Below are 56,185 nucleotides of genomic sequence, written 5' to 3'. Positions count from 1 at the left end.
CTTCCGTCGCATGGGCTGTGGCGGAAACGGCAAGCAACAGCAGCGCCAGCACAAATCGAAGCATCGGACATCCTTTTCGGGTGACCGGCAGGCGGGCCCCGGTGACCGGCATATAGGGATGGCAAAGCCGGCTGAAAGACAAGCCGAGTGCAACCTGCGGCCGAGACGCCTATTTCTTCGCTATCTGCTTCTTCACCAGATCGATCTTGCGGTCGGTCAGCGGGATGGGGAGTGTGTAGCCGGCTTCGGTAAAGCCTTGCTTGGCGTTCTCGAAGAATTCGATCGCCTTTTGGTATTCGGCATTGCCGCCGCCATAGCTGCCGCGGTTCCAGTGGACGTCGCCGAGATTGTTCTGTTCGAAGGCCCATTGCATCGGCTGGCTTTCGCGGGTGAAGACATTGAGCGTTGCCTCGAAGGCAGCTTCGGCTTCATCCAGATATTTGCCGGTGCGTTCGAGATTGCCGAGATTGATCAGGCTCATGCCGATGCCGTTCTGCGCGTTTGCCCAGTCGACGGGCGAGGTCTCGAAGGTCAGTACCTCCAGCGCTGCCCGGCGCGCGGCGATCGATGCGGCCAGTTTGCCGGGATCGGCCTCGCTCATGCTCAGCCATTGCAGCGCCGAGCCTAGACCGGCCTGCGCCAGTGCCCATTGCCGCGGCGTCGTCTCGCGCTTGTATTCGCGCAGCGCATCGCGATAGGCCTCGATCGCCTCCTCGTAATGCACCGGCTTGTCGGTCACGCCGCCGAGCAGTTGCAGCGTGTTGCCGAGATTGTAGTGGGTCATCGCCCAGTCGAGCGGAAACTCCTTTTTGGCATAGACGCGCCGTGCCGCCCGGTATGCAGCGGCCGATTGCTCAAGCCTGGCAGGATCGCGCGTGCGCTGGCCGAGCGTCTGGTAGATCGAGCCGAGATTGTTCTCCGCTGAAGCCCAATCCGTCGGAAAACGCTGGCGTGTGAATATGGTCAGCGCGTCGCCATAGGCGGCAGCCGCCTCTTCGAGCAGGCCGGTGCCGAGGTCGAAACGGGCAGCACTGCTCAGCGCGTTACCAAGATTGAGACGGCTGCTCGCCCAGGAGAGCGGGAAGGTGTCGCGGGTGCGGATTTCGAGCGCGGCGCGGAATGCCGCGGCTGCCTCGTCGATTTTTGCCTTGTCGTTGCGTTGCGTGCCGAGAGACACCAGGGTATTGCCGAGATTGTTCTGGACCATCGCCCACTGAACGGGGGCTTTTTCGCGCGTGTATTCTTCAAGCGCCAGCCGGTAGGCGGCCTCGGCCTCGGTCAGGCGCTCGCCGCCCGGTTCGCGCTCCGAAAGCGCGTAAAGCGCAAGGCCAAGGTTGCTTTGCGAGGCGGCCCAGTCCAGCGGGACTTTGTCGCGCGGCCGCTTCTCCAGCGTGGCGCGCATCGCCACCACCGCCTCGTTCAAGCGTTTCGGGTCGCTCTCGCGTTCGCCGATCTTCAACAGCACATTGGCCAGGTTGTTCTGGGCCGCGGCCCAGTTGATGTCGTCCTTCTCGCGCTCGAACACGGCAAGCGAAATGCGAAAGATTTTCGCTGCCTCTTCCAGCCGGTCGGTTTCGCGCTCGCGCTCGCCGATCGTCTGCAGCACCACCGCCATGTTGTTGCGGGTGATCGCCCAATCGCGGTTCTGCTCGCCATTGGGGATGAACTTCAGGATGACGCGGTAGGCGTCGATGGCATGCTGCAGCGCTTGCCTGTCGCCGGTGGCGTTGCCATGCGCGTTAAGCGCTTCCGCCTCCTGGTTCTTGTAGTTCCAGCGCAGCCTGTCGTCCCATTTCTCGACCAGCGAGAAGGCCTTGCCGTAATCGTTGGCGGCCGACAGATAGTCGAAGACCAGCGCCGAAGCGTCGGCGCGCCTGGCATAGATCGCCGCGTCGGCAAGACGCTTCTGCCTGACCAGATCCTCTGCCCGATCGACCACGCCGCTGGCCTGCTCGACCCGGCCCACCGCCTAGTCGAGGAAGTTGCGCGCGGTGACGATGGCGCCCTGGCCGATCGCCTTGTCGGCCGAGGCGACGAGGCGGCTGATCTCGGGGTCGTCGGTGCGCAGCGCGTCGCGCTCGGAGATCATCTTCTTCAGGCGCTCGGCCTGGGCGTCGAGCAGCTTTTGCAGGTCGGTGGGGTCCTCCGGCATCTTTTCGGTGCCGAGCGCCTTCAACACGCCATAAAGCGCGTCGAGCGGCACGCCGTCCTGCAGCGAGGCCAGTTCGACCTGTGCCCGCTTGGGGTCAGGCAACTCGGCGATCGTCAGCAGCAATTGCCGCCGCTCGCCGGTGATCAGGCCGTCGTCGCCGGTCGGTTCCTGCGGTGCTGCGCCGAAGTAGAGCAGCCGGCGCAGGCTTTCATTGACCCATGGCCGCTGCTTGGCCTTGGTGTCGAGATAGACCTCCTCTGTCACCATGCGCATGACCGAGCCGAATTCGGTGCCCTTCATCGCCGCGAGATGGCGCAGAAGTGCCGCTGCGTAGGGGCTGTTTTCGCCGACGATGCCATCGAGTGCCGGCCGCCCCGGCTCGGCGGCAAAGCCGATCACCGTTCCGAGATTTTCCGTCGCGGTCGCGTTTGCCAGTGCCCTGGCGCCGCGCACCGGCTCCAGGCCGCCGGCGCCAATCGGCGAGGCCGAGGCCGTCGGCGCCCGGCGCAGCACCGCATCCGCCGGAAACGGGTTGGTGCGGCAGGCATCGAGCAGCATGATCGTTACCGGCACGGTCGTGTTCAATTCGTCCATGACGGCGGAGATCGGCACCAGGGCCTGATCGGCGTCCTTCAATGAAGAAACGTCGGCGTCGACCGGCACCAGATAGTTGTCGCCGCCGGCCTCGATGCCGTGGCCGGAATAGTAGATCAAGGCGACGTCGGCGTCCTCTGCATCCTCGGCGAAACGCTCGAGGTCGCGCTTCAGCTTTGCCGTGTCGCGGTCGGTGACGCTGCGCGCGTCGAAGCCGAGATCGGTCAGCATCTTGGTGATGTCGCGGGCGTCGTTGGCGGGGTTGGGAAGAGCCGCTATGTGCTGGTATTTCGACTGGCCGACAATCAGCGCCACGCCCTTGAGGCTCGCCGGCTCCGCGCGAAGCAAGGTCGTGACCAGGCAGAGCAGGGCGGCGACGAAAACCGTCAGCCACGCCTGCTTGAAGAAGTGCTGATTTCCGACAAGGCCCATTCGCCGCGTGTCCCCCGACAACTCTGTATAGCGCCGGCATCCAACCATGAGCAAATTCGGGCAAGATCCGAGCGGCCGGATTGTTGGCCGGTACATTCGCGAGGGAAGGGCGATTGCGCCGCCGCCGGGGCTCGCCTATCACGGGAAAAATGTCTCCGCTTACCGAAACCGTCCTCTTCGTCTTCAGTCTCGTCGGGCTCGGCTATCTTGCCGGGTTGACCGGCTATTTGAAGCCGGCGAGCGGCGAGGGCGTATCCGAATTCGCCATCAACGTGGCAATGCCGCTTTTGCTGTTCCAGACCATGGTAAAGGCCGATTTCCACGGCGTGGCGCCGTGGTCGCTATGGGGCGCTTATTTCGCGGCGGTCGCGCTCACCTGGGCCACCGGCCATCTGGTTATTACGCGCATTTTCGGACGAGACGCCCGCGCCGGCGTCGTCGGCGGCGTATCGTCGTCCTACTCCAACGTCGTCCTGCTCGGCGCGCCCTTCATCATCGGCGTGTTCGGGCCGGCCGGGTTCGAAGTGCTGTCACTGCTCGTCTCCATTCACCTGCCAGTGATGATGATGGCCTCGATCATCCTTTTCGAGATGTTCGGCCGCGGCGGCAGCGAGCCTGTGCATCCGCTCCGCGTCGTCAGGAGCTTTCTCAGGCGGGTATTCATCAATCCGCTGATCATAGGCATACTGGCCGGGCTGGCGTGGCGCTTCACCGGTGCGCCGCTGCCGGTGCTTGCGACGCGGCTGAGCGACGCGCTGGCCGGCACGGCCGCCCCGGTGGCGCTGTTCGCCATGGGGCTCAGCCTGCGCCGTTTCGGCATTTCCGGCAATGTAAGGCCGGCGCTGGCGCTGTCGGCGCTGAAACTGTTCCTAATGCCGGCGCTGGTTCTCGGCCTGGTCTGGCTGATCGGCCTGCCGCCATTGACGGCCAAGGTGGCGGTCATGGTTGCGGCGTTGCCGTCCGGCATCAATTCCTATCTCATCGCGGTGCAGTTCAACACCGGCCAGGCGCTGGCGTCGAACCAGATGACCATCGCCACCGCCTGTGCGGTCGTGACCACTGCGTTTTGGCTAACAGTGGTCGTCCATGTTTTTGGATAAGAACTCGGGTTTTTGGATAAGAGCCCGGGTTTTTGGATGAGAACCCGGCTGCATCGCCTCTCGCTTTGGCTGGCCCAAACCCTATATGCCATCTTGTGATTGCTTGCGGGGCTTGCCCTGGGCTAAGAGCAGTGGCTCTAGCGATGCTATCGCGCACGTCCATTCACGAAATCAGCGACCGGCCCGCCAGGTGCCGAACGGAGGCGAGATCATGCTTCAGAAAACCAGCCATTTCATGCGGCAGGCCAATCTCATCAATGGCGAATGGGTGCAGGCCGATTCAGGCCAGACGGTCGACGTCAACAATCCTGCCACCGGCCTCAAGATCGGCACCGTGCCGAAGTCGGGCAAGGCCGAGACCCGCCGCGCCATCGAAGCCGCCGACGCGGCCTTCCAGACATGGCGCAAGACCACCGCGCTCGAACGCTCGAAGCTGTTGCGCAAGCTGCACGACGCGATGATGGACAATCAGGACGTGCTGGCCGAACTGCTGACCATCGAACAGGGCAAGTCGCTGTTCGAATCGAAGGGCGAGATCGGCTCGGCCGCGTCCTACATATTGTGGTTCGCCGAAGAAGGCCGCCGCACCTATGGCGACGTCGTGCCGTCGCCCTGGGCGGACCGCCGTATCCTGGTGACCAAGGAACCGGTCGGCGTCATCGCCGCCATCACGCCATGGAATTTCCCGTCCTCGATGCTGGCCCGCAAGCTCGGCCCAGCACTTGCCGCCGGCTGTACCGCCGTGGTCAAGCCGGCGTCGCAGACGCCTTATTCCGGCCTTGCCTGGGGCGCGCTTGCCGAGGAAGTCGGCTTCCCCAAAGGCGTAATCAATATCCTGACCGGCGCTGCCGGTGAGATCGGCGACGAGATCTGTGCCAACCCGCTGGTCAAGAAGATCACCTTCACCGGCTCGACGGAGGTCGGCAAGATCCTGATCCAGAAGTCGTCGGTGACCGTCAAGAAAGTGTCGATGGAGCTCGGTGGCAATGCGCCGTTCATCGTCTTCGACGACGCCGACATCGAGCGGGCCGTCGCCGGCGCCATCACCGCCAAGTACCGCAATTCCGGCCAGACCTGCGTCTGCACCAACCGCTTCCTGGTGCAGGCCGGCATCTACGACCAGTTTGTCGAAAAGTTGGCTGCTGCGAGCAACGGGCTGAAGGTCGGTTCCGGCCTCGAAGACGGCGTCCAGCAGGGGCCGCTGATCGACGAAAAGGCGGTGGAGAAGGTCGAGGAGTTGATTGCCGACGCTACCGCCAAGGGCGGCAAGGTCGTCGCCGGCGGCAAGCGCCACGCGCTCGGCGGCTCGTTCTTCCAGCCGACGGTGATCGCCAATGCGACGCCGAGGATGCGCTTCATGAAGGAAGAGATCTTTGGCCCGGTAGCGCCGGTATTCAAGTTCGAGACCGAGGAAGAGGCCGTAGCACTCGCCAACGACACCGAGTTCGGCCTGGCCTGCTACTTCTACACCGGCGATCTCGGCCGCGCCTTCCGGGTCATGGAAGGGCTCAAATACGGCATGGTCGGCGTCAATGAAGGGCTCATCACTACCCCTGAAGCGCCGTTCGGCGGCGTCAAGGAATCGGGCCTCGGCAAGGAAGGCGGCCATCAGGGCATCGAGGACTATCTCGACACCAAATATGTCTGCATCGGCGGACTTGGTCTCTAGAAGCCTCATGCGGTAATACCGAAAAAGAACCCTGAGCCGCTTCGAAAGGCCGGGCTGGCGTCGAGCAACGAACTTGCGAGCATGGCGATGAAGGACGGCGAGGTTTTCGGCACGACGCAGGCGGGCGAGGAAGTCCGCCGTTTCACCATTCGTGGCGGCGGCCTCACCGCCAACATCATCGGCCTGGGTGCGATCATCCAGGATCTGCACCTGGCCGGGCACGACGCACCGCTGGTGCTCGGCTATGATCGTTTCGAGCACTATGAGACGGATACCGCCTTCTTCGGCACTGTCGTCGGGCGCTATGCCAACCGTATCCGCGACGGCCGCTTCACGCTTGCCGGCAAACGCTACCAGACCGAGCGCAATTTCCTCGAAAAGCACACGCTGCATGGCGGTTCGCAAGGTTTTTCGCGCCGTGCCTGGGCGGTTTCGCTGCATGGCAGGGATTTTGTCACGCTGACATTGCACGACCCGGACGGCACGATGGGCTTTCCCGGCGCGCTCGACGTGACCTGCACCTACCGGCTGAAGATCCCCGGCACGCTCAGCGTCGAACTGACCGCCACCTGCGAGGAGCCGACGCTCTGCAACCTCACCCAGCATTCCTATTTCAACCTGGACGACGGCGGCGCCGGCGACATTCTCGACCACCGGCTGATGCTGAATGCCGGCGCTTATCTTCCTGTCGACGCCGATCTGATCCCGACAGGCACGGTCAAGCCGGTTGACGGCACACCTTTCGATTTTCGCCAGGCGCGGCCGCTGCGCATGGAGACCGAGGGCGAGCAGCTCCCTTACGACCAGAATTTCTGCCTCGCCTCGACGCGTGGGCCGCTGAAGCAGGCGTCGTGGGCGCAAGGCGCGAATTCCGGCGTCGAGATGGAACTCTGGACCACCGAGCCGGGCGTCCAGCTCTATACCGGCCAGTATCTGGCACCGTCCTCGCCTGGACTGGGCGGGCGTCAATACAAGGCGTTTTCGGGCTTTTGCCTGGAGCCGCAAATCTGGCCGGATGCGCCCAACCGGCCCTATTTCCCGCAAGCAACGCTGTGGCCGGGCCAGATCTACCATCACGTGACGGAATACCGGTTCAGGCTGCCTTAGGGCATGACCCCCGGAAACCGGCATGGTTTTGCTGCGCTGACCTCCGGTTCGGAAAGGATCATGCAAAATTCAAAGTGTTATAGCGTCCTTTGCGCGTCCAATGACGCGCGGCGCTCTGGAGTCAAAACGCAATCACTCTGAACGACCGACTTCGAACCCTCTCGGACCTTTGACGCCGAGAGCCCTGACGACGCAAGTTGACCCGTTGAAGACGTTCATCCGCACCCGGTCGAAAGTCAGGAACGGCTGACGAGCGGTCATTCACCGCGCGGCCAACGGCGCGTTCTGGCTCCGACGCTTCCATGGGTGTAGGGTTGTGCCATAAAGAGGCGCATATGGCGGTTCCCCCTCTCAATCGGAAGCTGCTGGCGATCCTGGCGGCCGATATGGTTGGCTACTCGAAAGCGATGGAGGCCGATGAGGCCGGAACCATTGAGCGATTGAAAACCGTTCGTTCCGAGGTGTTCGACCCCGCCATCTCCCAGCACCATGGCCGCGTCGTCAAGTTGATGGGCGATGGCGCGCTTGTCGCCTTCGAAAGCGTGGTCGACGCAGTCGCCTGCGCAGCGGAAATCCAAAGCGCGGCGGCCGCGCGCAATGAAGGTCTGCCAGAGCCTGAGCGCATCGTGTTCCGCATCGGGGTCAATCTGGGCGACGTTGCGCTGGTTGACGGCGATGTCTATGGCGACGGCGTCAATGTCGCCGCGCGGTTGCAGCAACTCGCTGAGCCGGGCGGCGTGATCGTATCGGGCACGGCCTTTGACCATCTGCAGGGCAAGCTTGATTTGCCCCTCGATTTCGCCGGCGAGCAGCAGGTCAAGAACATCAGCCGCCCCGTGCGGATGTACCGACTGAGGCTCGATGGCAAGCGGGTGCGTTGGACCTTACGCAAGGCGATGCCGCGCTGGACCAGGACGACTGCAGCGGCCATCGTCGTGCTGGCTCTGGCGGGTGGAGGGACCTGGTGGTTCTTTCAGCCCGCGCCGCTGGGGGCCAAGCCATCGGTCGCGGTGCTGCCCTTCAATAATTATGGCGGCGACGAGGCCACCGGGCGTTTGGCCGATGGCTTGACTGAGGATATCATAACCGACCTCGCGCGGTTTCCCGAACTTGAGGTCGTGGCCCGGAATTCGACGGAAGTTTACAAAGGCAAGCCGGTGGATGCCCGCCAGGTAGCAAGTGCGCTCCATGTCGGCTTCGTACTAGAAGGCTCTATCCAGCGGCAAAATGGGCGGGTGCGGGTCACCGCGCAGTTGATCGATGCACAAACCGGCAACCATCTTTGGTCGGATCGTTGGGACCGGCCTGCTGAGGACGTTTTCGCCGTCCAGACCGAGATCGCAGAGCAAGTCACCAACCGTCTGGGCGGCGGCGTAGGGTTGATTCAGGCGGCCGGGCGGGCCGCGGCCAAACGTAAACGACCTGAAAACCTGAATGCTTATGATTATTATCTGCTCGGGACCGAGAAGATTGAAAAGATCACCATAGCGGATGAGGAGGAGGCCATCGCGCTTCTCAACCGCGCCGTTGAGCTGGACCCCGGGCTGGCCCGGGCCTGGGTAGAACTTTATCATGCTCATGGTATATTGGCTGGCTTCGGTATCAATCCCGAGAGCGAGATCAAGGCGGCTGCCGATGTGGCCGAACGCGCGGTGCGGCTCGATCCAAGTGACGCTGAGGCACACGCCGTGTTTGGTATGAGCCTCAGCCAGAAGGGCGACAACGCCCGCGCCAAGGCTGAGCTGGACACGGCCCTTCGTCTAGCTCCCGGTTCGTCCGAAATCCTGACATTCTATACCGGCTTTGCGGCACGCCTTCAATGAACCCGAACGCGGCGCTCAGATGGTCGACCAAGTAATGCGGCTCGACCCGAACTACCCGATGTGGACGTCCAACTTCTTCGCCCCTGCCTATTTTATGGCCGGCCGATATGAGGACGCGTTGAAGATGCTGGAGCGCATGACGCCTAACAACTACGACAAGTGGAAGTGGGTGGTGCTTAGCAGCTCCCTTGCGGCTCTGGGTCGAATGGATGAGGCGAATGCTTCGGTTAGGGAAACTCTCAAGCAGTACCCGGACCTGACCGTCGAGAGCATGATTAATGAAGTGGGCTTGAGCACTAAAGAGCGCAGCCGGTTTATTGAAACAATGCCGCTCGCCGGCTTTCCGGCTTGCGCCAAGCCCGAGGCGCTGGCGAAACTCGCCAAACCTGTGCGATTGTCGGAATGCGAGACGGGGGAGGCGAAGCCTCTCGGGCAGCCATAGAACACCCCTGTGCAAAGAAAGGCGAGGGCCGCTGCTCGCCAGCGCGCGAACGGCGCGCGTTGCCAGGAACGACCGCTGTGCATCGAAAGCGACAGTTCACTGGCCAAACGATGAATGGCGGCAAGTGGCGCTTAAATTTGGGTCCTTATCGGCTGCCGGAGAGCCAATCGCTCTCGAGTGCAGGCACTCCAGTGGAGTCCAGACGTTGGATTGGAACCCTCGACCTCTACAAAAGCTCACTGAGCTTCGGGTCGGGCTACGACGGCATTCCGAAGCGATCGCTTCGGCGAGAAGTCGTCGTTCTCAATCGGGCGAAGGGGGAGACATCGGCGAAGACGGCATAAGGGAGGATGGGCCAGACCGAGCCGACGGAAAGGTCGTAGCCATTGGAGCGCATAGCGCCTGGCCGGGAGGCCGCCGCCAGCCAGACTTACGCGGCGCGTCGTTGAGCGAGGTGGAGACCCGAACGGGCTCGACGAGGGTCCACGGCGGTCACAATGTGGTGGTGGTGATCGCAGTAGACGCGATCCGGCGAAGTTGGCCCAGCACAAAAACGATAGCCGCCGGGTACTGACGGGTCTTCGCTCACCGGGAAGCGGCACTGATAGAGGCCTAGCTGAATGAGAGGGACGTCTCTCGAAGTTAGTCTGATATTTTCAGGCATGATGGTTTCCTAGTTCACAGCAATTGCCGGCTGACGGCCGCAGTGCGACCCGTCGGGGCGAGCTTCTCTCGTTTGGGAGGGCTACGGACTATATGGTGTTGGTAGCACCGTCAATGAAGCCCGACGCCCTGCTTCTGAAGCCAATAGTTTGCGACTTAAGGCCACACCCGCGAACGCATTGGCAATCTACCATCGTGTCCCCGAGGCACCCGCCCGCCGGTGTTTGTCGGCGGCGGGGCACTGGCTTGTGGCCCCCTATGAGACGCGCTCTGCCGACCCCCTCGTTCACAGTCCGGACCACCTCATGCCGGGTCGCTCTAGCCGCCAAAACCCAAATCACTCTAAGACGACCGAGTTCCGACCCTTGCAGTCGATCAGTTGCGAGCGTCGCATGACGCGATCTGACCCTGAGCTGCCCTTCGTCGGCCCATTTCACTGCCCGATAGCCGACATTCGCGGCACTCGGCACTGACCCCTTGCTGACCTTCTCCAAGACGAGCCCCAAGCGCAAGTCGTGGCCCCAGTGGGGACAATCGACAGGCGCGATCACCCTATGTAGCTGCTTGGCGATCGAGCCTCGAAGTCAACCTGATAGACTTTTGAAATGGGCGGCATAAAATTCGCTTTTCTGCTTTCAATGAAAGCAACGCGAAATGGCCGAAGAACGCGCCCAACGCCGCCTTGCCGCCATATTGGCTGCCGACGTGGTGGGCTACAGTCGACTTCTGGACCAGGACGAGCAAGGAACGTTGGCCGCTTTAAGGAGGAGGAGGAAGGAAATCCTCGAACCACTCGTCCGCGACCGTCATGGCCGTATTGTGAAACTGATGGGTGATGGCGTTCTGGTCGAGTTCGGAAGCGCGGTGAACGCCGTGTCATGCGCCGTGGACCTTCAGAAGCGGATGGCGGCCGCAAACGAGGGTGTGACCGCCGACCGGAGAATCTACCTGCATATCGGCATCAATCTGGGCGATGTCGTTGTCGAGGACGGCGATCTGTTCGGCGACGGCGTCATTGTCGCAGTGCGGCTCCAGGCAATGGCCGGGGCAGGAGACGTCTGTGTGTCCGGCAGCGTCTACGACCAAGTCAAGCGGAAGCTCGATTGCGGCTTCGACGAACTTGGTCCGCAAGCGATCAAGAACGTCACCGAACCAGTGTCTGTCTACCGGATCCGGCTGTCGACCGCATCGGACGATGGCGGGTTCGCGGAGAAAGCGCCTCTGCAGCTCCCCGCCAAGCCCTCCATTGCCGTCCTCCCCTTTACGAACATGAGCAATGATCCGGAGCAGGAGGCATTTGTCGATGGCCTCACCGAAGACTTGATCACGGATCTGTCGAGGACAAGCGAGTTGTTCGTCATCGCCAGCAACTCGGCATTTGCATACAAAGGCAGGCACGTGGATGTGCGTCGCATCGCGCGAGAACTGGGAGTTCGCCATCTTCTTGAAGGTAGTGCACGGCGGGCCGCTGGACGGGTGCGTATCAACGCCCAACTGATCGACGCGATCGCGGGTGACCACCTTTGGGCCGAAAGATTCGACCGGAGCCTAGAAGATATCTTCGCCGTTCAGGACGAGGTGACCGGCAAGATTGTCGAGGCTCTGGTTGGACGCCTGACCACCGCGCCGGCGCGCAACAGACCGAGCAACCTGGAGGCCTATGATCTCTGTGTGCGTGCCCGGGCCCTTGGCTTGCAAACCGCGCTCACCGCGAAAGAGGCCATTTTGCTGCTAGACCGGGCAATCGCGCTCGACCCGGAATACGCGGAGGCGCACCGTTGGCTGGCACTCAACCTCTGGCTGGGCTGGGAGTTCTGGGACGAACCGATGGACCCCAACCGCGCAAGAGCGCTCGCCGAAGCACAGCTGGCGGTCGAACTCGACCCGAACGACGCCGGGAACAGATGGGTATTGGGCGTCATACTTGGACATGAGAGTCGCTGGGTGGAATCGGATGCCGAATTCGATGCTGCCCACGAGTTGGACCCCAACCACGCCGACGCCTGGGCAATGCAGGCCGAGTTGACGACGGAAAAGGGCCAACCTGCCGAAGCCATAGAGCAGGTCCGCAGGGCACTGCGACTCAACCCTCACCCGCCCGGTTGGTATTACTGGATGTTGGGCCAGGCCCAATATGCCCTGGGCGACTACGAATCGGCGATCCAAACGCTGCGCAGGCCCGAAACCTATCGCACGACTTCACGACGCCTGCTTGCAGCAAGCCTTGCGCAACTTGGCCGTTTGGAGGAAGCGCGCTGGGAGGCGAAAATGTTCATGATAAGCAATCCGCACTTCACTATCCGGCACTGGTCGGATTCGCAGCCATTCCCAGCCGAAGACGTGCGCCGGCATATCGTGGAAGGTTATCGCATGGCGGGGCTGCCAGAATGACTGTCATTGGTTATACCTTCGGCCTGCTGTCGACAGGCGTCCCAAGGCTGCCGCAGCAACGAATATTTTGGTCTTCTGACGGAACGAAATTCGCCATATCGTGCGTTTGTTTCGCCTCATGGTGTGCTTGAACATGGCCAGTGAAGACTTTCGGCACCGGATAGCGCGACGCGAGGACCTCGCCTCCATGATTGCGCTCATGGATGCAGCGATCTCCGAACTCCAGAAACCGTTTCTCGACGATGACCAGATCCGATCCAGCCGCGCAATCATGGGGCTGGACACGCAGCTTGTCGATGATGGCACCTATTTCGTCGTGGAGCACGAGGGCGTCCTGGCAGGCTGCGGTGGCTGGAGCCGGCGCACGACCATGTATGGTGGTGATCAGTCACCGGGACGCAACGCGGCACTGCTTGATCCAACCACGGACGCGGCGCGTATCAGAGCCATGTATACGCATCCGGACTTTGTCCGGCGAGGCGTCGGTCGCCTTATCCTTTCGCTGTGTGAACGTGCCGCTAAGGCTGAGGGCTTCCGCCGTGCCGATCTGGCAGCCACGATGGCAGGAGTGCCGCTCTATCGAGCCTGCGGCTACCAGCCCGCCGAGAAATTCGTCGATGACCGTGGCGGCGCTCCGGTTCCGATCCTGATGATGAGCAAGACGCTCTGAGCTACGCTCAAAGGCCACTCGCTCGCGGCCGGCATTCGCTCCGGCCAGTTTGGCAGGAGGAGGATGCTGGAGATTGAACCAGGCCATCTCGAACGAAACAGTACTTCGCCTGTACTTCCGCTCCATGGTCGAGTCGCGACCGACGTGGAGGTTTTCGCGAACGTCTCGAGATGGCGCACGTGGTCGGGTGGCGCGTTGAGTTTAACCGGATCAAACGACCATCCGCTTCGGGTCCGCATCAGGTCGTAGCGAGAACGACCGCAATGGTGAAGGGCCATGATTGTCAGCAAATGGCGCTCTGTGCTCATTCCCGCCGACTAATTCAAACGGCAAGTTCCGCCCATCTGGGCCATTGGCGGCAGCCAGTCTGATTGAGTTTTGACCCTAATCCTCAAACGCCGCCCTCAGCGTTTCGAACGTCGCAAACACGCCCAATGCAGCGCCCTCGGGATTCTTGGTCGGTGGCAGAGCTTCAGCTATCCGGCGCACCAAGGTCGTCTCAGAACCGGCTGGAGCGTTCTTTCGGCTGAGGCGACTTCAAGCCGTGACAGGAGCATTCCGGATCAGCGGGAAGTCGCGCGGCGGTCTCCAGCGCGACCCGCGACGCAGTCATGGAGAGGCTCGGCAACACGTCCTCCTGCAGCAGTTTCTGGCGATTGCGATCCATATAGTCGTTGAAGCCCGCCGTCACGAACGCGCAAGGCACGAAACACGCGCCGATCTCGCGCGACAAGGTCGCCTCAGGGGCTATGGAATGGTTGAGTACATCGGCCCCCATGCCCCGATATGCCAAGGCTTCGGCAGGCGTTGTCAGCCGGGGCCCATAACAATGGGCAGCCACCAACTGCTGTTCGATGCCATAAACGCGGCATTCGGCTGGCCAATGACGGCGCGCCGTTTCGACCAGAACCGCCGCACATCTTGGACACACGATTTGCTTGCCCGAACAGTCAAAGCTCTGACGGTCAGGAAGCAGTGAAAACGGGGTCTGCGTCAGTTCGATGATATCGGCGGGCACCACCATGTCGCCCGGCTGGATCGCCTTGTTGACGGCGCCTACAGTCGAGCAGGCGAGAACTTGCCGTACACCCGCCCGCATCAATACCCAGAACGCGCGGCGATGGCAGGAATGGTCGATACGGTCGCGGGGATTGCCGTGCGAATACATGCACAGCGCGCGTTTTGCTCTCCCTTCGGCTGTGATCGACGCATCGAACTCGAGCAGCTTCCAGTTGTCGGTGCGACCGAAAGGTGTTTCAAAACTCATGTCGCGCCGCAAGGTGCGCACACCATCGAATTCGACATCTTCCGGGAAGGCAAGCCCCCAGTTTGCCGACCCGGTGATGATGGCCAACCCTACCTGAGGGATGTCCGTCGAATGATCCGTCAGATCGTCGGCTGCATGGTAATTGGTGGGCATGTTTCCAGTCTCGGTCAGGATTTTTGGCGAAGGGTCACAATCAGGACCACAGCCACGACGATGACGGTCCACAATGTCGAGATCGCCGCAATGGTCGGATCGATCTGATCGCGCAGCGACAGGAACATAAGCTTCGGCATCGTGCTGTTGCGACCACTTGCGATGAAGATCGAAATCACGGACTCGTCGAGCGAAGTCAGGAACGCCATCAATGTCGCCGACAGCAAGCTGATCCGAAGTTGCGGAACGATGATTCCGCCAATGGACCTGGCCCAGTTTGCACCGAGGCTGCGCGCCGCCTGAACCTGGTTCCAGTCAAAGCGGGCGAGAGCGGGTAGCAACACAATGCAGGCGACCGGAACGGCCAGCACGACATGTCCGACCAGCACACCGAATAGCGTTCCGATCAGATGTTGTGCGGCCAACACAAAGAAGAGACCGATCGCAAGCAGGATACCTGGAGTGATCGAGGGGGTCAGCAGGACGCTCTGGATGGCCGCAGCGGTCTTTCCGCCCAGCCGATTCATTGAAATGCAGGCGAGCAGCGCGAAAGGCACCGCGATCAACGCCGTCAACGTCCCAAGGATCAAACTCGTTCTGAGCGCGGCCATCCACGTTGCCGAGCCGAAGAAGTTCTCGTACCAGCGCAATGAGTAGGCGTGCGGCGGAAACTCGAGGAGATTCGACGCCGAAAAGGAAAGCGGCACCACCACGAGCGTCGGCAGCATCAGAAATGCCATGACAAGAGCGGCAAAGCTCCAGAGCAAAGTGCGGGCGAGCCTGTTTTGCGGATAGGCTTCAAGCATGGGAGGCTTCCACGGTGTTCCGGGCAACCAGACGGCGTGCCGCCAGCAACATCACGCCGATCAGCGCCATAAGAACGAGGAGCAGAATGCCCAGGACGCTTGCCGACCCCCAGTCCTGAAAGGTCGAGAGTGTACGCTCGATCCGGGTAGAGAGCGGATTTACCTTGCCGCCGCCAAGCACCGCCGGCGTGATGAAAAAACCTATGGCGTAGATGAGGACGATGATCGAACCCGAGAAGATGCCGCCCGCCGAAAGCGGCATAATGACTGTGCGGATGACCTGCCTGAGAGTGGCTCCCATGCTCGCAGCCGCGCGAATGAGATTTGGGTCGATATCGCGCATCGCAGCATAAACAGGCAGCAGAAAAAGTGGCAGCATGTAGTGCACCATGCCGATGAGCGTTCCCGTGAAGTTGTAGACCAGCGGCAATGGCTCCGCCGTCAGGCCTGAACCGGTCAAAGCCGCGTTGATCAGGCCGTCGCGCCGCAAGAGCACGAGCCAACCATAGGTACGCACCAGAATAGAGGTCCACAGCGGCAGCATGACGAACGCCATGAGCACGTTGGCCAGCCTTGGTCTGACGCTGGCTAGCGCCAGCGCCAGAGGAGTGCCGAGGAGAATGCAGCCCGCCAGCGTACCCAAGGACAGTTCGAGGGTCGTGACGAGCGCCGACCACGTCAGTCCGCTCGAAAGGACCTTCTCGTAGTTGCCGACGGTGTACTCACCCCCGGTGGTCAGGAAGGATTGCCGGATGATCCAAAGGATGGGCAGTATCGCCGCCAGTCCAACGATGAACAGCGCCGGGAGCGAAAGTGAAAGAAAAAACCGCCGCTCGCGCCGCGCATCCGCCGCGAGCGCCGGGTCCCGGACGACGGTCACGCCATCGCTCCCGGTATCGCGTGAATCTTCGCTGCTGGTGCATATGCGGTCATCCGCTGACCGGCGGCAAGCTCGGCGCAGCCGCCGGCCAGCGCTGCCGGAATGCAGACAAGAACCTCTTGCCCGCCGTCAAGCGCCAGCGTCAAAAGCCAGTTCTCGCCGCGGAACGCTTTGGCGCGCAGTATTCCTTCGAGAGCCACTCCGTCTCCCCCGACGAGCTTCGCATCAAGATGGAAGCTTTCGGCGCGGATCATCAGGGTTTCGCGTGATGCTTCGGCGCCGTCGATTCTGCGCGCTGAGCCCGGGGCCACAATGTTGGCCTCGCCCATGAACTCCGCGACGAAGCGGGTCGATGGACGATCATAAATCCGCTGCGGCGTATCTATCTGCTGGATGCGGCCAGAATTCATCACCGCAATCCGGTCAGACATAATCAGCGCTTCGCGCTGGTCGTGGGTTACATAGATTGTGGTGATCCGTAGATGATCATGCAGACGCCGGATCTCATACTGCATGGTCTCGCGCAGGTTCTTGTCGAGCGCCGACAGCGGCTCGTCCATCAACATCACGCGCGGTTCGAAGACGATAGCCCGCGCCAATGCCACCCGTTGACGTTGGCCGCCGGATAGTGCGGCAATATTGCGCTCCGCCAGACCATCCAGCTTCACGCGGGCCAAGGTATCAAGCGCCCGCTGACGCGCCTCCGCTCTCGGTACCTTGCGCAGCACCAGCGGATACGCGACGTTCGCCAGGACATTCATGTGGGGAAACAAGGCGTAATTCTGGAATACTATGCCGATGTCTCGTTTGTTGGGCGGCAGGCGGGTGATGTCTCGATCGCCCAAGAAAAGTTTACCGGAATCCGGCCTGACAAAACCGGCCAGAGCCATGAGTAACGTGGTCTTGCCCGATCCCGATGGTCCAAGCAGCGTGAGGAATTCGCCAGCCTGAATGTCGAGCGAAACATCATCCAGTGCGACGTAGGACCCATAAGCCTTGTGCACGCTTTCGATGGTGATCGCGAGCGACTTCATCATGTGCTCCAGCCTTGAAGCGCATCGCGTTCGACCGGCTTCACGCGACGCGCTTTAGGTTCTTGTTTTCATGCATGTCGTTGTCGCGCTGCACATTTTTGCGCGACATGCGTCAGAGCTGAGAGTCAGCGAGCCATCATTTCATCGAAGGCTCTTTGGGCAGCCTCGCCATTCTTGACCCACCATTCTGAATTGGAAAACACCGAAGTGCCAGCATTTTCAGGCGCTGTCGCAAGGGTCTTCAGACGGTCCTCGGGAATAAGGCCACCCTTATATGCCGCAGGATTGACTGGGCCGTAGGCAATGAAATCGGTCAGCTTGGCAACCCGCGCGGGCTGCGTCATCGCTGCGATGAGCTTCATCGCGGCTTCCTTGTTCGGCGCTCCCTTCGGCACCCCAAGACAGTCCGTGCCGATGACCGAACCCTTGAACGTGTAGTCAGCCGCGCCGCCATCGGCTTTCACGGTTTGGGCGCGTCCGTTCCAGGTAATGACCAAATCCGCCTCACCGTCTTTCAGCAACTGCGCGGACTGGGCGCCCGAGGTCCACCACACGGCGACATCTGGTTTGATCGCTTCAAGCCGCTTGATGGCGCGCTCTAGCCCTTCCGGCGTGCTGAGCACGGAATAGACGTCCGTCGGTGCCACGCCATCGGAGAGAAGCGCGATCTCGATCGAGTCTTGCGCATTGGCGCGCAACGCGCGACGGCCAGAAAATTTGGCAACATCCCAGAATTCCGCCCACGTCTTCGGCGGGTTCTCGCCATAGGTCTTGGTGTTCCACGACATGACGGTGCCATAGGAGTCAAACGCATAGCAGTAGTCGGACTTCGCACCCTCCGGCACGGATTTCGGATCGATGATCTTGTAGTCGAGCGGCTCCAGCAGCGATTGTGCGGCCGCCTGGGCACCTTCCGGCGAACCCAGGTGAATGACGTCGGTCGTGACCGCACCCGAGGTGACCTGCATCTTCAAGGCGGCCAGGCCGTCGCTTAGGGTCTCCTCGCGGACATCATAGCCAAGCTCTTTTGCAGCAGGCCCCCACATGGCTTCCTTCATGGCGTTACCATAATCCCCACCTGCGGTCGTGATGGTGACTGTTTGCGCATGAACGGGCAGGGCAGCCGAGATTGCGAATGCTGTTAAGGAAATGCGTAGCCAAGACATAGGTTCTCCTCCCCAACTTTATCAAACATCGCTCAAAAGAGCCATTATTATGTAATCGTAACGTTACGATTGCATCTCAATGCGCTGGAGTCAAGCTGCTTCCTACGGGAGTTTCGATTGACCGGGATGTCGAATTCGGTAACGTTATGGCGGTCAGCAAATCAGCCGGCGCTTTCGCAAATGAAGTCGGGCGAACAATGGCCAATCTAAAGCAGATCGCCGCGGAACTTTCCCTCTCGGTGACCACGGTGTCCCGCGCTCTGAAAGATGGACCGGAAGTGCAGCCCTCGACCATAGCCCGCGTCAAGGAGGCGGCTAAGCGGGTCGGCTATTTACCAAATCATCATGGTCGCGCGCTCAAAACCGGTCGAACGCAGACGCTGACGGCAGTACTCCCGATGGAAACACGAGACCATCTGTCCGATCTGTTGAAGCTTCCTTTAATCGAAGGCATGACGCTGGCGGCGCGGCAAGCCGGTTATAGTCTGTCCATCTATTCCACCACTCCCGACGACGATCCCGTTGAGAGTGTGCAGCGGCAGCTTCAGGCGCACAGCGCAGACGGCTTGATCATCACGCGCCTGGTGTCGGCTGATCCGCGCGTCAAGCTGCTGCTGGATAAACGCATGCCGTTCGTTGCGTTTGGAAGAACCGACCTGGATATCGCGTATCCTTATGTCGATGTCGACAATGAACAGATTGCCTACGAGGCGACCCGGCGGCTCATGGATAAGGGCTGTCGACGCATTGCGCTGCAACTTCTCGTTCCGGAGGACCAGACGAGTGCCATGCGTCTTTCCGGGTATGGAAGGGCAATGGCCGAGGCCGGTATTCCGATCGACCAATCGTTGATCGGTCATGGCATGTTCACCATGGAATCGAGCGCAGGCTGGTTCGATCGCTTGCTGGCGTCATCAGATCCGCCAACGGGCTTGGCGTGCGCCAACGAACTGGGCCTTCTGGGAGCGTTGCACGCTCTCGGCAAGCGGGGTCTCACACCAGGCCGCGACGTCCACATCGTCACCCGTGACAGCACGCGGCTGGCACGCTTCCTGCCGGCAAAGATCGGAGTTCATTCCGTGGATATGGCGGGTGTTGGACGCAAACTTATCGAAGTCCTGGAGAGCCGGATCATCAATCCGCTTGGGCCGGTGGAGACAGTCTTGGTGCAAGGCAGATTCGAGCCGGCCGAATAGTCCGGGCTGCCCTCAGGAGGCCACCTCGTCTTGAACCGGCCGGATCAGCGCCTTTGCGGCAGCTGCTCCCGCCGCTAGGATACGATCCGATAATTCCGTTCCTTCCACGGCGCGCGCGAGTTGAAGCGCGCCGATGAGCGTTGCAAACATGCCCAACGCAGCGCCCTCGGGATCGTTCGTCTGCGGCAGAGCTTCAGCTATCTGGCGCACCAGGGATTGAGCGCGCTCGGCATAGAGGGCTCGCGTTTCAGGCGGCTGCCGCGCGATTTCCGGCAACAACGCGGCCGAAGCGCAACCCTTTCCAGGATTGTCCCGGTGCTCGGCCGATAGATACGTCTCTATGGCCATTTCCGGACCGCCGGCGGCCAATGCTTCCTGCACTTCATGCGACTGCGCGTCCAAGGCCGCCGCCACGCTTTCACGGACGAGCTCCGCCTTCGACTGGAAGTGCGGATAGAAGGCGCCGTTCGTCAGCCCGGCGTCGCTCATGATGGTTGCCAGCCCGGACGCCGCGATGCCGTCAGATCGAAAACGTTCGGCGGCGACCTCCATGATCCGGCTGCGTGACGCGTCTTTTCGGCCCTTTTCGTAGCGCATGGTCTTTCTTTCCTGTCCTGCTATTGCATTATGCTCATAATCTGATATTACGATCATAATTCAACTCGTGGAAATAAGCTAGACCTCTCGAACCTGGAACATCAAAAATGAATGGGAATTCTGAAAAGACCGCAATCGTGACCGGAGCCTCCTCCGGCATCGGCCGCGCCAGCGCCGAGGCCTTGGCGCGGGCGGGTTTCACTGTCTTCGGGACAAGTCGCCGCAAGACCAGTAATGGTCCGGGCGGAGTGACCATGCTGGCATGCGACGTGACCGATGATGCGGCCGTCAATGCGCTCGTTGCCACCGTGCTCGCGCAGACCGGCCGGATCGACCTCCTGGTCAACAATGCCGGTGTCGGTCTGCTAGGAGGCGCCGAGGAATCCTCGGTCGCCCAGGTACAAGCCCTGTTCGACGTCAATCTGTTCGGCGTCATGCGAATGACCAATGCGGTGTTGCCGTCGATGCGGCGGCGCGGCGAAGGGCGCATCATCAATATCGGCTCCATTCTGGGACTGGTACCCGCGCCATACTCAGCTCATTACTCGGCGGTCAAGCACGCGCTCGAAGGCTATTCGGAATCGCTCGACCACGAGGTGCGCGCCTTCAACGTCCGCGTTTCCGTCATCGAGCCGGCATTCGTTCGCACCGTCTTCGACCAGAACGGCATCGAGCCGGATTCGCTGTTGAAGGAATACGATCGGGCTCGAGCCGGGCTCAAGGCGCTGCTGGGCGATGTGATGCCCAAAGCCGATCGGCCGGAAGTGGTGGCGGATGTGGTTGTCAAGGCAGCGACCGATGCCCGCCCGCGACGGCGCTATACCGCTGGCAACGCAGCGCGCCAGGTCAGCCTGCTGCGCCGCTTTGCCCCCGCGGGGATTTTCGACAAGAGCCTGCGCAAGCAGTTCCGCTTGCCGGTCTGAACAACGGCGAGGCAGAGGATTTCACGCACATGCGACTAGCAACTACGACACATTTGGCCAGGCCCTACGAAACGGAGGCGCCAAGCATGACACATAGATCCAATCGGTCGCCGCGTTCACCGGCGTTGTTCCAGGACGCGCCAACGCGCTCCGTCGATGTCGGCGGCATAGCTTTTGCGTACAGGGAACTCGGGCCCAGGACGGGCGTGCCAGTGATCCTGCTCAACCATCTGGCTGCTCAGCTGGACAATTTTGATCCGCGCATCGTCGATGGCCTCGCTGCGACCCGGCGGGTAATTGCCTTCGACAATCGCGGCATCGGTGCTTCGGGTGGCAAAACTCCGTCGACCATTTCCGGCATGGCGCGGGATGCAATCGCCTTTGTCCGGGCGCTGGGGTTCGAAGAAGTCGATCTCTTCGGCTTTTCACTCGGCGGCTTCGTGGCGCAAGAGATTGTGCTGACCGAGCCCAAGCTTGTGCGCAAACTCATCCTGGCTGGCACGGGGCCGGCCGGTGGGCAAGGCATCGACAAGGTGACGCCGCTGACGATCGTGGACATGATCAAGGGCGCGCTGACTTTTCGGGATCCGAAGTACTATCTCTTCTTCACAAGAACGCCGAATGGGCGCCGCGCCGCAAACGCATTTCTGGAACGGCTGAAGGAGCGCCGGAACAACCGGGACAAGGCGATATCGCTGAGCGCGTTCGGCGCGCAACTCAAGGCGATCAAGGCCTACGGACTCCAGGCGCCACAAGACCTGAGCACCATCCGCATTCCCACTTTGGTTGCGAATGGCGACCAGGACAGGATGGTGCCGAGCAGCAATACCTATGATCTCGCCGGGCGTATCCCGGGGGCGCATCTGGTCATCTATCCGGATGCCGGGCATGGCGGGATATTTCAGAACCACGCCGATTTTGTCCCGAAGGCCCTGTCCTTCCTCGAGGCTGAGGCCTTGCCGCAAGGCGGCTATGCAGCTGAAAACGTTCGGCTTGTTTCGTCCCGAACAGCAACAGGCATTCTTAGAAAGTAACTGCCATGAAGGCATTCGTTGTCGATAAGTATAACAAGAAGGCTATTCTGCGGCTGGCCGAAATGCCGGAGCCGGAGCTCCAGGACAGCGATGTCTTGGTCGAGGTCCATGCCGCAGGGGTGAACCTGCTCGATTCCAAGGTCAAAACCGGAGAATTCAAGCTCATCTTGCCCTACCGCCGGCCCTTCATCCTGGGCCACGACGTGGCTGGGAAGGTTATCCGCGTGGGATCGAAAGTCAGCAAGTTCAAGGTCGGCGACGAGATCTATGCGCGGCCGCGCGATGGCCGGATTGGGACATTCGCCGAATTCATTGCCGTGAATGAGGCCGACGTAGCCTTGAAGCCCGAGAATCTCAGTATGGAAGAGGCGGCGTCGATTCCCCTGGTCGGTCTCACCGCCTGGCAGACGCTCATCGAACGGGCAAACCTGAAGAAGGGACAGAAGGTCTTCATTCAGGCTGGTTCCGGCGGCGTCGGGACATTTGCTATTCAGTTGGCCAAGCACCTCGGCGCGACCGTTGCGACAACCGCGAGCGCGGCGAGTGCCGATCTGGTCAAAAGTCTCGGCGCCGATGTCGTCGTCGACTACAGGAAAGACGACTTGGAGAAAGTTCTGTCGGGCTACGATGTCGTCTTGAACAGCCAGGACGCCAAGACACTGGAAAAATCCCTGAGGGTGCTGAAACCGGGTGGCAAGCTCATCTCCATCTCCGGTCCACTGGATGCCGAATTTGCCAGGGAAAAGGGACTGAACTTAATGCTGAGGCTGGTGCTCAGCTTCCTGAGTCGCGGAATTCGGGCCAAAGCCAAGCGCCGCGGCGTGCAGTTTTCGTTCCTTTTCATGTGGGCGCAGGGCGATCAGCTGAGCAAAATCACCGCTCTCATCGAAGCCGGCGCGATCCGCCCGGTTGTGGATCGGGTCTTTCCATTCGAGGCGACCAATGACGCCCTGGCCTATGTCGAAACAGGACGCGCCAAGGGCAAGGTCGTCATCAAGGTCAGATAGCAGTTGCCTCGAACGCAGCCTTGAGCGTCTCGAACGGCGCCAGGGCGCCGCGCACCTGCACGACGGCGGCGGCGACGCGATGGGCGCGCAGCACCGCCTCTGCCGGGGCATGGCTGGCAAGGCGAGCGGCGAGGTAGGCGCCGTTGAAGGAGTCGCCGGCGCCGGTGGTGTCGACCGGGGTGGCGACGTGTACCGCCGGCACCGATTGCGAGGTTCCGTTTTGCGCGATCAGCGCCGGTTCCTCGCCGTTCTTGACGACGACTTCGCCGACCAGCTTTCGCAGCCGTTCAGCTGTTTTCTGCGGTGTTGTATCACCAAACAGCATCTGCTCGTCGGGAAAGGTCGGTAGCGCGATGTCGGCGACGGCGAGCGCCTCGAGGATCGCGGCCTGCGCTTCCTCGCTTTGGCGCCACAGCCTCGGCCGGTAATTGGGGTCGAAGGCAATCAGCGAGCCGGCCGCGCGCGCCTTGGCCACGGCCGTCAGCAGTACCTTGCGTGGAGCCTCGTTGAGGATTGCCAAAGTTATACCGGAAAAATAGACAAGCGCTTGGTTTTCAAGGCTTTTCTGCAATGCGGCTGGGTCCGAAGCCAACTGCCTTGCGGCCGCATCGGCCCGCCAGTAGGTGAAAGAACGTTCGGCGCCGGTCAGCGTGATCGCATAGAGGCCGGGGCGGGCGCCCGCTATCACCGGGCTGGCGCCGATGCCGATGCCGTTCTCGGCCAGGAACTTGATCTGGTCGCGTGAGAACGGGTCGTCGCCGAAGGCCGACACATAGGTCGCCGGCCGCTCGCCGCTCAAAGCATGCAGCGCCCACAAAGTGTTGAACGTGTCGCCGGCAAAGCCCATGCGCCAGTTCGGCCCGGCCTGGCCCGAAAGCTCGAGCATGCACTCGCCGATCGAGGCGATGCCGATTCCTGCCATGAAGCACTCCTCCATCCTGCAATTGCGGTGCTGTAGCTTTTTGCTGCCGGCAGCGCCATGCTTGGCGACGGCGGATTCTTGCACTGGGCGCGATTTCCCACAGGGGCGTGGGACGCGATCTGCCCAGCGAAACGTTATCCGCAGAACAGGAATGGGTTTGGCATCGTTATGGCGTTATCTTCTTGGAGGCCTCGGCTTGGCTGCCTTGCTCGCCGGCGTGCTGGCAATCGTCTATCTGACGGCGCCGCATGCACCGCAACCAAGCTCGGACGTCGGCCGTTCCAAGACGACGGCGAACAAGCTGTTCGCGGCGACTTTCGAGCCCGAGAAAGGCGTCATCCGGCAGGGCGAACTGGAATCCTGGCTGCTGACGCTGAAAACCGTCGAAGGTGCGCCGGTGGAAGGTGCTGCGATAACGATTTCCGGCGGCATGCCGCAGCACAAGCACGGTCTGCCGACCAGCCCGCAGGCGACCGATTACCTCGGCGCGGGGCGCTATCGCATCGACGGCGTGAAATTCACGATGAGCGGGTGGTGGCAATTGCATTTTGCCATTTCCGCTGCGGCCGGTTCGGACACTGTCGTCTTCAATGTGGTGCTGTGAGCCACTGATGAGCCGGTTTCCCAGTCTTCTCGCGTTGGTGGTGGTGGCCGTACTTGCCGGCTGCGGCAGACCGGAGTTTTCCGATGCCGAAAAGCAGACCATCGCCTCGCTGGCGCTATCCAAGCTGCCGCCGCTGAAGCCCGATACCACCAATCGCTTCGCCGATGTGCCGGCCGCCGCGGCACTCGGCTCGACGCTGTTTTTCGACACCGGGATGAGCGGCGACGGCACGGTATCGTGCTCGACCTGCCACAAGATCGACCGGCAGTTCCAGGACGACCTGCCGCAAGCGGTCGGCGTCGGCCGCACCAACCGTCGTACCATGCCGTTGGCCGGCGTCGCGCATGATCCCTGGTTCTTCTGGGACGGGCGGCGCGACAGCCTATGGGCGCAAGCGCTGACACCGCTCGAAAATCCGCTGGAGCAGGCCGGCAACCGCGCCGCCTTCGCGCATTACGTCAAGGCCCGCTTCGGCGGGCGCTACGAGCGCATCTTCGGGCCGCTGCCTGACCTTTCGGGCGTGCCGGCCAATGCCGGCCCGTTCGGCACCGATGCCGAGAAGGCGGCCTGGAACGCCATGCCCGCCAGCCAAGCCGAGGAGGTCAACCGCGTCTTTGCCAATATCGGCAAGGCGATCGCCGCCTTCGAGCGCTCGATCGCGCCGCCGCAGACACGCTTCGACCGCTTTGCCCTCGACCTGGCTGCGGGCGCCGAGCCGAAAGGCGACGCCGCCTTTTCGTCGGAGGAAATCCTCGGCCTGAAATTGTTCATCGGCAAGGCCAATTGCGTGACCTGCCACAACGGCCCGCGTTTTACCGACGGCAGCTTCCACAACACCGGCGTGCCGCCGGTCGCGGGCCTGCCGCCGGATCGCGGCCGCGTCGAGGCGGTGGCGCAGGTCGAGGCCGATCCGTTCAACTGTTTCGGCGCCTTTCGCGACGGCGATGCCAGCGCCTGCCGCGAGTTGCGCTTCATGGTCAAGACCGGGCCGGAACTCGTCCGCGCCTACAAGACGCCGTCGCTGCGCGGTGCCGCCGCCCGGCCGCCCTACATGCATGCCGGGCAGTTTTCCTCGCTGGACGAAGTGGTGGCGCATTATTCGAAGGCGCCGGCAAGTGTCGAGGGTGTGTCGGAGGTCCACCCGCTGCAGCTTTCGGACCGCGAGCGCGCGGCGCTGGTGGCGTTCCTGAAGACGCTGGCGGAGTGAAGGCGGCGGGGTAGCGATCCTTCGCGCCCCCCTCTGTCCTGCCGGACATCTCCCCCTCTAGTGGGGAGATTGGCAGCTTCGGCGCGCCGTTCACTCCTGCGACGTTTAGAGATTGGCGAAAGCGGCAGTGACAACCGATCTCCCCCCTGGAGGGGGAGATGTCCGGCAGGACAGAGGGGGGCGCTGTCCCGCCGGCGTTTCCTACCGGTCCTTCACCGTCTCCATCGCGACAAACGTCGAGGTCTGGGCAACGTGCGGCAGGGCGGAGATGCGCTCGCCGAGCACGCGGCGGTAGGCGGCGATGTCGGTGGTGCGGACCTTCAGCAGATAGTCGAAGCTCGATGCCATCATGTGGCACTGCTCGATCTCCGGCACCGCCTGCACGGCGCGGTTGAAGGCGTCGAGCGCGGCCGAGCGGGTGTCGGACAGTTTCACCTGGACGAAGGCGACATGGCCTTCGCCCATGCGCTCACGGTCGATGATCGCCTGGTAGCCCCTGATGAAGCCGTCCTTCTCCAGCCGTTTGACTCGTGCCTGCACCGGCGTCTTCGACAGGCCGACTTTCGCCGCCAGTTCCGACATGGAAAGCCGGCCATTGCTGCCCAGAGCCGACAGGATGTTCCTGTCGATCCGGTCCAATTGGTCTTCTGTCATCAGATTTTTGGCCACATTGGTGATTGCCGACCCGCAATCATAGATCAATCGACCTGTCTTGTCGATTTCTTTGGACCGACCGAAATCCGTACTTATGTTAGGTTGCGCCATTCGGCCCGGTGACCGCCGGCCCGCTCCCTTATGCTCGTTCTACAGGACCGCCATGCCAGCGCTCGACACCATCCGCCAGCAAATCCGTGCCAATTATTTGCCCGACGAAGACCAGGCGGTGAAGCGGCTGGCCGAGGCGGCCGGGCTGTCCGCGCAAGACCGCAAGGCGATTTCGGCCCGTGCCGCCGATCTGGTGCGCGCGGTGCGCGGCTCGTCCGATCCGCGGCTGATGGAGGTCTTCCTGTCCGCCTATGGCCTCTCGACCAAGGAGGGCGTGGCGCTGATGTGCCTGGCCGAGGCGCTGCTGCGGGTGCCCGACACCGAGACGATGGACGACCTCATCGCCGACAAGATCGCGCCGCACGACTGGTCGGCGCATTCGGGCGGCTCGAGCTCGATCTTCATCAATGCATCGACCTGGGCGCTGATGCTGACCGGCCGCGTGCTCGATGAAGGCGAGGGCGGCATCGAAGGCACGCTGCGCGCGATGGTGCGCCGGCTGGGCGAGCCGGTCATCCGCAAGGCGGTCGCCGCCGCCATGCGCGAGATGGGCGAGCAGTTCGTGCTCGGCCGCACCATTGCCGAGGCGGTCAGGCGCGGCCGGCCGATGACGCAGAAGGGCTATCTCTATTCTTTCGACATGCTGGGCGAGGCGGCCCGCACCGAGGCCGACGCGCTGCGCTACCTCAAGGCATATGCCGATGCCATCTCTTCGCTCGATGCCGGCGCCAACGGCCCCGACATCCGCCAGAACCACGGCATTTCGGTCAAGCTTTCGGCGCTGCATCCGCGCTATGAAGTGACGCAGAAGGAAAAGATGCTGCCCGTCATGGCCGAGCGGCTGCTGTCGCTGGCGCTGGCGGCGCGCCATTCGCGCATGGGCCTCAACATCGACGCCGAGGAGGCCGACCGCCTCGACCTGTCGCTCGACGTCATCGAACGGGTACTGGCCGAACCGGAGCTTGCCGGCTGGAACGGCTTTGGCGTCGTCGTGCAGGCCTACGGTCCGCGCGCGGCCTTCACCATCGACTGGCTCAATGAGCTGGCGAGGAAATACGACCGCAGCATCATGGTGCGGCTGGTCAAGGGCGCCTATTGGGACACCGAGATCAAGCGGGCGCAGACGCTCGGGCTCGACGGCTATCCGGTTTTTACCCGCAAAGCCAATACCGACGTCTCCTACCTGGCCTGCGCGAAGAAGCTTTTGTCGATGACCGACCGGATCTACCCGCAATTCGCCACCCACAACGCCCACACCGTCGCCGCCATCCTGTCGATGACGACGGACCGCGATACGTTCGAGTTCCAGCGGCTGCACGGCATGGGCGAGGCGCTGCATGAGACGGTGCGGCGGGCCGAAGGCACGCGCTGCCGCATCTATGCGCCGGTCGGCGCGCATTCCGACCTGCTCGCCTATTTGGTCCGCCGGCTGCTGGAGAACGGCGCCAATTCCTCCTTTGTCCACCAGCTTACCGATGAAGAGGTCGAGCCCGAGGACATCGCCCGCGACCCGATCGACACGATGGAGAAACAAGGCCCCGCCGCCAATCCGGCGATCGTGCCGCCGTCGGCGATCTTTGGCCCCGGCCGGCGCAATTCCAAGGGCTTCGATATCACCGACACGCTGACGCTGGCTGCGATCGACAAGGCGAGGGCCGAGTTCGCCGGGCCGGAGCGCTGGCACGCCAAGCCGGTCAGCCGCGCCGCCGGCTACGGCAAGCAGCGTCCGGTGGTCAATCCGGCAAAACCTTCCGAAGTGGTCGGCACGGTCAGCGAGGCCGGCGCCAAGCAGGTCGAGACCGCCGTGCGCATCGCCGTCGAGGCACAACCGGCATGGGCAAGACGCCCGGTCGCCGTACGCGCCGCCATCCTCAAACGGGCGGCCGATCTCTACGAGGCGAACGCCGTCGAGTTCTTTGCGCTGGCCGCCCGCGAGGCCGGCAAGTCGCTGGCCGACGGCGTTGCCGAGGTGCGCGAGGCCGTCGATTTCCTGCGCTACTATGCTGCCGAGGCGGCCAATGCCGAAGCGGGCACCGAGGCGCGCGGCACCATCGCCTGCATCTCGCCGTGGAACTTTCCGCTCGCCATCTTCACCGGGCAGATCGCGGCGGCACTCGTCACCGGCAATTCGGTGATCGCCAAGCCGGCCGAACAGACGCCGCTGATCGCCTTCCGCGCCGTCCAGCTACTGCGCGAGGCCGGCGTGCCGGAAGACATCATCCAGCTTCTGCCCGGCGACGGCCCTTCGGTCGGCGGCCCGCTGACCGCCGATCCGCGCATTGCCGGCGTCTGCTTCACCGGCTCGACCGAGGTCGCCAAGCTGATCGAAAAGCAGCTGGCCGAGACCGCCGCGCCCGACGCCATGCTGATCGCCGAGACCGGCGGCCTCAACGCCATGATCGTCGATTCCACAGCACTTCCCGAACAGGCGGTGCGCGACATCCTGGCCTCCGCCTTCCAGAGCGCCGGCCAGCGCTGCTCGGCATTGCGCATTCTCTACGTGCAGAAGGACGTCGAGAAGAAGATGCTTGAGATGCTGAAAGGCGCGATGGAAGCGCTTAGCCTCGGCGACCCGTGGCGGATATCGACCGATGTCGGCCCGGTCATCGATGACGAGGCGCAAGCGTCGATCCGTGACTATTGCACCAAAATGGGCCTGCAGGGCCGGCTGATCGCCAAGCTTGAAGCGCCGAAGGACGGCCGCTTCGTTGCGCCGCACGTCTTTCGGGTCAAGGGCATCGAGGAGTTGGAGCGCGAGGTGTTCGGGCCGGTGCTGCATGTCGCCACCTTCGATGCCGACGAGATCGATGCGGTGATCGCTGCGATCAACCGCAAAGGCTATGGCCTGACCTTTGGCCTGCACACCCGCATCGAAGGCCGCGCCCAGCATTTCGTCGATGGCATCCATGCCGGCAACATCTACGTTAACCGCAACCAGATCGGCGCCGTCGTCGGCGCGCAGCCGTTCGGCGGCGAGGGCCTTTCCGGCACCGGGCCGAAGGCCGGCGGGCCACATTATCTCCGGCGCTTCCGCAAGGGGCCGGAAGCCGGCACCCATCTTGCCGAAGGCCGCAAGGTGACGGCGACCGAGCTCGCCGACAATCTGCCGGACCCGGCCTTTGGCGGCTGGTCGACGCGGCCGGATCGCGTCGCCATCCTGAGGAAACATCTGCGCGGCAAGGGTGCCGCGGCTATCGGCACTGCCGCCGGCATCGATTTCGGCCAGGTCGACCTGCCCGGGCCGACCGGTGAGGCCAACACGCTGTCGCTGTCGCCGCGCGGCCGCGTGCTCTGCCTTGGCCCGGACGCAGATACGCTGCTTGCCCAGACGATCCAGGCGCTGGCCGCCGGCAATGCGGTGCTCGCCGTCGCGCCCGGCGCGCCGGCAGCACTTTCGTCACTGACCGGCAAGGGACTGCCGCTGGCGGCCATCGACGGCAGACCGGACCCGGTCGAAGCGCGCTCGCTGCGGGTCGATGTCGTTGCCTTTTCCGGCACGCCCGAGGCCGCGCGCATCGTGCGCAAGGTCATCGCCGAGCGCGCCGGCCCGATCGTGCCGCTGATCAGCGAAGTCTATTATCCGGCCGCCTACGCCCACGAGCGCGCCGTCTGCGTCGACACCACGGCGGCGGGCGGCAATGCCAGCCTGCTGGCCGCTGCGTAGGTTCGCCAGGGCTCGCGTATCGCGGGCAGGGCGGCGCCAACTTTGGTGCCGGCATGGGGACGGTCGCTATCTGATACCGAGCGGCACTTCGAACTGCCAGGCCGAGCGACCGGCTCCGTCTGGAATAGGGGGAAACGGAGAAGCCCGGCGGACCGCGTCGAGTGCGGCCTTGTCCAGCGCGGCAACGCCCGAACTGCCCGTCAGCCTGGCCGACCGGACGCTGCCGTTCGAACCGACAGTAAAGGCAACCGTGGCTGTGCCAGTGGCGCGCGTGCGTGTCGAATTGAAGGCCCGCACCAGCTTTGACCTGATCTTGCCGGGATAGTTCGTGACGGCTGCATTGCCGATGCCTGATTTGCCGCCCCTGCTGGCGGTCAGGATCTTGCCGTCCTTCCTGCCGTCGGCCATGCCGCGCGCGACATCCGTTTCGTCACGGCCGCCGGAGCCGGTCTTTTTCTTCTTGGAATCGGCTTTCGCAAGTGCCTTGCTCGCCTTCCTGCGCAGGGCCGGCTTTTCAGGCTCGTTTGGTTCGGCCTTCCTGGCCCGCTTGTTCTTTGCGGTTGCCTTCTTCGGCTGCTTGGGCTCCGGCCTGTCCGGCTTCGGTTCTTCCGCCGCGCCGACTGTCTCGGTCGTCTGAACTGTTTCCGCCGGCGCCGGATCGGCTGGTGCCGGTGCGCTTGTCTCGGCAGGCTCGGCCGTTTCGGCCGCGCTGACTGGCGGCGGCACGGCATTGCCGTCGGCAGGCACCAGCCTGTCGGTCACAAGAACGTCGGGCGATGGGTCCTGGCGCGCCGGCTGCGCGGGTGCTGGTTCGGTGCGATCGGCAGGCGCAGCAGTTTCCGTGGCGGCCTCGTTGACCGGCTCAACCACTTCTTTGTCCGATGTCTCCGCCGCATCGGTGACCGGCTGGAGCGTCTCCTCTGCCGCGGCCGCCTGCGCCTCGACCGTTTCGACCGGCTTGGCGTCGAGCATGGTCACCATCGTCACGTTGGCCACTTCCGGATCGTCTCCGACATCGCCGGCCGCCTGCTGCGGGTCGGCGCCGAGCAGCATTTCGCCTTGCTGATCGGCACCTTCGATGCTTGGCCGGTCGTCCGGCAGCGTGAGGAAGGCCAGCGCCACCGCCACGTGGAATGCGCAAGAGCAGGCGATCGCCACCGTCCAGTTGCGGCGCCGCCGCGTCTGTCGTGCCTGCCGCAATGGCTCCGCAGGCACCGTCGGCAAGTCGCCGTCGGCGTCGGCGATGTAACTGTCTTCCGGCCTGTCGCGCGGCGAAACACGCAGCGCCCCGCGCGGGATGGCGAAATCCGGATCGTCCGGTTCCGGCGGCAGGAAACCGGCCAATGGCCACGCGACGGGGTTTCGTGCGAATGCGGGTTCCGGTCCCAAAATTCAGACCCCGAAGGCGATGCCGGTCCTGGCCTGCGTTTTCAGCCCGCGCATGCAGGCATTCGGCTCGGCGCCGGCGCATTCCGTGGCGCTGTTGATCAACACGCGGCTGACCTTGCCGCAATCCGTGCCGGCAAGATCGAAACGCGTCACCTTGGTCTTGCCTGCCGGCAGCTCCTTGAAGTCGAGCACGGTCAGCCGGTCGACGACGCCGGCCTCGTTGAACAGCGCGATCTCGAACGCCGCCTTGGAAAGGTCGGCGCCGAGATTGTTGGTGACCACGAAAGTCAGGCGGCAGCCCTTGTCGAAAGGCTGCGCGCCATTGAGCTCGAGGATCAGCGCCGGTGCTTGCTGCTGTGTCCATGCCGGAGCCGCCGCAAGCAATATTGCCAGCACCGCGGCGAACAGACGAAGGGATGCCGTCATGCCTTTCATTGTCGTCAGCCTCCAAACCTCATGGTCGCCGCCAGCTTCAGGGTGACGCCGGGCTCGTAGACGACGCTCGTCGTCGATGCGTTCAGCGGGTTGGCGTATTTGACGTCGAACAGATTGTCGGCGCGGAAATCGACCTTGAAATTGTCGGTCGCCTGGTAGCTGGCGAAGGCATTGACCAGCGTATAGTCCTTGGCCACCGGGTTGCCCTGCGGCTTGCCATTGTACTGCACCTCGCCACCGATGGTCAGCCTGTCCTCGAGGAAGCGAAAGCCGAGTTGCCCGGTGATCTGTGAGGAGGGGACGGTGACAAGGTCCGCCCGTTCGCCTTCATAGGAAATCGTGTGGCCGTCGGTGAACGACGCCGAAAGCCCGGCAAAGCCCCAGGTGGCATCATAGACGCCCTCCATCTCGAAGCCGTGAATCTTGGCCTTGGCGAAATTCTGATACTGGAAGCAGATCGGTATGCCCGGACCGAACGGGCAGCCGCTGGTCGGGTCGAACGGCGAGAGCGTCACGCCGTCGATGTAGTCATCGACATTGTTGTTGAAATAGGCCGCCTTCAGCCGCAGCGCGTCGTCGGCCTCAATGACGCCGTTGGTGCTGTAATTGACGCCGAATTCCACGGTCTTGCCGGTTTCAGGCTTGAGATCGGGATTGGAGAGGAACGGGAAGCTGACGCCGGCCGGATGATTGCCGCTGATCAGGGTCTCCGACAGCGACGGAGAACGGTAGCCTTCCGCATAGGTGCCGTAGAATTGCAGGCCGGAAAGGCTGGCGGTTTCGAAGGGCGAAATGCCCACTGTGATGCGTGGCGACAGCCGGTCGCCAGAGGTTTCGCCGACATCACTGTCGAGCTTGTAGCTGTCGTAACGCAGCCCGGCGATGACCTCGAGCCAGTCCCAGGTGAGCTTGTCCTGAACGTAAGCGCCGGAGACGTTCCTGTTGCCCGAGGGCGTATAGAAGCTGTCGCCGCCCGCCGTGCCGCCTGTCTCGACATCGTCGCCAACCCAGTCGCCGCCATAGGTCAGCTCATGCGCGATTCCAACGGTCTCGAATCTCGACGTGTTCCAAATGTCGATGCCGGAGGTGCCGATGTCGAACGTCGATTTCGAACCCGCCGGCAAAACCACGGGCAGACCGGTGACCGGATCAAACCGGTTTTGCGCCACAAGGGTCGTCAGATCGAGCTTGGTCTTGTTGTAGGACGCGTTGATGTGGAGGTCGAGCCAGCTCTTGTCTTCGTCGGTGATGTTGTAGCGGGCCGTGAAGGTATTCGCCTTCAGGTCGGCGTCGTTCACCGGCGCGCTGCCGCTGGTCTCGGTCCATCCGTCGTTCGAGCCGATCCAGCCCAGCTTCAGCTCGCTGTTTTCGCTGGGGCGGATGGTCGTCTTGAGGAGGCCGCTCAAGACGTCGAAGCCGGTGCCCGCTACAGCGTCGCCGCCGCCATGCTTGTAGTCGTCATAGTCGCGGTAGACGATATTGCCGAGCACGTCCCAGTTCTCGTTGATCCGATAGGCGCCGGTGGCGCTGGTGGTCCAGCCTTCGCCGTTGGTTTCGTAGCGCCCGGTCGCGGATGCCGCCCAGGTCTCGTCAGGCTTGAGGAAATCCTGCGCATCCTTGGTGTCGAAAAATACGACGCCGCCGATCGCCCCGGAGCCATAGGTGTTGGCGACCGGGCCGCGGATCACATCGACGGATTTGATCAATTCGGGATCGATGTAGAAGGTCGATTGCGTGCCATGATCCGAGCGCTGGAAATTCTGGCGGGCGCCGTCGACGATGACGGAGACGCGGCCGAAGTCCTGCAGGCCGCGGATGTTGATGCTGGAACTGACACGCCTTGCGTCGGCCTGGACGGCGACACCCGGCACACCGAACAGCATTTCGTTGGGCGTGGTCGCCATGCGGCGCTCGAGCTGTTCCTCGTCGACATGGCTGGCTGAAGCAAGCGACTCGATCGCCGTCTCGCCGGTACGGCTGAGGATCAGGATCTTGTCGAGCAGTGTGGCACCCGCCGGGGCCGGCTTTACCTTTTCGCGCTGTTGAGACGGGTCAGTCTGCTGCTGGTCGGCTGCTGGTTGGGCGGCCTGCTGTGCGCCGGCCGGTGTGGCGAGCAGCGGGATCGCCGCCGCGCCGGCCAGCAACGCGGCCATTTTGCTTGTCATAGAACAATGTGTCAGGCCGCTGCCCGCCAGCCGTCCCCAATTCGCCAACCCCATGCTGCGACTCCAAGAATCCATGTTCGATGCTGGCTGGCTTGGGGCTCGCTGGCATTTTTCATCGCGTCCGGCGTCTTAAATGTTGACTCATTTACTCCGGTATTGCACTGCTAGATAACATGATCATTCGAGTCAAGAATTGAATCGGCATTTCACGCAGGCCCCGAGCCAGATGCCAGGCACAGGAAAGGGATCGAACCCATGAACACGCACAATCCCAGCGACTTTCGCTATCGCGTCCGCCGTTCCGACGAAAATTCCGTCCGTTTCGACCGGGTCCAATCGGCCGTGAAAACGCTGTCCAGCAACACGCTGTTCCAGGGCGAGCACGAGATCGGCATCGAGCATCATGGTGCGCTGTACCGGCTGAAGATCACCCGGCAGGGCAAGCTCATCCTCAACAAGTAGGTGGCAGAAATGGACCAGCGCGTAAAACCCGCCCCGCACGAGATCCGGCGGGCACGGGCAGACAATCCGAAAATGCGCGAGCGCGACCTCGCCGCCCAGCTCGGTATTTCGGAGGCCGAACTGGTCGCCGCGCATTGCGGCGACGGCGTCGTGCGCGTCGAGCCGCGTGTCAACGACCTTTTGACTGGCCTCGAAGCTGTCGGTGAGGTGATGGCGCTGACCCGCAACGAAAGCGCGGTGCACGAGAAGATCGGCGTCTACGACAAGGTTGTCACCGGTAATCACAATGCCATGGTGCTCGGCGAAAATATCGACCTGCGTATTTTCCCAAAAGTTTGGGCGCACGGCTTTGCCGTGGAAAAGCGCGATGGCGCCGACATCCGCCGCAGCCTGCAGTTCTTCGACACCGCAGGCGAGGCGGTACACAAGGTGCATCTCAGGCCAGCCTCCAACCTCTACGCCTATCAGAAACTGGTGGCCGGGCTGGAATCGCCGAACCGGGAGCCGACGGTGGCGATTTCAGCGGGCACCACCGACGAGACCGAGACTGCGGACAACCCGGCGAGCATCGACGATCTGCGCGACCGCTGGAGCCAGCTGACCGACGTGCACCAGTTCTTCGGCATGCTGAAGACACTGAAGCTCAGCCGCCGACAGGCGGTGCGCATGGTCGGCCAGGACTACGCCTGGCTGGTCGATAAGGATGCGGTGAGCGCCATGTTCCACCACGCCGCTGCCGGCGCCATGCCGATCATGTGCTTTGTCGGCAATCGCGGCTGCATCCAGATCCATTCCGGCCCCGTCGCCTCGATCAAGCCGATGGGACCATGGCTCAACGTGCTCGACCAGAACTTCCATCTGCACCTGCGGACCGACCACATCGATGAGGTCTGGGCCGTGCGCAAGCCGACCAAGGACGGCCATGTCACGTCGCTCGAAATCTATGGCGCCGACGGCAAGATGATCATCCAGTTCTTCGGTAAGCGGCATGAAGGCGAAAGCGAGCGCGAAGACTGGCGCTTTCTGGCCGAAAACCTGCCGCGTATCCCAAGCCCGACCGCAGCCTGAGGAAAACGACGATGGTTCTTTTCTCCAGGCTGGCATCGGTCTCCAGGTCGGCGCCTGGTCCTGCGGCGGCTGTTTTCCTGGCGTTCGCCGCGCTGATGCCGGCTCAAGCCGCCGAGGGCATCGCGACTTTCGCCGACCGCTCGAGGATCGTTGCCATCGGCGGCTCGATCACCGAGATCGTCTATGCGCTCGGTGAACAGGATCGTCTTGTCGCGCGCGATTCGACCAGCCGCTATCCGCAAGCGGCGGCGGAACTGCCTGATGTCGGCTACATGCGCCAGCTGTCGCCGGAGGGTGTGCTGTCGGTCAATCCGTCGGGCATATTGGCCCTGCACGGCAGCGGACCGAAGGAAGCCGTCGACGTCTTGAAGAAATCAAGCATCCCATTCATCGAGGTGACCGAGCGCTATGATAATCAAGGCATTCTCGAAAAGATCCACATCGTCGGCAAGGCGCTTGGCACCGAGGCCAAGGCCGATGCGCTGGCGGCCCAGATAGACGCCAGGCTGAAGGCAGCCGAAAAGCAGACCGCCTCGATCAAGGATCGCAAGCGCATCCTGTTCGTGCTGTCGATGCAGGGCGGCAAGCTGCTTGCCGCCGGCAGCGACACCGCCGCCGACGGCATCATCAAGCTTTCGGGCGGCATCAACGCCATCGACGGCTTTGCCGGCTACAAGCAATTGTCGGACGAGGCAGTCATCACCGCCAGGCCCGACGTGATCCTGATGATGAACAATGCCGGACCGGCCACCGCGGATGACGAATTGTTTTCGAACCCTGCCGTGGCTTCGACGTCGGCGGGTGCAGCCCGCAGGCTGATCCGCATGGACGGCGGCTACCTGCTCGGCTTCGGTCCGCGCACGGCCGAGGCCATCCACGATCTCGCCGTCTCGCTCTATGGCAGCCAGGTCGCGGATTGAGCGCGATGGCCGAACATTCGATCGCCGGTACGGCGGGCATTATGGCGACGGCAGGTGACCGTTCGCGGCGTGCCCGCCTCGTCATCGTGCTGCTCTGCGTCGGGCTGGTTATCGCCGTGCTGTTGTCGCTGACCTCCGGCGCGTCCGATGCCTCGGCCATTGGCGTCATGCACAACTGGCTGTTCGGCGCGTTGCCCGGCGACGCGGCGTTGAGCGCCCGCGACCGCCTGATCATCCATGACATCCGTCTGCCGCGCATCATTCTGGGCGTGCTGATCGGCGCATCGCTTGCCGTCTCCGGTGCCGTCATGCAGGGGCTGTTCCGCAATCCCCTGGCCGACCCCGGCCTGATCGGCGTTTCGGCCGGATCGAGCCTCGGTGCGGTCACCGTCATCGTGCTTGGCTCGACCATGCTGGCGCCGCTGACTTCGGCGCTCGGCACGTTGGCTTTGCCGCTGGCTGCGTTCTGCGGCGGGCTGGCTACGACATTGCTGCTCTATCGGGTCGCGACACGGCAAGGCCGGACCTCGGTCGCCACCATGCTGCTCGCCGGCATCGCGCTGGCGGCGCTTGCCATGGCGCTGACCGGCATCCTGATCTTCATGGCCGACGATCGGCAATTGCGCGACCTGACCTTCTGGCAGCTCGGCTCGCTGGGCGGCGCAACCTGGCAGAAGATCGGCTCGGTCGGGCCGGTCATCGTGCTGGCGCTGGCGGCAATGCCGTTCCTGGCGCGCGGCCTCAACGCGCTGGCGCTCGGCGAGGCCACGGCCGGCCATCTCGGCATTCCGGTTCAGCGGCTGAAATACACCGCGATTGTCGGCGTCTCAGCAGCGGTCGGCGCCTCCGTCGCGGTCAGCGGCGGAATCGGCTTCGTCGGCATCGTCGTGCCGCATCTGCTGCGTCTGCTGATCGGCCCCGACAACCGTTACCTGCTGCCGGCATCGGCCCTGCTTGGTGCGGCGCTGCTGTTGTTGGGAGACGCCGTTGCCCGCACCATCGTTGCCCCGGCCGAATTGCCGATTGGGATCGTCACCGCGGTCGCCGGTGCGCCGTTCTTCCTGTGGATCCTGCTGCGCAAGCGCGGCGTCATTGACCTGTGAAAGTTTGCTTATGATCGAAGCGCGGGATGTCTCGGTGGCGATCGGCTGCAAGCGCATTGTCGCCAATGTCGATTTCGAGGCGCGGCCGGGCGAAATCGCGGCCATCGTCGGCCCCAACGGTTCGGGCAAGACGACCTTCCTCCGAGCACTGTCCGGCGATCTTGGCTATTCGGGAGAGGTCACCGTCAACGGCCGCAATCTATCGGCGATGAAGCCGGTCGATGCGGCGACGGTCCGTGCGGTGCTGCCGCAGGCGACGACGCTGTCGTTTCCGTTCACCGTGCGTGAGATCGTCAGGCTAGGCCTGGTCGGCGGGCGCTCCGGCGCGTTGCCCGGCGAGGACCAGCGCCTGCCCGAACGGGCGCTGGCTCGCGTCGACCTCGACGGTTTTGCCGGCCGCTTCTACCAGGAGCTGTCCGGCGGCGAACAGCAGCGCGTGCAGCTTGCTCGCGTGCTCTGCCAGGTGTGGGCGCCGGTGCTCGACGGCAAGCCGCGCTATTTGTTCCTCGATGAGCCGGTGTCCAGCCTCGACATCAAACACCAGCTGATCATCATGGACATCGCGCGCGATTTCGCCAGACGGGGAGGCGGCGTGGTCGCCATCCTGCACGACCTCAATTTGACGGCGATGTATGCCGACCGGATTTTCGTCATGCATTGCGGCAGGCTCGCCGCTACAGGTTCGCCGCAACAGGTGCTCAGCGACGAGCTGATCGAAAAGGTCTTCGATTGCCGGCTGAAGGTCGGCGTGTTGCCGGCGGCAAACATGCCGTTCGTATTGCCGCAGTCGGTCTGTTGATATTCAGGTGATGCCGGCCTGACCTGAATCTCAACAGACCTCACCAACTGAGATGCGACCAAAAATCAGGCGGCCGGCGCCCTTTGCACCAGCATGTCGATGCCGAGCAGGTGCCGCACATTCGGGCGCGCCGCCACCAGATCGGCGATCGTGTAGCGCGACAGCACGGCGAAGAAGGCGTTGAGCGCTTCGCGCAATGCCGAATTCAACGCGCAGCTGTCGACCAGCGGACATTCGGCGGCGTCGTTCTCGAAGCACTCGGCCATGGCAAAGCTTTCCTCCGTCACCCGCACGACATCGAACAGGCTGATTGATTCGGCCGCGCGGCCGAGCCTGACGCCGCCATTCCTGCCGCGCACCGTTTCGATCAGGCCGTTTTCGACCAGCGGCTGCAGGATCTTGAACAGGAAAAGTTCCGATACCGAATAGGCGGCGGCGATCTCGGGGATGCGGCTCAACCGCTCGGTGTTGGCGGCGCAATACATCAGAATGCGCATGGCGTAGTTGGTCTGACGGGTAAGCCGCATTGTGTCCTCACATAACAGTGGTTGGCGTCAATATGGCCTATAGTTTGGAACAATTCCAGACTGGCGCTGCATAATAGATGAATTCCGGCGTCAAGTTTGCGTGCACGATTGCGCGCACCGGAACCAGCGGCGCGCTTTCTGGGGCAGGCGACACTAGATAAGTTCGCATACACGATCAGGAGCGGCCCATCATGTCACGACCAGCCCCGGCATTTGCATCCGTCGCGTCCGTCCGGTTCGACGCCGATGCCGACGCCAAGCTTTCGGCGCTCAGGCGCACCAAGTTCGTCGCCGCCGCAGCACTCGCGGTTTGCGTGCTGATCTTCGCGGTGGCGAAATCGCTCGAGAGCCGGCATGCATGGTTGGGCTTCGTCGCCGCTTTCGCCGAGGCGGCGACGATCGGCGGGCTGGCCGACTGGTATGCGGTGGTGGCGCTGTTTCGGCGGCCACTCGGCCTGCCGATCCCGCATACGGCCATCATCCCGGAGAACCAGAACCGCATCGCCGACAATCTCGGCCGCTTCATCGAGGTCAATTTCCTGGCGCCGGAGCCGGTGCGCGAAAAGCTCGCCGAAGTCGACTTTTCGGCGCTGGTCGCGGACTGGCTGGCCGACCCGAACCGCGCCGCCGACCTGTCGCGCTTCGTCGGCCGGCTGGTGCCGCAGACCCTGGCGGCGGTCGAGCAATCCGGACTGCGCGGCTTCGTCACCAGCCGCATGCTGGAGCAGATCGAAAAGGTGCCGCTGGCGCCGCTCGCCGCCGAGCTGCTGTCGGCGCTGACCGACGATCGCCGCCACCAGAAATTATTCGACGAGTTCACCAAGGTGGTCGGCCGCTTCCTGAGCGACGAGCAGGCGCTGGCGACGATGCGCGAGAAGATCCGTGAGGAACTGCCGTCGCTGTTCAACCTGTTTCGCGCCGACGCCTATCTGTTGAAGAAGATCATTGCGTCGGCCGGCTCGCTGCTCGATGAGGTGCGCGCCGATCCGCACCATCCGATGCGAGCCGAATTCGACCTTTTCGTCGAAACCTTCGTCGAGCGGTTGAGGACATCCAAACAATATGCCAGGCGCGCTGAAAAGCTGAAGCGCGATTTCCTTGCCCGGCCAGAGCTCAGCGCGCTGGCCGGCGATATGTGGGACAGCCTGCGGCTGTTCATCGAACAGGACGCCGAGGCGCCGAATTCGATGATCCGCGACCATCTCGCCACCATGTTCGTCGAGGTCGGCCGCCATCTTGCCGACGACGCGCAGATCAGGGCCGACATGAACCAGGGGTTCATCGTGGCGCTGGCGTCCTTCGTCGAAAGCCAGAAGAGCGGCGTGTCGAAGTTCATCGCCGACCAAGTCAAGCGCTGGGACCTCGCGCAACTGACAAAGCTTATCGAGATGAACATCGGCAAGGATCTGCAATATATCCGCTTCAACGGCATGATCATCGGTGGCCTTGCCGGGCTCGTGCTCTACACCGCCGAACGGCTGTTTCTTGTCGGCTGACTCGTCCGAATGGACCGCTGAGCTTCGCTGCACTATCTTCCGTGCAGTGGCGGCGTTCACGGCAACAGGGGGAGAGTACCAGCATGGCAAAACGACCGGAGTCCGAGTCCTTCATCGACATGTTCGGCAAATTCGGCCGCGACCTGAAGCTGCCGAATATCGATGTCGAGGCGATCCTCGCCCACCACGCCAGGAACCTGGAAGCGCTGGAGAAGTCGGCACGGGCGAGTGCCGCCGGAGCGTCGGCGTTGTTATCAAGGCAACGCGAGATGCTGCAGGACACGCTGCGCGAAATCACCGACATGGCACAAAACTACAGAGCGCCCGGCAATCCGCAGGAAATGATGCAGAAGCAGGCGGCGTTCGCCAGGAAATCCTTCGAGACCGCGCTGAAGAATGCCGGCGAGATGGCCGAACTGGCGAGGGCGTCCGGCACCGAATCGATCGAAATCCTGCGCAGCCGCATCAAGGAGGCGATGGAGGAGATCCGCGCCGGCCACGACAAGAAATAAGCTGTTCCCCAGCAGCACGCTTGCCGGCGGCGAAGACTGGCGGTTCGCGGCCGAAGATTATGGGCTGGAATCGCACTGGCGAATTGACAGGGGCCGCCCGTCGTGGTCCGGAACAGGCAAGCGATCGGGAAAGCAGGAATGACGCAGATACGGCCGAGGACGCCGCCGACCTTCGAGCAACTCAGGGCGATGGCCGGGCAGGAGTTGGGCGTTTCGGACTGGACACTGGTCGATCAGCACCGCATCGACCAGTTTGCCGAATGTACGGGCGATCATCAATGGATCCATGTCGATCCCGAGCGGGCGAAGCGGCAAAGCCCGTTCCGCACCACGATCGCGCATGGCTATCTGACCCTGTCGATCATCGGCGCGCTGGCGCTCGAGATGGGGATCGTACCCGAAAACACGCAGGCCGCGTTCAATTACGGTTTCGACAAAGTGCGCTTCGTGGCGCCGGTCAGGGTCGGCTCGCGTATCAGGCTGCGCACCACGCTGTTGTCGATGGAAGACAAAGGTCCGGGGCAATATCTAATGAAGGCCGCCAATACGGTCGAGATCGAAGGCGAGCAGAGGCCGGCGCTGACCGCCGAGACGCTCGTCATGCTTTACGCACGCCGCAAGCGGGCCGGCACCTGAGAGTTCAGCCTCAGTTTTGCGGCAGCGCAATCAACGCGACATCGCCTCTTCAAGCGCCCTGAAAACCCGGTCGTCTCCCGATTGGGCGACATTGAAGCGCATGTAACGGCTGGCCGAACGGGACAGGCTGAACGCATTGCCGGGCGCAAGCACGACATTGGCCGACAGGGCATGGCGGGCGACATCCGCGGCATCTATCCCCTCCGGCAGCCTGCACCATAGAAACATGCCGGCGGGCTGATCTATCCATGGCACGATGCCGATCGCCCTGAGGCGGGTGCCGGTTTCTTCCATGGCGCGCGAGAGCCGCGCGCGCAGCAGATCGACGTGCTTGCGATAGAGGCCGTCCTTCAGCAGCGTCAGCACCAGTTCGGATGCAAGTCGCCCGCTGCCAAACGACGTGGCGATCTTGAGATCGGTCAAACCTTCCATCCAGTCGCGAGGAGCGGCGATGAAGCCGCAGCGCACCGATGCCGACAGCGTCTTGGAAAAGCTTCCGATATGGATGACCCGGCTGAGGCCGTCGAAGGCCGCCAGCCTGGGCGCGGGCGTGTGTTCGAAGTCGGCGAAGATATCGTCCTCGATGATCGTCAGCCCCGACTGGTCAGCGAGCTTCAGCAGCCGATGGGCAACGACCGGGGACAATATCGCGCCGGTCGGATTGTGGAGCGCCGAATTGGTGATGTAGAGGCGCGGCCGGTGCTCGTTCAGCGCCTGCGCGAACAGTTCGATGTCCGGACCCGAGCGCGTGTAGGGGACGCTGATCACCTTGGCCCGATGGGCGCGCAACAGGGCATGGAAGTTGAAGTAGCAGGGATCGTCGACCAACACCGTGTCACCCGGTTCGAGCAGGAACCGGCACAGCAGGTCGATCGCCTGGGTGCCCGATTCCGTCAGCATGATCTGGTCCGGAGAGGCTTCGATGCCGTGCTCGGCCATGCGCCGCGCCAGCAGATGGCGTAGCGCCGGCAAGCCGAGCGGCGTGCCGTAGTCGGTCAGAGCGGCGTCGTCGGCGCGGGCCGTCGTCCGCAGTGCCCGGCGCAATCCAGCCTCGGGCATCCATGTTGCCGGCAGCCAGCCGCAACCTGGTTTCAGGACGCCGTCGCCCGCTTCCAGCGATTGGCGCGAGACCCAGAGCGGGTCGACGGCACGGTCAAGCCTGGGGCCGATCTCGGCCAGCGACAACGGAGCCAACGGTCCGGCGGCATAGAAACCCGAGCCCGGCCGCGAGCGGATCATGCCTTCCGCCGCAAGACGCTCATAGGCTTCGACCACGGTGGATTTGGAAACCTGCATGGCCTTGGCGAACGCCCGGATCGAAGGCAGCCGCGTTCCCGGTGTGAGGCTGCGCGCGGCGATCCTGTGCCTGATCGTCGCCATGACGCTTTCGACAAGCGTCCGGCTGCCTTCATCAGTTGTCGTCTGCTCGTCCATCCGTACTGCTCGCCCTACCATGACGGTTTTGTCAAACTGTACCTGATTGTCTCTGGCGGAGCCAGACGCCCGGCCCGATAGAGGGCGAAATCAGCGGGGCATCGATGGACAAGATGGCGAGTAGTTGGGCGGCGAGTAGTTGGGCGGCGAGTGGTTGGGCGGCGAGTGGCTGGGTCAACGGGTTCATAGGCGTGCTGATCTTCAGCGGTTCGCTTCCGGCGACGCGCGTGGCGGTGATGGATTTCGATCCGGTATTCGTAACGGTCGCCCGTGCGGCTTCGGCGGGCATCCTCGGCCTGGCGCTGCTGCTCGTTTTTCGTCAGAAGCGTCCGGAGCGGCGAGAACTGTTCCCGCTGGCGATCGTGGCGCTTGGCGTCGTGGTCGGCTTTCCCCTGCTGACGGCGCTGGCGCTCAAGCACATCACGTCGGCTCACTCCATCATTTTCGTCGGCCTGTTGCCGTTGGCGACCGCGATCTTCGGCGTGGTTCGAGGCGGCGATCGCCCGAAGCCGGCGTTCTGGCTGTTCTCGTGCCTCGGTAGCGCCCTTGTCGCCGGTTTTGCAGTCACGCAAGGCCTGTCGGTCTCGCCGCTCGGCGACATCTTGATGCTGGCCGCCATCATCGTGTGTGGATTGGGCTATGCCGAAGGAGCGGCGCTGTCGCGCAAACTCGGCGGTTGGCAGGTGATTTCGTGGGCGCTGGTGCTGTCGCTGCCCCTCATGCTGGCGCTGACGTTCATCACCATGCCGCCGTCGCTCGAAAGTGCCGGCAGGGGCGCATGGATTGGCCTGGCCTATGTTTCGCTGTTCAGCATGCTGATTGGTTTCGTGTTCTGGTATCGCGGCCTGGCGCAAGGCGGCATCGCCGCGGTCGGGCAGTTGCAACTGCTGCAGCCTTTCTTCGGCCTTGGGCTGGCAGCAGCGCTGCTGCATGAGCAGGTCAGTCCCGCCATGATCGTCGTCACCGCCGCCGTCGTGCTTTGCGTCGTCGGTGCCAAGAGATATGCGAGATAGATGCGCCGGCTGCCGGAGTTGCATGCGAACCGGGTGGAATCCTCAAGGATGCTTGGCAACGATATCAGTTCGCCCGGCAGTGGCGCGGGCTGAAAATACCGCAAGGATCAGCGCCATCAGCACCAGGCCCGTCGCCACCTGGAAGGTGACCTGCATCCCTCGTGCCGCTGCCGCAGGTGCCAACACTGCCAAGCCAGTGCCTTCCCCAGCCGATGCGAAGGCGAACACCGCGCCCATCACCGACGCACCGGTGATCAGGCCGAGATTGCGCGACAGATTGAGCAGGCCGGAGACGACGCCACGCTGGTCGGATGCGACGCCCGTCATCACGGCCGAATTGTTGGAGGTCTGAAACAGGCTGTAGCCGGTGCAGACGATGATGATTGGTACGGCATAGCCGGCAATACCGAATTCCGCCCGCGACAGAGCAAAGGTGCCAATAGCGAGATCGAACAGGCCGACGATCATGATCCGGTTCGCCCCGAAACGATCGACCAGGCGTCCGGCCGGCAGCGCCGCCAATGCGGTAATCAGAGGGCCGGTCGACAGAACCAGCCCGACCATGGCTGCGTTCAGCCCGAGCGCGCGCGACAGATAGAATGGTGCGACCACCAGCGTCGCCATCATCACCGTGGCGACGATCAGGTTCATGGCGAGGCTTGCGTTCAACGCCTGGTCGCGGAACCTCGCAGGTTGAATCAAAGGGTTCTGGACCCTTGTCTGCGCAACGACAAACAGCAGGCCAGCCACGGTTGCGGCAATCAGCAAGCCGACATTGAGAGAACCAAAACTGCCACGCCCAAGGGTCATGGCGAGCGCATAGGCGGCTAGCGTCAGCGCGAGCAAAGCCGTGCCGATCCCGTCGAAACCGCGCCGACCTGGCGTCTTTTTTCCGGCCGGCAGGAAGCGCCAGGCAAGCGCAAAGGCCAGCACCCCCAACGGCAGATTGATGAGGAAGATCGCGCGCCAGCCGAGGCCGGCAATCAACAGTCCGCCAAGGGAGGGGCCAAGCGTGGTGCCGATCGCCGACATGGCGCCGAGCAGGCCCATGGCGCTGCCGGTTTTATCCCGGGGAACTGCGTCGGCGACAAAGGCCAGCGTCAGAGCCATCATGACGGCCGCGCCGAGCCCCTGTGCCGCCCGTGCGGCAATCAGCAGCCAGAACGTCGGCGCGAGCCCGCAAAGCACCGATGCGAAGGTGAACAGGGCGATGCCGCCGAGCAATAGCGGGCGGCGACCGACTATATCGGCGAGGCGCCCGGTGCTGACAATCAAGGTGGTGATGGCGAGCAGATAGGCCAGGACGACCCATTGCACGAGCTGGAACGATGCGCCGAATGCCTGCATCAGCGATGGCAGCCCGACGCTGGCGATGCTGGTGGCGAGCGACGACAGCAGCGTTGAAAGCGACAGGCTTGCCAATGCCCATCGGGTCGAGCGTGCGCTCACCGGGGCAACTTCGGCCCAGGTCTTTTCAGCGGTCGATGCCAAGGTGAACTCCTTTGCCGGCAGCCCCCAATCGGAGCTGTCGGACGCTATTCCCTCGCATGATGTGGCGGAAGGCGCAGTATTTGCATCTTATTCGTGCATGAAACGCCACATCGCGGCCGAGCTGTGCTACGGTCCTTCCATGTCGTCGCCAGATCTCAATCTGCTTGTCGCCCTCGATGTGCTGCTGACCGAGGGCAGTGTGGCGCGCGCGGCCGGGCGGCTGCGCCTCAGTCCCTCGGCGATGAGCCGGACGTTGGCGCGGTTGCGCCAGGCGACAGGCGACCCATTGTTGGTCCGGGCCGGCCGTGGCCTGGTTGCGACGCCGCGCGCGCTCGAATTGCAGCAACAGGTAGGCCGAGTCGTTCAGGATGCGGAAGCGCTGCTGCGCCCGGCCAAGCTCCTCGACCTCTCTGCTCTCGACAAGGTCTTCACGCTGCGCGCCAACGAAAGTTTCGTCGAGGAGTTCGCACCGCGTCTTCTGACCCGTGTCGAAGCGGATGCACCTGGCGTGCGGCTGCGTTTTGCGCCGAAATCCGACAAGAACGACATCTCGTTGCGTGACGCGGCGGTTGATCTCGAAATCGGGGTTGCCAGTGAAACGAGCCCTGAAATGCGCATTCAGGCGCTGTTTCGCGACCGCTTCATCGGTGCGGTGCGAACGGGTCACAGGCTGGGCGAGGGCCCAATGACGCCGGAACGCTATGCGGCCGGCCGCCACATCAGCGTTTCGCGGCGCGGCCGCGAAAGGGGCCCGATCGACGAGGCCTTGAAGCGGCTGGGACTCGAACGGACGATCGTGTGCATGGTTTCCAGCTTCTCGGCCACGCTCGCCATGGCGCGCGCCTCCGATCTGATCGCCAGCGTCCCCGAACGGCACACGCTGGGCGCGCGCACGGGCATGTACAGCTTCCCGTTGCCGGTCGATATCGAGGAGGTCACCATTTCGATGCTGTGGCATCCGCGACTCGATGCCGATCCGGCACAAGGCTGGCTGCGAGCCTGCGTGCGGGAGGTCTGCGCGTCGTTTCGCTGATCCAGACTCGGGGCGTGATCTAGAATCTGGTCACCACGCCGATGCCTATGCCTTCGAAGCTGCCCATCGCCATCAATGCGGCCGGCGCCTCTTCGAGGCTGATCTTCTTGCCGACCAGCAGCTCGGGTTTCAGCTTGCCGGTGCGGATCATCTCCATCATCGCCTGGTAGCGGAAGGCCTGCATGCCGTGGCTACCGCGGATTTCGAGCTCGAATGCGATCACCTTGTCCATCGGTATCTGCGGCCTGGCATGGTCGCCGAGCATCAGGCCGACCTGCACGTGGCGGCCGCGGCGGCGCAGGTTTGCGATCGAGTTGAACGAGGTACTGGGGTGGCCGAGCGCGTCCATCGACATGTGCGCGCCGCCATTGGTGATCTGCTTGACCGCCTTGACCACGTTCGGCGTCTTTGCCGCGTTGATCGTCGCCACCGCGCCGATCTTTTTGGCAAAGTCCAGCTTCTCGTCCGTGAGGTCAATGGCGACGACATTGGCGCCCATGGCGCTGGCGATCATGATCGCCGACAGGCCGACGCCGCCGCAGCCGTGCACCGCCACCCATTCGCCGGGCGTCACCCGGCCCTGGTCGACGATGGCGCGGAACGAGGTGACGAACCGGCAGCCGAGGCTGGCGGCGGTGGCGAATTCCATCTCGTCGGGCAAGCGCACGAGATTGGTGTCGGCATGGTCGATGGCGACATATTCGGCGAACGAACCCCAGGCGCTGAAGCCGGGCTGGAACTGATGTTCGCACACCTGGTGGTTGCCCGAGGTGCATTCGAAGCAGCGGCCGCAGCCGACGGCAAACGGCACGGTGACGCGCTCGCCGTCCTTCCAGCGGGTCACCTGGTTGCCTGCGGAGACCACGACGCCGGCCAGTTCGTGGCCCGGCACATGCGGCAGGCGGATGCCGTCGTCGTGGCCCATCCAGCCATGCCAGTCGCTGCGGCAGAGGCCGGTCGCCTCGACCTTGATGACGACGCCTTCCGGCGAAGGCGTCGGATCCGGCACCGTCTGGATCGTCGGCGCCTCGCCGAATTTTTCGAAGACGACGGCTTTCATCGGCAGTTCCTCATCACTTCACGCAATTTGCGGCTATTCGGCATCGATCTGGTTCTCAGGCGCGGCCTTCTGGAACGCCGGCAGCGCCATGCAGGCGGCATTGATGCGCGAGATCGTCGGGTAGGGCGTCATGTCGACGCCGAAGCGGGCATTGCTGGTGACCTGTGCGACCAGGCAGATGTCGGCCAGCCCCGGCGTGTCGCCATGACAGAATGTCTTGGTCTCGGGCGAGGAAGCCAGAATCTTTTCAAGCGGCTGGAAGCCTTCGTTGACCCAGTGCCGGAACCAGTTGACGACATCCTGGTCGCCGGCGCCGAACAGTGTGCGCAGCGAGGTCAGCACGCGCAGATTGTTCACCGGATGGATGTCGCAGGCGATCATCTGCGCCAGCATCCTGACGCGGGCGCGGCCAGGCGCATCCTTGGGCAGCAGCGGTGGCTCAGGCGTGGTCTCGTCGAGATATTCGATGATCGCCAGCGATTGCGTCAGCAGCGTGCCATCGCCCAGGACCAGTGCCGGCACCAGCCCTTGCGGATTGACCGCGAGGTAGGCGGGTTCGAGATGCTCGCCGTGGCGCAAATGATGCGGCACGTAGTCGTAGGACAGGCCCTTCATCTCCAGCGCGATCCGCACCCGGTAAGAGGTCGAGGAGCGGTAATAGTTATGGAGGACGATGTCGCTCATCGGATCGGTTGGCCGATGGTCAGTTCGATTTCGCCGATGCCGTCGACGCCACCGGTGATCTTTTCGCCCGGCCCGACGGCGCCGACGCCAGCCGGTGTTCCGGTGAAGATCAGGTCGCCTGGCCGGAGTTCTACCGCCTCGCTGCAAATCGACACGATGTCGGGAACCGGCCAGATCAGTTCGGCAAGGTCGCCGTCCTGCCTGATCTCGCCGTCGACCGCGAGCCAGATGCAGCCCTTTTCGGGATGACCGGATTTTTGCGCCGGGACCAGCGGGCCGCAGGGCGCTGAACGGTCGAAGGCTTTCGACCAGTCCCACGGCCTTGCCGCCTTTTTCGCCTCGTCCTGAAGGTCGCGGCGGGTCAGGTCGACACCGACGCCGTAACCCCAGACATGGTCCAGTGCGCGCTCGCGCCGGATGCGGAAGCCGGCTCCGCCGATCGCGACGACCAGCTCGATTTCGTGATGCAGGTTTTGGGTCAGCGGCGGGTAGGGGATAATCGTACCCGAACCGACCGCCGCATCGACCACTGCGTCGCCTGGCTTGGTGAAGAAGAAGGGCGGGTCGCGCTCATCATTGCCGAGCTCGCGGGCATGAGCGGCGTAGTTGCGGCCGACGCAGAAGATCCGGCGCACCGCAAAACGCTCCGGCGAGCCGGCCACGGCCACCGACGGGGTTGCGGGCAGGGGAAGGACGAAGCCGGTCATGCACTGTCTCTGTTTCAGTGGATATGTCGCCGGCACATTCGACCGATTTGGCCGGTCGGGCAAGGCATTGCATCGCGCAAAGGCTAGGCCTGCCGCACGGTGCCGCGGAAATCGCCGGTACATTTTGCTCTGCCGGCCAGATGGCAATGTACCATTTGGGAATAAGCCGGCCACGGCGCGAAGCGCCTGCCGCCAACGCCTGAGACTGTCGACCGTTGGTTTCGGGGAACGGACGTAACAGCCCCATTCGGTCCGTCCTGTGCTTCGGGCGTGTCGTTATCTCGCACTTGCACAAAGTTCTGGTGCGCTGCAATATAGCTGGAGGAATGCGGCCTCCAGCCCGCCTTTCGCAGGTTCAATGAAGGGACCGGCATGACGGACATCTCCGCGACGCGTCTTGTCGTGTCCAGGCCTGTCGCCGATAGCTCGGCAAGAACCAGGCTTGCCTATCTCGACGGCTGGCGCGGCCTGTCGATCGCGCTGGTGCTGATCGGCCATTTCTTCCCCGTTCCCGGCATCAATCTCGGCGTCCTGGGCGTCGAATTCTTCTTCGTGCTCAGCGGCCGGCTGATGGCCGAGATCCTGTTTGTCGAATACTATCCGCTGAAGAAATTCTTCAAGCGCCGGTTCTCCCGCATCTACCCGGCACTGCTGATTTTTGTCGTCGCCGCGATGGTTGCCTTGTCCGGCACATTCATCGCCTTCAAATGGAAGGCGGCGCTGACGGCGCTGACGTTCACCTACAACTATGCCGGAATTCTCGTCACCCGCGCCGGCGCGCTCGACCATATCTGGTCGCTGTGCGTCGAAGAGCACGCCTATATCATCTTGGCGCTGATCAGCGTCGTCGTCTCGGGGCGGTCCCGGGTCATCATGTTGCTCGGCGCATTGTCGGTGCTGGCCATGGCAAACGGCGCCATCTCCTACCGGGTGCTCGCAATAGGCTACGAGGGCACCTATTGGCGCACCGACGTGCACATCGCCTCGATCCTGCTGTCAGCGGTGATATGCCTGCTCAAGGCCGACGACAGGCTGCCGGCGCTGCTCAAGGGCCCGCATGTCGCCTTGGCGGCCGCTGTCGTGGCGATGCTAGTGTTCATGGCTGCCGTGCCTACCCCGATCCACTATCTGGTCGCGGTGCCGCTGCTGGCGCTCGCCGTCAATTTGCTCGACTTCAGCAGCCGGTATCTGACCGGGTTTCTATCGTCCCTGCCGATGACGATGCTGGGGCTGTGGTCGTATTCGCTCTATCTTTGGCAGCAGCCCTTTTACCAATTCGTCGACATAAAAGGCAGTTCGCCGTGGTTGATGCTTGCGGCGGCGTTCGCTTGCGCGCTGTGCAGCTACTACATCATCGAAAAGCCGGCCCGCTCCTGGCTGAACCGCAATTGGTAGGGCGAACGGCGCCCGCCGTTCAGCCGGCGATCCGTCTTGCATAATACCGCACGGCTTTCCTGCCGCCGTGGATCACCGCGTCGCCCACTTCCGCAAAGCCGAGTGCGGCATGGAAGGCGTCCGAAGCCGGATTGGGTGGCTCGGCATTGACTTCGCAGGTGACGATCGCCTGGCCCGCGCGTGACGCCTGCTCGAACAGATCCTCATACAGCCGGCGGGCATGGCCGCGCCCGCGCGCTGCGGCGGCGACCACGACGCGATCGACATAGACGAACCGCGGGAAGCGCTGGCGAAACCACAGGAAGTTCGGGCTGTCGTAGCTCGCGTGCTGGTCGAAGGTCATGATGAAGGCTTCGAGCGCACCGATACGGCGCGCGTAAAACGCTTCGCCGAGCAGGAAGGACAGGCTCTCAGGTTCGAGCCATGATAATTCCGCAGCGTGCTCGTTGTTGAGCGCGAGGATGGCGGGCTCATCCTGCGGCGAAACCCGTTCGATCGGCAAACGCATTTCGATCATGTTTTTGTTCGATCTTCCAGGATCATGTCCGGGCAGCGGCGATGGTCGCCGCCACCAGCGCCTCGTCGGTCACGGTGTTGCGGTATTCGCGGTCGAGGTCGGTGCCGCCCATGCCGACCCTTGGGTTGCGGTAACGCATGGCGCTCGGCACGTCCTTGAGCGCGGCGAAGTGCATTTCGCTCAACCCGGTTTTCCTCCGCACCTTGCCGATGTTCTCGGGATCAAGCCCGCCGCAGCCGAGGATGATGATGCGGTCGCCGGCCTGCCTGACAAGATCGGCGAGCAGGTCAGCGCCCTCCAGTGCCGTGTCGCGCTGGCCGCTGGTCAGCACGCGGCCGACCTTGCAGCGGATCAGCGTCTCCAGCGCCTCGGTCGGGTCGCGGGTCATGTCGAAGGCGCGGTGGCAGGTGACGTTCAAGCTCCCCGCTGCCTGCGCCAGTTCGCTCATGCGCTGCTCATCGATCGTGCCGTCGGCATTAAGGCAGCCGATAACGACACCGGCGACGCCGAGCTCGGCAAGCGCACGGACATCGGCGAGCATCGAACGATATTCGGCTTCGCTATAGAGAAAATCGCCGCCGCGCGGCCGCACGATGACGTGGAACGGGATCGTCGCCAGCTCGAGCGCGGCGCGCACCGTGCCGAAGCTCGGCGTGATGCCGCCCTCGATCAGGCTGGCACAGAGCTCGACACGGTCGGCGCCTGCGGCTTGCGCGGCCAGCAGGCCGTCTATGCCTTCGACGCAGATCTCGATCAGCGGGAGGCGAGGGCGTTCGGTCTCGGTCATGGGCGATCCGTCGATGATTTCAGCTGGCCAGCGGTAGCATCGGGCATGGTGCGATGAAAGCCGGAAGTGTTGGCTCAACACGCGACAGGGCGGCCGGCGGTGCTCCAATTTTGCCGCTTGACACATCCATAACCGTTCAGCTATATGTCGATTCATAGCTAGCGAGTTATTGATTGATTAACAGCGCAGCCGACCGAAAGCTAAATGTGCGGCCGGCAAAAACACGCCTAAGGAGACCACCATGCAAGCACGGTTGAAAAACCCGGTGATGCTCATTCCCGGCGCCTTGCAGGCACTGCTCGCGCTGGACAAGTCGACGGAGACGGCCGACCTGTCCTATGTGACGCGCAAGCTCGTCCATTTACGCGCCAGCCAGATCAACGGATGCAGCCTCTGCGTCGATATGCATGCGCGCGAATTGAAGAAGGCCGGCGAAAAGGACGAGCGCATCTTTGCCGTGTCCGCATGGCGGGAGACACCCTACTTCACCGACGCCGAACGCGCGGCGCTGGCACTGACCGAGACGGCAACCCGGTTGGCCGACCGGCCAGACGCGGTAACGGATGCGGTCTGGGATGAAGCCGCCCGGCACTATGACGAAAAGGCGCTTGCCGCCCTGGTCGTCCAGATTGCCCTGATCAACGCATTCAACCGGCTCAACGCAACCACCAGGCAGATGGTCGGCGCCTGGGGCTGAACGGGACTCGCTTTTCGCAACGGCACGTCAGATCCGCAACTCGTGAGCGTTCGCGCGCACGAAGTCGATGAAGGCCCGCAGCTTCGGCGGTACCAGGCGGCGGCTGGGATAATAGAGGTGAAGCGGCTCGTAAGCGGGACAGAAAGGCTCCAGCACCTTGACCAGCGCGCCTGAGGCGAGAAGCGGCGCGGCGAGGCCCTCGACGGCGAAGGCGAGGCCAAGCCCTTGCGCGGCGGCGGTAATGCACAGCGGAAGCGTGTTCACGACCAGACATGCGTCCGGCGTGAATGCGACTTCGCGTCCCTCCACGATGAACTCCCAGGGTGAAATCGTGCGGGTGCGGGTGAGGGCGAATGCGATGCAGCGATGGGCGGCGAGGTCTGCCGGCCGTTTCGGTGTGCCGTTGCGCGCCAGATAATCGGGGCTGCCCACCACGACCATCTGCAGGGGCCCGCCCAGGCGCGCGCCGATCATATCTCTCTCGAGAAGCTCGCCGATGCGCAGGCCGGCATCGAAGCCGTCGGCGGCGATGTCGACGAAGCTGTCGTCGAAGATCAGACTAAGCCGCACTTCGGGATAAGCATCCATGAACGGCCGCATCAATGGCTCTATCAGCAGCGGCGCGGCGATCCAGGGCAAGCTGAGGCGCAGCGTGCCGGCGGGACGGTCGCGGCTCTCGCGCAGAGCCGCACCAGCCGCCCAGATGTCTTCGGCTGCCGGGCGCACGTGGTCGAGGTAGTGGGCGCCAGCCTCGGTCAAGCCAACGCTGCGGGTCGTGCGGTTGAGCAGCCGCACCCCCAGACGCTCCTCGAGCCCCTTGACCGCCTCACTCAACGAGGCCGGAGCGACGCCGAGCTCGGCGGCGGCGCGGGTGAAGCTCCTGGCCTCGGCGACTTTCACGAAGGCGACGATGCCGCTGAATTGGTCGAGGCGCATTGTAAGGATTTTCCAAATAGCCCTGTCGAATTCTACTGGTTTTTCCGGCGAACAAAAGGCGTCATGTTGGGTCCGACGAACGGGCCTCGGGAACGGCTCGAAAAGACAAGGAAACAGGATCGATGACCAGGCTTGCTTTACTCGCCGCCGGCACTCTTCTGGCGGTGTCTGCCGCCCCGGCGCACAGCGGGTCACTGGAAGACCGCAATATCCAGCTCATCAAAGACTATTACGCAGCTTACGCGACCGGCAATACCGAGGCCGTGCGGCCCTTCCTCGCGCCCGACATCGTGTGGCGCATTCCCGGTCATCATCCGCTCGCCGGCGACAAGCGCGGGCCGGACGAGGTGGTCGCCTTCTTCCGCGGCCTGGCCGATGGCAAGTTCAAGGCCGGGCCGATCTTCTTCCAGGCGCAAGGCGACCTCGTCGTCGACGTCCATCGCGGCTGGTCGAATGTCGGCTCAGGTCCGGAGATCGACCAGCTCTACGCGCTGATGTTTCGCATCCAGGACGGCAAGATCGCCGAGGCACAGAATTTTTTGACCGACATGTACCAGTCGGACGCTTTCTACTGGGCGCATTACCCGCTGAAGCCGCTGCCCGGCCGACTGGCTGGCGAGCGCTGAGACGGCGGTCTTTCTCGCAACGCGCCGCGCTTCTCATTCCAAGCCAAAGGAGACTTGCTATGCTTAAAACCCTGACACTTGTCGTAGCAACCACCGCCGCGCTCGCCGCCTCCAATGCCGTCGCCGTACCGCGCGTCGAGCGCGTCGCTTTTGCCTCGTACGGTGAGCAGATCATCGGCGAGCTCTATCTGCCGGAGGATATGGACGCGGCGAAACCTCGGCCGGCGCTGGTCGTGACCGGCGCCTGGATGACGGTGAAGGAACAGATGCCGGCCCGCTACGCCCGCGAGATGGCCGATCGTGGCTTCGTCGCCTTGACCTTCGATTTTCGTGGGTGGGGCGAAAGCGGCGGCATACGCCGCCAGTACGAGGATCCTAACGCCAAGATCGCCGACATCGAAGCGGCGGTCGCCTATCTCTCGCGCCGGCCCGAAGCCGATCAGGACCGCATCGGCGGGCTCGGCATTTGCGCCAGCTCCGGCTATATGGTCACCGCCGCCGCCGAAAACGCCGCGATCAAATCGGTCGCCCTCGTTGCGCCCTGGTTGCAGGATGCCGAAGTGGTCGAGCAGGCCTATGGCGGCCGGAATGGCGTCGTCAGGCTTGAGGCCGTGGGCGATGCGGCCGAGGCTGAGTATCGCCGCACCGGCAAGCAAGCGTTCTTGCCGGCCGCCAGCCTGACCGACGAGCGCGCGATCATGTTCAAGGTGCCCTATTACACCGAACCCGATCGCGGCATGCTCCCGGCCTGGCGCAACGAGGCCGATCCGGCGTTCTGGCGCGGCTGGCTGAGGTTCGACGCTATCCAGGCTGCTCCGCGCCTGCACCAGCCCTTTCTGATGGTGCACAGCGAGGCGACAATGTCACCCAATTCGATTTCTACGATCGTGCCGCGCCGGTGAAGGCCGCAAGCGATGCCGTCGCCGCGCACTTCCGCGCGACGCTGGGCAGTGCGGGGGAGGCGGGACAATGAGCCTCGTCACCCGCCGGCATGTCCTGGCCTCGGCGGTTTCCGCCGCGATGGTTTCCGCCGTCTCGGCGCCCGCCTCGAGCGCTCCGGGAGATGCGCTGACAGTCGAAGACAGGATCGCAATCGCCGAGGCAGTGGCCGGGATCGGCCTCTATGCCGATCTGCGTGAATGGAACCGGGTCAGATCCTATCTCGCGGCCCGTGTCACGACCGACTATACCAGCCTCTTCGGCGGCGAGGTCACGACCAGCGGCCGCGACGCGCTGATCGCCCAATGGCAAGCGCTGCTGCCGGGCTTCGACGCCACCCAGCACCTCATCACCAACATCATTGTAGAAGGCGGGGATAACGGTGCGGTTGCGCGCAGCCATATCCGCGCAACCCACTGGATCGGCGGTCGGTTCTGGACGGTCGGTGGCAGCTATCTCCACCGGCTGGTGCGGACGCCGGAAGGCTGGCGCGTCAAGGCAATCTCCATCCGCCGCTTGTACGAAGAGGGGGATCGCGCCGTGCTGGCCGCCGCTGCCGGCCGGGTAAAGGCGGAGGCCAAATGAGTGTTCGGGTTTGCGCATGCCCAATCGCGCGGCGAGGTTGCTCGGAGCATCGGCAACGTGAATATTGATCGAAATGTCGGGGCAGGCTTGGCGCATGCGGCATTAGTGCCGCCAACCGCGGAGACAGGACATGACCCTTTCATTGCAGGAGGTTTCCGATAGGCTTGAGATCGAACAACTGCTTGTTCGCTATTGCTATGCGGTGGACGATCGCGACTGGGAAGCCTATCGCAAAATATTCACACCCGATGCCGTGCTTGACGACACTGTAACAGGTGGAATCAGGAGCGGTGTGGATGAGCATGTTGCTTACATGAAAGGCGCCCTTTCGAAGATATTGATCTCGCAGCACGCCATTTCGACAATCCTTCTGGATCTCCGAGGGGATGAGGCCAGCGTGCGCGCGCATTGTTCATGCCCGATGGTGGTAGACCTCGGCGAAGGCAAAAGGCAGGTCTTCTTCCAGGGGCTTTGGTATCGAGACCGCGTCGTACGCACGTC

51 protein-coding genes and 1 pseudogene (2 of these 52 cut by a window edge) are annotated in these 56,185 nt (G+C 63.2%); 29 read left to right on the top strand and 23 right to left on the bottom strand.

The genetic code is table 11. The annotated features are described in order from the left end of the window. The 3 genes from NKI24_RS09750 to NKI24_RS09740 form a co-directional block, all read right to left on the bottom strand. A protein-coding gene (locus NKI24_RS09750; protein ID WP_352451973.1) for a histidine phosphatase family protein crosses the window boundary here: on the bottom strand, positions 1–64 show its 5' end (the start). Its footprint begins 485 nt before the window's first position; the window shows 64 of its 549 coding nt (coding positions 1–64); the start codon lies at positions 62–64; the stop codon falls past the left edge of the window. Positions 65–169: 105 nt separating this feature from the next. Further along, complete coding sequence (locus NKI24_RS09745; protein ID WP_352744764.1) at positions 170–1,939, bottom strand: tetratricopeptide repeat protein; 1,770 nt, start codon at positions 1,937–1,939, stop codon at positions 170–172. A 30-nt stretch (positions 1,940–1,969) separates the two neighbouring features. Beyond that, a complete protein-coding gene (locus NKI24_RS09740; RefSeq protein ID WP_352451971.1) occupies positions 1,970–3,178 on the bottom strand; it encodes a caspase family protein in 1,209 nt (402 codons plus the stop codon). 149 nt (positions 3,179–3,327) lie between these two features. Between NKI24_RS09740 and NKI24_RS09735 the strand changes: the two genes are divergently transcribed. The 6 genes and pseudogenes from NKI24_RS09735 (at position 3,328) to NKI24_RS09705 (ending at position 13,043) form a co-directional block, all read left to right on the top strand. Further along, the gene (locus tag NKI24_RS09735; RefSeq protein ID WP_352451970.1) at positions 3,328–4,278 is read left to right on the top strand and encodes an AEC family transporter; all 951 of its coding nucleotides are present in this window, start codon (positions 3,328–3,330) and stop codon (positions 4,276–4,278) included. A 211-nt stretch (positions 4,279–4,489) separates the two neighbouring features. Further along, positions 4,490–5,947 (top strand): NAD-dependent succinate-semialdehyde dehydrogenase, encoded by a 1,458-nt coding sequence (locus NKI24_RS09730; protein ID WP_352744760.1) that lies wholly within the window; start codon positions 4,490–4,492, stop codon positions 5,945–5,947. A gap of 81 nt (positions 5,948–6,028) precedes the next feature. After that, a complete protein-coding gene (locus NKI24_RS09725) occupies positions 6,029–7,054 on the top strand; it encodes an aldose epimerase family protein (protein WP_352451968.1) in 1,026 nt (341 codons plus the stop codon). Positions 7,055–7,389: 335 nt separating this feature from the next. Continuing rightward, a pseudogene (locus tag NKI24_RS09720) lies at positions 7,390–9,319 on the top strand (adenylate/guanylate cyclase domain-containing protein). A gap of 1,317 nt (positions 9,320–10,636) precedes the next feature. Continuing rightward, positions 10,637–12,373 carry an adenylate/guanylate cyclase domain-containing protein gene (locus NKI24_RS09710; protein WP_352451966.1) on the top strand — a complete coding sequence of 579 codons (1,737 nt, stop codon included), beginning with the start codon at positions 10,637–10,639 and terminating at the stop codon, positions 12,371–12,373. Positions 12,374–12,560: 187 nt separating this feature from the next. Further along, a complete protein-coding gene (locus NKI24_RS09705; RefSeq protein ID WP_352726408.1) occupies positions 12,561–13,043 on the top strand; it encodes a GNAT family N-acetyltransferase in 483 nt (160 codons plus the stop codon). A 499-nt stretch (positions 13,044–13,542) separates the two neighbouring features. On the opposite strand, the gene NKI24_RS09700 is transcribed toward NKI24_RS09705, so the two are convergent. The 5 genes from NKI24_RS09700 to NKI24_RS09680 all read right to left on the bottom strand — a co-directional run bounded on the left by NKI24_RS09700 (position 13,543) and on the right by NKI24_RS09680 (position 18,349). Next, positions 13,543–14,463 (bottom strand): phosphorylase family protein, encoded by a 921-nt coding sequence (locus NKI24_RS09700; protein WP_352744755.1) that lies wholly within the window; start codon positions 14,461–14,463, stop codon positions 13,543–13,545. 14 nt (positions 14,464–14,477) lie between these two features. Further along, positions 14,478–15,203 carry an ABC transporter permease gene (locus tag NKI24_RS09695; RefSeq protein ID WP_352744752.1) on the bottom strand — a complete coding sequence of 242 codons (726 nt, stop codon included), beginning with the start codon at positions 15,201–15,203 and terminating at the stop codon, positions 14,478–14,480. 58 nt (positions 15,204–15,261) lie between these two features. After that, positions 15,262–16,149 carry an ABC transporter permease gene (locus NKI24_RS09690; RefSeq protein WP_352470333.1) on the bottom strand — a complete coding sequence of 296 codons (888 nt, stop codon included), beginning with the start codon at positions 16,147–16,149 and terminating at the stop codon, positions 15,262–15,264. Further along, entirely contained in the window at positions 16,146–17,183 is a 1,038-nt protein-coding gene (locus tag NKI24_RS09685; protein ID WP_352744840.1) for an ABC transporter ATP-binding protein, read from the bottom strand. The genes NKI24_RS09690 and NKI24_RS09685 overlap by 4 nt, the downstream gene beginning before the upstream one ends. 125 nt (positions 17,184–17,308) lie before the next feature. Next, positions 17,309–18,349, bottom strand: coding sequence for an ABC transporter substrate-binding protein (locus NKI24_RS09680; RefSeq protein ID WP_352744749.1), 1,041 nt, complete (start codon positions 18,347–18,349; stop codon positions 17,309–17,311). A 146-nt stretch (positions 18,350–18,495) separates the two neighbouring features. On the opposite strand from NKI24_RS09680, the gene NKI24_RS09675 reads away from it, so the two are divergent. Beyond that, the gene (locus NKI24_RS09675) at positions 18,496–19,545 is read left to right on the top strand and encodes a LacI family DNA-binding transcriptional regulator (protein WP_352744747.1); all 1,050 of its coding nucleotides are present in this window, start codon (positions 18,496–18,498) and stop codon (positions 19,543–19,545) included. 12 nt (positions 19,546–19,557) lie between these two features. Here the strand turns inward: NKI24_RS09675 and NKI24_RS09670 are convergent, their stop codons facing one another. After that, positions 19,558–20,142 carry a TetR/AcrR family transcriptional regulator gene (locus NKI24_RS09670; RefSeq protein WP_352451959.1) on the bottom strand — a complete coding sequence of 195 codons (585 nt, stop codon included), beginning with the start codon at positions 20,140–20,142 and terminating at the stop codon, positions 19,558–19,560. Between the two features lie 107 nt (positions 20,143–20,249). On the opposite strand from NKI24_RS09670, the gene NKI24_RS09665 reads away from it, so the two are divergent. From NKI24_RS09665 to NKI24_RS09655, 3 genes are all read left to right on the top strand, one after another. Next, entirely contained in the window at positions 20,250–21,065 is an 816-nt protein-coding gene (locus tag NKI24_RS09665) for an oxidoreductase (protein ID WP_352451958.1), read from the top strand. An 86-nt stretch (positions 21,066–21,151) separates the two neighbouring features. Next, positions 21,152–22,099 carry an alpha/beta fold hydrolase gene (locus tag NKI24_RS09660; protein ID WP_352744742.1) on the top strand — a complete coding sequence of 316 codons (948 nt, stop codon included), beginning with the start codon at positions 21,152–21,154 and terminating at the stop codon, positions 22,097–22,099. A 5-nt stretch (positions 22,100–22,104) separates the two neighbouring features. Further along, a complete protein-coding gene (locus NKI24_RS09655; protein WP_352724868.1) occupies positions 22,105–23,106 on the top strand; it encodes an NADP-dependent oxidoreductase in 1,002 nt (333 codons plus the stop codon). Here NKI24_RS09655 and NKI24_RS09650 read toward each other — a convergent pair. Continuing rightward, complete coding sequence (locus tag NKI24_RS09650) at positions 23,099–24,028, bottom strand: sugar kinase (protein ID WP_352451955.1); 930 nt, start codon at positions 24,026–24,028, stop codon at positions 23,099–23,101. The two genes, NKI24_RS09655 and NKI24_RS09650, sit on opposite strands and share 8 nt — an antisense overlap. A 157-nt stretch (positions 24,029–24,185) precedes the next feature. Between NKI24_RS09650 and NKI24_RS09645 the strand changes: the two genes are divergently transcribed. Both NKI24_RS09645 and NKI24_RS09640 read left to right on the top strand, forming a co-directional pair. Then, positions 24,186–24,632: a FixH family protein gene (locus tag NKI24_RS09645; protein ID WP_352451991.1), complete on the top strand. Its 447-nt coding sequence runs from the start codon at positions 24,186–24,188 to the stop codon at positions 24,630–24,632. A gap of 7 nt (positions 24,633–24,639) precedes the next feature. Continuing rightward, positions 24,640–25,839: a cytochrome-c peroxidase gene (locus NKI24_RS09640; RefSeq protein WP_352744739.1), complete on the top strand. Its 1,200-nt coding sequence runs from the start codon at positions 24,640–24,642 to the stop codon at positions 25,837–25,839. 201 nt (positions 25,840–26,040) lie between these two features. On the opposite strand, the gene NKI24_RS09635 is transcribed toward NKI24_RS09640, so the two are convergent. Then, complete coding sequence (locus NKI24_RS09635; protein WP_023676441.1) at positions 26,041–26,493, bottom strand: Lrp/AsnC family transcriptional regulator; 453 nt, start codon at positions 26,491–26,493, stop codon at positions 26,041–26,043. Between the two features lie 163 nt (positions 26,494–26,656). Between NKI24_RS09635 and putA the strand changes: the two genes are divergently transcribed. Next, positions 26,657–30,268, top strand: coding sequence for a bifunctional proline dehydrogenase/L-glutamate gamma-semialdehyde dehydrogenase PutA (putA, locus tag NKI24_RS09630; RefSeq protein WP_352744736.1), 3,612 nt, complete (start codon positions 26,657–26,659; stop codon positions 30,266–30,268). A 66-nt stretch (positions 30,269–30,334) separates the two neighbouring features. Here putA and tolA read toward each other — a convergent pair whose 3' ends face one another. Genes tolA through NKI24_RS09615 form a run of 3 tightly spaced genes read right to left on the bottom strand, consistent with a single transcriptional unit; the run spans position 30,335 to position 34,311 of the window. Further along, positions 30,335–31,612, bottom strand: coding sequence for a cell envelope integrity protein TolA (tolA, locus tag NKI24_RS09625; RefSeq protein ID WP_352744734.1), 1,278 nt, complete (start codon positions 31,610–31,612; stop codon positions 30,335–30,337). A 48-nt stretch (positions 31,613–31,660) separates the two neighbouring features. Continuing rightward, positions 31,661–32,092 carry a hypothetical protein gene (locus NKI24_RS09620; protein WP_352744731.1) on the bottom strand — a complete coding sequence of 144 codons (432 nt, stop codon included), beginning with the start codon at positions 32,090–32,092 and terminating at the stop codon, positions 31,661–31,663. A 5-nt stretch (positions 32,093–32,097) separates the two neighbouring features. Beyond that, positions 32,098–34,311, bottom strand: a complete 2,214-nt coding sequence (locus tag NKI24_RS09615; protein WP_502901441.1) for a TonB-dependent hemoglobin/transferrin/lactoferrin family receptor — start codon at positions 34,309–34,311, stop codon at positions 32,098–32,100. A 201-nt stretch (positions 34,312–34,512) separates the two neighbouring features. On the opposite strand from NKI24_RS09615, the gene hemP reads away from it, so the two are divergent. The 5 genes from hemP to NKI24_RS09590 are packed head-to-tail and all read left to right on the top strand — an operon-like array spanning position 34,513 to position 38,609. Beyond that, positions 34,513–34,719, top strand: a complete 207-nt coding sequence (hemP, locus tag NKI24_RS09610; RefSeq protein WP_352744728.1) for a hemin uptake protein HemP — start codon at positions 34,513–34,515, stop codon at positions 34,717–34,719. 9 nt (positions 34,720–34,728) lie between these two features. Further along, a complete protein-coding gene (locus NKI24_RS09605) occupies positions 34,729–35,787 on the top strand; it encodes a hemin-degrading factor (RefSeq protein ID WP_352451948.1) in 1,059 nt (352 codons plus the stop codon). A gap of 11 nt (positions 35,788–35,798) precedes the next feature. Further along, positions 35,799–36,707 (top strand): heme/hemin ABC transporter substrate-binding protein, encoded by a 909-nt coding sequence (locus NKI24_RS09600; RefSeq protein WP_352744725.1) that lies wholly within the window; start codon positions 35,799–35,801, stop codon positions 36,705–36,707. A 5-nt stretch (positions 36,708–36,712) separates the two neighbouring features. Then, positions 36,713–37,810, top strand: coding sequence for a FecCD family ABC transporter permease (locus NKI24_RS09595; RefSeq protein WP_352451946.1), 1,098 nt, complete (start codon positions 36,713–36,715; stop codon positions 37,808–37,810). Between the two features lie 10 nt (positions 37,811–37,820). Then, positions 37,821–38,609 carry a heme ABC transporter ATP-binding protein gene (locus NKI24_RS09590; protein ID WP_352451945.1) on the top strand — a complete coding sequence of 263 codons (789 nt, stop codon included), beginning with the start codon at positions 37,821–37,823 and terminating at the stop codon, positions 38,607–38,609. A gap of 65 nt (positions 38,610–38,674) precedes the next feature. Here NKI24_RS09590 and rirA read toward each other — a convergent pair whose 3' ends face one another. Continuing rightward, a complete protein-coding gene (rirA, locus tag NKI24_RS09585) occupies positions 38,675–39,136 on the bottom strand; it encodes an iron-responsive transcriptional regulator RirA (protein ID WP_023676431.1) in 462 nt (153 codons plus the stop codon). Between the two features lie 191 nt (positions 39,137–39,327). On the opposite strand from rirA, the gene NKI24_RS09580 reads away from it, so the two are divergent. The 3 genes from NKI24_RS09580 to NKI24_RS09570 all read left to right on the top strand — a co-directional run bounded on the left by NKI24_RS09580 (position 39,328) and on the right by NKI24_RS09570 (position 41,780). Continuing rightward, positions 39,328–40,632, top strand: coding sequence for a DUF445 domain-containing protein (locus tag NKI24_RS09580; protein WP_352744720.1), 1,305 nt, complete (start codon positions 39,328–39,330; stop codon positions 40,630–40,632). An 83-nt stretch (positions 40,633–40,715) separates the two neighbouring features. Continuing rightward, a complete protein-coding gene (locus tag NKI24_RS09575) occupies positions 40,716–41,144 on the top strand; it encodes a phasin family protein (RefSeq protein ID WP_352451943.1) in 429 nt (142 codons plus the stop codon). A 138-nt stretch (positions 41,145–41,282) separates the two neighbouring features. Beyond that, complete coding sequence (locus NKI24_RS09570) at positions 41,283–41,780, top strand: MaoC family dehydratase (protein WP_292664992.1); 498 nt, start codon at positions 41,283–41,285, stop codon at positions 41,778–41,780. Positions 41,781–41,810: 30 nt separating this feature from the next. Here the strand turns inward: NKI24_RS09570 and NKI24_RS09565 are convergent, their stop codons facing one another. Then, positions 41,811–43,214 carry an aminotransferase-like domain-containing protein gene (locus NKI24_RS09565; RefSeq protein WP_352451942.1) on the bottom strand — a complete coding sequence of 468 codons (1,404 nt, stop codon included), beginning with the start codon at positions 43,212–43,214 and terminating at the stop codon, positions 41,811–41,813. A 113-nt stretch (positions 43,215–43,327) separates the two neighbouring features. Between NKI24_RS09565 and NKI24_RS09560 the strand changes: the two genes are divergently transcribed. After that, positions 43,328–44,227 carry a DMT family transporter gene (locus tag NKI24_RS09560; RefSeq protein WP_352451990.1) on the top strand — a complete coding sequence of 300 codons (900 nt, stop codon included), beginning with the start codon at positions 43,328–43,330 and terminating at the stop codon, positions 44,225–44,227. 42 nt (positions 44,228–44,269) lie between these two features. Here the strand turns inward: NKI24_RS09560 and NKI24_RS09555 are convergent, their stop codons facing one another. After that, positions 44,270–45,718, bottom strand: coding sequence for an MFS transporter (locus NKI24_RS09555; RefSeq protein WP_502901440.1), 1,449 nt, complete (start codon positions 45,716–45,718; stop codon positions 44,270–44,272). Between the two features lie 139 nt (positions 45,719–45,857). On the opposite strand from NKI24_RS09555, the gene NKI24_RS09550 reads away from it, so the two are divergent. Beyond that, complete coding sequence (locus NKI24_RS09550; RefSeq protein ID WP_352451988.1) at positions 45,858–46,751, top strand: LysR family transcriptional regulator; 894 nt, start codon at positions 45,858–45,860, stop codon at positions 46,749–46,751. A 19-nt stretch (positions 46,752–46,770) separates the two neighbouring features. Here the strand turns inward: NKI24_RS09550 and NKI24_RS09545 are convergent, their stop codons facing one another. The 3 genes from NKI24_RS09545 to NKI24_RS09535 are packed head-to-tail and all read right to left on the bottom strand — an operon-like array spanning position 46,771 to position 49,202. Continuing rightward, positions 46,771–47,811 (bottom strand): zinc-dependent alcohol dehydrogenase family protein, encoded by a 1,041-nt coding sequence (locus NKI24_RS09545; protein WP_352451941.1) that lies wholly within the window; start codon positions 47,809–47,811, stop codon positions 46,771–46,773. A gap of 33 nt (positions 47,812–47,844) precedes the next feature. Beyond that, entirely contained in the window at positions 47,845–48,495 is a 651-nt protein-coding gene (maiA, locus tag NKI24_RS09540) for a maleylacetoacetate isomerase (RefSeq protein ID WP_352451940.1), read from the bottom strand. Then, positions 48,492–49,202 (bottom strand): fumarylacetoacetate hydrolase family protein, encoded by a 711-nt coding sequence (locus NKI24_RS09535; RefSeq protein ID WP_352451939.1) that lies wholly within the window; start codon positions 49,200–49,202, stop codon positions 48,492–48,494. The genes maiA and NKI24_RS09535 overlap by 4 nt, the downstream gene beginning before the upstream one ends. 372 nt (positions 49,203–49,574) lie before the next feature. Here NKI24_RS09535 and NKI24_RS09530 point away from each other — a divergent pair, with 372 nt between their 5' ends. Beyond that, positions 49,575–50,597, top strand: a complete 1,023-nt coding sequence (locus NKI24_RS09530) for an acyltransferase family protein (protein WP_352451938.1) — start codon at positions 49,575–49,577, stop codon at positions 50,595–50,597. 19 nt (positions 50,598–50,616) lie between these two features. On the opposite strand, the gene NKI24_RS09525 is transcribed toward NKI24_RS09530, so the two are convergent. Next, positions 50,617–51,105, bottom strand: coding sequence for a GNAT family N-acetyltransferase (locus tag NKI24_RS09525; RefSeq protein WP_352451987.1), 489 nt, complete (start codon positions 51,103–51,105; stop codon positions 50,617–50,619). Positions 51,106–51,136: 31 nt separating this feature from the next. Continuing rightward, entirely contained in the window at positions 51,137–51,901 is a 765-nt protein-coding gene (locus tag NKI24_RS09520) for a copper homeostasis protein CutC (protein WP_352451937.1), read from the bottom strand. Positions 51,902–52,142: 241 nt separating this feature from the next. Between NKI24_RS09520 and NKI24_RS09515 the strand changes: the two genes are divergently transcribed. Next, the gene (locus tag NKI24_RS09515) at positions 52,143–52,598 is read left to right on the top strand and encodes a carboxymuconolactone decarboxylase family protein (RefSeq protein WP_352451936.1); all 456 of its coding nucleotides are present in this window, start codon (positions 52,143–52,145) and stop codon (positions 52,596–52,598) included. A gap of 27 nt (positions 52,599–52,625) precedes the next feature. On the opposite strand, the gene NKI24_RS09510 is transcribed toward NKI24_RS09515, so the two are convergent. Then, positions 52,626–53,534 (bottom strand): LysR family transcriptional regulator, encoded by a 909-nt coding sequence (locus tag NKI24_RS09510; protein WP_352451935.1) that lies wholly within the window; start codon positions 53,532–53,534, stop codon positions 52,626–52,628. Between the two features lie 122 nt (positions 53,535–53,656). Between NKI24_RS09510 and NKI24_RS09505 the strand changes: the two genes are divergently transcribed. The 4 genes from NKI24_RS09505 to NKI24_RS09490 form a co-directional block, all read left to right on the top strand. Then, the gene (locus tag NKI24_RS09505) at positions 53,657–54,160 is read left to right on the top strand and encodes a nuclear transport factor 2 family protein (protein WP_352451934.1); all 504 of its coding nucleotides are present in this window, start codon (positions 53,657–53,659) and stop codon (positions 54,158–54,160) included. 59 nt (positions 54,161–54,219) lie between these two features. Further along, on the top strand, positions 54,220–55,062 hold the full coding sequence (locus tag NKI24_RS09500; RefSeq protein WP_352744713.1) for an alpha/beta hydrolase: 843 nt from the start codon (positions 54,220–54,222) through the stop codon (positions 55,060–55,062). Positions 55,063–55,129: 67 nt separating this feature from the next. Beyond that, a complete protein-coding gene (locus NKI24_RS09495) occupies positions 55,130–55,684 on the top strand; it encodes a nuclear transport factor 2 family protein (protein WP_352451932.1) in 555 nt (184 codons plus the stop codon). 130 nt (positions 55,685–55,814) lie between these two features. Further along, positions 55,815–56,185, top strand: partial view of a nuclear transport factor 2 family protein gene (locus NKI24_RS09490; protein ID WP_352451931.1) — the 5' portion only. 76 nt of this gene lie beyond the right edge of the window; the window shows 371 of its 447 coding nt (coding positions 1–371); its start codon is at positions 55,815–55,817; its stop codon lies off the right edge, out of view.

Source organism: Mesorhizobium sp. M0701, assembly GCF_040320365.1.
Lineage (GTDB): Bacteria > Pseudomonadota > Alphaproteobacteria > Rhizobiales > Rhizobiaceae > Mesorhizobium.
Note: the sequence above shows the minus strand (reverse complement) of the source record. Positions and strands in the feature narration are given on the sequence as shown.

What these genes read in the sequence shown, in the direction of transcription:
- NKI24_RS09560 (WP_352451990.1), top strand. Translation starts at nt 43,328, where the DNA reads ATGGCGAGTAGTTGGGCGGCGAGTAGTTGGGCGGCGAGTGGTTGGGCG.
- NKI24_RS09530 (WP_352451938.1), top strand. Translation starts at nt 49,575, where the DNA reads ATGACGGACATCTCCGCGACGCGTCTTGTCGTGTCCAGGCCTGTCGCC.
- NKI24_RS09670 (WP_352451959.1), bottom strand. Translation starts at nt 20,142, where the DNA reads ATGCGCTACGAAAAGGGCCGAAAAGACGCGTCACGCAGCCGGATCATG.
- maiA (WP_352451940.1), bottom strand. Translation starts at nt 48,495, where the DNA reads ATGAGCGACATCGTCCTCCATAACTATTACCGCTCCTCGACCTCTTAC.
- rirA (WP_023676431.1), bottom strand. Translation starts at nt 39,136, where the DNA reads ATGCGGCTTACCCGTCAGACCAACTACGCCATGCGCATTCTGATGTAT.
- NKI24_RS09500 (WP_352744713.1), top strand. Translation starts at nt 54,220, where the DNA reads ATGCTTAAAACCCTGACACTTGTCGTAGCAACCACCGCCGCGCTCGCC.
- NKI24_RS09710 (WP_352451966.1), top strand. Translation starts at nt 10,637, where the DNA reads ATGGCCGAAGAACGCGCCCAACGCCGCCTTGCCGCCATATTGGCTGCC.
- NKI24_RS09650 (WP_352451955.1), bottom strand. Translation starts at nt 24,028, where the DNA reads ATGGCAGGAATCGGCATCGCCTCGATCGGCGAGTGCATGCTCGAGCTT.
- NKI24_RS09680 (WP_352744749.1), bottom strand. Translation starts at nt 18,349, where the DNA reads ATGTCTTGGCTACGCATTTCCTTAACAGCATTCGCAATCTCGGCTGCC.
- NKI24_RS09545 (WP_352451941.1), bottom strand. Translation starts at nt 47,811, where the DNA reads ATGAAAGCCGTCGTCTTCGAAAAATTCGGCGAGGCGCCGACGATCCAG.
- NKI24_RS09575 (WP_352451943.1), top strand. Translation starts at nt 40,716, where the DNA reads ATGGCAAAACGACCGGAGTCCGAGTCCTTCATCGACATGTTCGGCAAA.
- NKI24_RS09525 (WP_352451987.1), bottom strand. Translation starts at nt 51,105, where the DNA reads ATGCGTTTGCCGATCGAACGGGTTTCGCCGCAGGATGAGCCCGCCATC.
- NKI24_RS09655 (WP_352724868.1), top strand. Translation starts at nt 22,105, where the DNA reads ATGAAGGCATTCGTTGTCGATAAGTATAACAAGAAGGCTATTCTGCGG.
- NKI24_RS09705 (WP_352726408.1), top strand. Translation starts at nt 12,561, where the DNA reads ATGATTGCGCTCATGGATGCAGCGATCTCCGAACTCCAGAAACCGTTT.
- NKI24_RS09565 (WP_352451942.1), bottom strand. Translation starts at nt 43,214, where the DNA reads ATGGACGAGCAGACGACAACTGATGAAGGCAGCCGGACGCTTGTCGAA.
- NKI24_RS09600 (WP_352744725.1), top strand. Translation starts at nt 35,799, where the DNA reads ATGGTTCTTTTCTCCAGGCTGGCATCGGTCTCCAGGTCGGCGCCTGGT.
- NKI24_RS09620 (WP_352744731.1), bottom strand. Translation starts at nt 32,092, where the DNA reads ATGAAAGGCATGACGGCATCCCTTCGTCTGTTCGCCGCGGTGCTGGCA.
- NKI24_RS09685 (WP_352744840.1), bottom strand. Translation starts at nt 17,183, where the DNA reads ATGAAGTCGCTCGCGATCACCATCGAAAGCGTGCACAAGGCTTATGGG.
- NKI24_RS09570 (WP_292664992.1), top strand. Translation starts at nt 41,283, where the DNA reads ATGACGCAGATACGGCCGAGGACGCCGCCGACCTTCGAGCAACTCAGG.
- putA (WP_352744736.1), top strand. Translation starts at nt 26,657, where the DNA reads ATGCCAGCGCTCGACACCATCCGCCAGCAAATCCGTGCCAATTATTTG.
- NKI24_RS09505 (WP_352451934.1), top strand. Translation starts at nt 53,657, where the DNA reads ATGACCAGGCTTGCTTTACTCGCCGCCGGCACTCTTCTGGCGGTGTCT.
- NKI24_RS09510 (WP_352451935.1), bottom strand. Translation starts at nt 53,534, where the DNA reads ATGCGCCTCGACCAATTCAGCGGCATCGTCGCCTTCGTGAAAGTCGCC.
- NKI24_RS09495 (WP_352451932.1), top strand. Translation starts at nt 55,130, where the DNA reads ATGAGCCTCGTCACCCGCCGGCATGTCCTGGCCTCGGCGGTTTCCGCC.
- NKI24_RS09700 (WP_352744755.1), bottom strand. Translation starts at nt 14,463, where the DNA reads ATGCCCACCAATTACCATGCAGCCGACGATCTGACGGATCATTCGACG.
- NKI24_RS09735 (WP_352451970.1), top strand. Translation starts at nt 3,328, where the DNA reads ATGTCTCCGCTTACCGAAACCGTCCTCTTCGTCTTCAGTCTCGTCGGG.
- NKI24_RS09615 (WP_502901441.1), bottom strand. Translation starts at nt 34,311, where the DNA reads ATGGGGTTGGCGAATTGGGGACGGCTGGCGGGCAGCGGCCTGACACAT.
- NKI24_RS09640 (WP_352744739.1), top strand. Translation starts at nt 24,640, where the DNA reads ATGAGCCGGTTTCCCAGTCTTCTCGCGTTGGTGGTGGTGGCCGTACTT.
- NKI24_RS09675 (WP_352744747.1), top strand. Translation starts at nt 18,496, where the DNA reads ATGGCGGTCAGCAAATCAGCCGGCGCTTTCGCAAATGAAGTCGGGCGA.
- NKI24_RS09605 (WP_352451948.1), top strand. Translation starts at nt 34,729, where the DNA reads ATGGACCAGCGCGTAAAACCCGCCCCGCACGAGATCCGGCGGGCACGG.
- NKI24_RS09590 (WP_352451945.1), top strand. Translation starts at nt 37,821, where the DNA reads ATGATCGAAGCGCGGGATGTCTCGGTGGCGATCGGCTGCAAGCGCATT.
- NKI24_RS09730 (WP_352744760.1), top strand. Translation starts at nt 4,490, where the DNA reads ATGCTTCAGAAAACCAGCCATTTCATGCGGCAGGCCAATCTCATCAAT.
- NKI24_RS09695 (WP_352744752.1), bottom strand. Translation starts at nt 15,203, where the DNA reads ATGGCATTTCTGATGCTGCCGACGCTCGTGGTGGTGCCGCTTTCCTTT.
- NKI24_RS09660 (WP_352744742.1), top strand. Translation starts at nt 21,152, where the DNA reads ATGACACATAGATCCAATCGGTCGCCGCGTTCACCGGCGTTGTTCCAG.
- hemP (WP_352744728.1), top strand. Translation starts at nt 34,513, where the DNA reads ATGAACACGCACAATCCCAGCGACTTTCGCTATCGCGTCCGCCGTTCC.
- NKI24_RS09725 (WP_352451968.1), top strand. Translation starts at nt 6,029, where the DNA reads ATGGCGATGAAGGACGGCGAGGTTTTCGGCACGACGCAGGCGGGCGAG.
- NKI24_RS09520 (WP_352451937.1), bottom strand. Translation starts at nt 51,901, where the DNA reads ATGACCGAGACCGAACGCCCTCGCCTCCCGCTGATCGAGATCTGCGTC.
- NKI24_RS09595 (WP_352451946.1), top strand. Translation starts at nt 36,713, where the DNA reads ATGGCCGAACATTCGATCGCCGGTACGGCGGGCATTATGGCGACGGCA.
- NKI24_RS09635 (WP_023676441.1), bottom strand. Translation starts at nt 26,493, where the DNA reads ATGACAGAAGACCAATTGGACCGGATCGACAGGAACATCCTGTCGGCT.
- NKI24_RS09535 (WP_352451939.1), bottom strand. Translation starts at nt 49,202, where the DNA reads ATGACCGGCTTCGTCCTTCCCCTGCCCGCAACCCCGTCGGTGGCCGTG.
- NKI24_RS09515 (WP_352451936.1), top strand. Translation starts at nt 52,143, where the DNA reads ATGCAAGCACGGTTGAAAAACCCGGTGATGCTCATTCCCGGCGCCTTG.
- NKI24_RS09665 (WP_352451958.1), top strand. Translation starts at nt 20,250, where the DNA reads ATGAATGGGAATTCTGAAAAGACCGCAATCGTGACCGGAGCCTCCTCC.
- NKI24_RS09740 (WP_352451971.1), bottom strand. Translation starts at nt 3,178, where the DNA reads ATGGGCCTTGTCGGAAATCAGCACTTCTTCAAGCAGGCGTGGCTGACG.
- NKI24_RS09580 (WP_352744720.1), top strand. Translation starts at nt 39,328, where the DNA reads ATGTCACGACCAGCCCCGGCATTTGCATCCGTCGCGTCCGTCCGGTTC.
- NKI24_RS09550 (WP_352451988.1), top strand. Translation starts at nt 45,858, where the DNA reads ATGTCGTCGCCAGATCTCAATCTGCTTGTCGCCCTCGATGTGCTGCTG.